Origin of the sequence: Streptomyces sp. CA-135486 (genome assembly GCF_050936555.1) — a bacterium.
GTDB lineage: Bacteria > Actinomycetota > Actinomycetes > Streptomycetales > Streptomycetaceae > Streptomyces.
In genome coordinates this window covers 3,934,082-3,990,883 of record NZ_JBNJMM010000001.1, presented here as the reverse complement: position 1 = coordinate 3,990,883, position 56,802 = coordinate 3,934,082, and the positions used below count along the sequence as shown (strand labels likewise).

Genomic DNA, 56,802 nt, shown 5'->3' with positions numbered 1-56,802 from the left:
TCAGGGTGTGGGCGGCCAGCAGGTCGTCGATGTCGCCCGCCAGGCGAGCGCGGCCGTCACCGATCAACAGCAGGTAATCGCAGGAGTCCGCCAGCTCGGCGATCAGGTGCGAGGACAGCACGATCGTGGTGCCGTACTGGGCGGCTGTGCCCATGAGGATACCCATCAGCTCGTGCCGGGCCAGCGGGTCGAGGTCGGCCATCGGCTCGTCCAGCAGCAGCAGTTCAGGCCGCTTGGCCAGGGCGAGAGCGAGCACCACGCGGGTGCGCTGGCCGCCGGAGAGCGAGCGGATCCGGGCGCTGGGGTCCAGGTCGCCGCCGGCCACGACCCGCTCCGCGGTGGCTGCGTCCCAGCGGCCGGGGTTGAGGTCGGCGCCCATGCGGAGCGTCTCGGCGACGGTGAGCTGCGGGTACAGCGGTTTGTCCTGGGCGACGAACCCGATATTCGGCCGGGCGTCGGCCGGGTGCCCGCCGAGCACGGTGACCGTGCCCTCGGTGGGGGCGATCAGCCCGGCAGCGAGGGCGATCAGCGTCGACTTGCCCGCACCGTTGGGTCCCACGAGCGCGCAGACGCGTCCGGTGGGCAGCTGAAACGTGCAGTCGCGCAGCGCCCAGTCCCCGCGCCGTGAGAACCGCTTGCCGAGCGCGGTCGCCTCGATGGCGGTCGTTCTCATCGCTGTTCCTCTCGTGTGTCTTCGAAGTACTCGTCCAGCACGGCGGCAAAGAACGCGGCCACGTCGTCCCGCACCAGCCCGGCCGCCCGGGCCCGCTGCGCCCACTCGGCGAGTTCGGCCCGCAGCGGGGAGTCGCCAGCCGCGGTGCCGAGCGATCTGCGGACGAAGGTGCCGAGCCCGCGCCGGGCCTCGACCAGCCCCTCCCGCTCCAGCTCGCGGTACGCCTTGAGCACCGTGTTCGGGTTGACGGCAGTGGCCTCCACGACCTCGCGGGCCGCGGGGAGCTTGTCACCGGGCTCCAGCAGGCCGAGCCGCAGGGCCTGCTTGGTCTGCTGGACGATCTGCAGATAGGTGGCAACGCCGCTGCGCCGGTCGATACGGTATTCGACCATCCGGCAGACCATCCTTTCACTAATTGAGTAGTGAAAGGGTGGACCGAGGAAGGTCCGCTGTCAAATCCGTGCGTCGGCCGCGGCGTCCCCGTGTGTTCGGATTCGGGGTGTCGGTAAGGCTTGCCCCACCAGTTGCACGGGATCGATTCAGCCAGGTCGCCCCGGCCGGGGCCGCGGCGATATTTGGCTGCACGGGTGTCTAGCGGATTCCGCGCTTGATCCGGAGCGAGGAAACAGGCGGGACTCGGTCATGATTCTGGGGGAATCAGTCACGGTTGCGGATCAACAGGGCCTGGCGCGTGGGGCGTTCATTGCAGTCGAGAGCGTCTGACCGGCCACGATCGTCTCGGGGTACGCAGGGCGTGTGCGGTGACGCGAAGGGCTCGGCTTCGAACGGCGGCGGCAGCGGCGGATTCCCGAACGGCCGCTCGGTAGCCGCAATGGTGAACGGGGCCGACAAGCCACCGGGATCCGGGCAGCGCCAAGTGCCCTGCCGTGTTGGAGAAATGCCACCAGATTCGTGCGATTCGTCAATGATGGTGCGATGAGTCACGCCACGGAGGGCGAGCCGGTGAGGCGCCCGCGGGTGCTGGAGCAGGCCAAGGTGGGATGGCCTCCTTCGCTGCGGGAGCTGAAGGACCTGCTGTACCAGGTGTATCTGTCTGCGGGCGCGCCAAGTCTGGATGAGATCACCGCGGACATTGCGTGCGACGACGGGCTACCGGGCGCTCCGAGCCGGGACACCATCCGCCGCTGCATCAGCTCACCGAACCTGCCGCCCAGTCAGGCCGATGCGGTCAGCGTCGCCGTCGTACTCGCACGCCGCGCGCGCTGGGAAGCGGACGACCATGCCGCCCGGGTACGCCGCCTTTGGGTCAGGGCGCAGATGGCCGTCCCTGCGGGCAAATCCGTCGCGGAGTTCACCGACCCGTTCGTCCTGGAGGTGCACCGCGCCATCGACACCGGCCCCCCGCCCGGCGGGACGTCGCTGCCAGCACTGCCGACGTACATCGAGCGCGACCACGACAGGCGGCTGAGTGGCATCGTGGCGGAGGCCGCAGGGGGCACAAGCCGACTGGTGGTGCTGGTGGGCGGGTCGTCCACCGGGAAGACCCGGGCCTGCTGGGAGGCCATTCACGCGCTGCCCGACGGGTGGCGGCTGTGGCACCCTTTCGACCCCACGCGTCCCGAGGCGGCCCTCGTCGAACTGGATCAGCTGGCGCCGCGCACGGTGGTCTGGCTCAACGAAGCCCAGCACTACCTCCTCACCCCCGCCGGAGACTTGGGCGAACGCGTCGCCGCCGGACTCCGCGCGCTCCTCCACGACCCCTGCCGGGGACCGGTGCTGGTCCTGGGCACCATTTGGCGTGAATACTGGGCCACCCTCACCTCTCCGGAAGGCTCGATTCCCGGAGACCCGCACGCCCAGGCACGCGCTCTGCTCAGCGGTCATGACCTTTCCATCCCTCCAACCTTCACCACGGCCGATCTCCGGAACCTGGCCGGCAAGGCACAGGAGGACCCACGGCTGGCGCACGCCGCCGAACGGGCCGAGGAAGGGCAGATCACCCAGTATCTGGCAGGCGCCCCCGCCCTGATCGAGCGCTACCGCGCCGCACCCGATGCTGCCCGGGCGCTGATCGAGGCCGCCATGGACGCCCGCCGTCTCGGCCACGGTCGCGATCTCCCCCTCGCGCTGCTGGAGACCGCCGTTCCTGCCTATGTCACCAACGGCCAATGGCAGAGCCTTGCTCGTAACCCTGGCTGGCTGGGAAAGGCATTAAACTATGTCGAAGCCGACTGCCGCGGAGCGCTGGGCCCACTGACCCGTCAGATTCCCCACCCGGGTGAACCGCACCCTGCTCAGGCGTGCTACCGCCTTGCCGACTACCTGGAACAGCACGGCCGCGAACACAGACGGACCACCCGTATCCCACCCGCCCTCTGGGACGGCCTATTGGCCCGCGGGGCGTCCGGCGATCACGACGTCCTGGGCTCGGCAGCGTACTCCCGTGGCTTGTTCCGTATTGCCGTCAACTTCCACGCGAGCGCCGCGCAGACCAGTTGCCAAGCCATTCTCAAGACCGCGAAGCGTCTGCTGCATGCGGGACGGACCTCCGAGGCGCTTGCCTGGTACCGACGTGCCGTCGACGCCGGCCATACGGGTGCGCTGGTGGAAGCGGCTCCGTTGCTGGAACAGGTGGGCCGCGCCGGGGAGGCGCTCGCCTGGATCCAGCGTGCCGCCGCTGCCGGACAACCGCTCGCCATGTTCCAACTCGCAGGCTGGTTCGGGCAGATGGGGCGGGTGGAGGACGCGCTCGCCTGGTACCAGCGCGCTGCGGATGCCGGCCTCTCGGGTGCAACGCGAGCGGCCGTTGAGCTGCTGGAGCGAAAGGGACGGGGCGAGGAGGCCCTTGCCTGGTATCAGCGCCTGGCCGCGGCGGGCCAGCCCGGTGCTCTGCACGAGGCCACCGCCCAGTTGCTCCGGGCAGGGCAGGTTGACGACCTGCTCGTCTGGCTGCGGGCAAGCGCCGAGGCGGGTGATCCCGTCGCCCTGCGCGAAGCGAGCGTGAGACTGGAACGGATGGGACGGGGCCATGAGGCGCTTGACTGGCTGAGGTCGTGCGCCCAGGCGGGTCATCCGGATGCTCCGCGAGTGGCTGCTCAGCTGCTCGGGCGGATGGGGCGAGGCCATGAGGTGCTCGACTGGATGAGGTCGTGCGCCGAAGCCGGAAGTCCCGGCACGCTGCGACCGTTGGCCATGGCTTTGGGAAAGCTAGGCCGGGTGGAGGAGGCCCTTTCCTGGTACCAGCGTGCCGTCGACGCCGGCCAACTCGGCGCGCTGACGGACGCGGGTGGGCTGTTGTGGCGGCTGGATCGCGTGGAGGAGGCGCTCGCCTGGTACCAGCGGGCCATCGAGGCCCACCAGCCCGGCATCTTCGGCCGGGTGGCGGGACTGGGCCAGTCGAAGCGGACCGAGGAGGTGCTCGCCTGGTTGCGGTCACAAGCCGACGCCGGATCCGGCGACGCTCTGGCCGAGGCCGCCTGGTTGCTGGAACGAGTGGGGCGTACTGGGGAGGCGCACGCGTGGTATCAGCGCGCGGCCGATGCCGGACAACCGTTCGCGATGTCGGGACTCGCCGACAGGTTGGAGCGGATGGGGCAGGTGCAGGAGGCGCTCACCTGGTACCAGCGCGCCATTGAAGCCTCCCGGCCGTCCACCGGCAGGTACGACGAGCTCTTGGGCCACGACATGGCAGAACTCGCCGACAAGCTGGAGCGGGAGGGCCGGGTGGAAGACGGAATCGGCTGGTATCAGCGCGCCGTCGAAGTCGGCTCGCCCTACGCCATGGAGCAAGCCGTCATCAGGCTGGAGCGGGCGGGGCGGGTCGATGAGGCTCTTACTTGGCTGCAGTCATGCGCCGAAGCCGGTCATCCCGGCGGCCCTCTTTCGTGGGCAGCGTGGTTGCTGAAGCGCTCGGGGCGGGCGGAGGAGGGGCTCGCCTGGTACCGGCGCGCGGCGGAGGTCGGCGAATGGGCCGGGTGGTGGGGAGCGGTGGAGGTCTCGAAGAGCATGGGGCGGTGTGAGGAAGCGGAGCAGCTGAGACGGTACGGCTGGGAAGCGGACGGGATGATCGCAGCTCCTTGGGATGCGGTACCACCTGCGATCGGGCCTCGTTGAAGTGTGCGGTGATCGGTACGGCGACTGGTACTCAAGCCGCCCATCGTGATCTCGCTGATGGGTTCGCTCGGCGGTCCATCGGAATGGACAGCCGTATGACGAGGGTCATCGGTGCGTGCCGCTCGTGCCGTTGCGCCGTCGCCGAGTGTGCGCTCGCGCTTCACAAGCCGGTTGGGCCGGTTTGCCCGGGGCGACACCGGCGCCGGGCCCGGTACGCAGCAGTGCCTCGTGTCGCGACTCATCGCACGGTGTGCCCCTGTCCAGGCCCTCGGCAGGACCTGACCAGCACCGATTCCGCCAAGGAGCGGGCCGCTTGTCGCAACTCGGAGTCGATCTTCTTGAGGGGGCGAACGTGGAGAGCGAGCCGGCCGGCTCTGCATATCTGCTGATCGCGCCCCTGGAGGTCCCATGCTCCGCAAGCGACTGACCCGTCGTGAGCGCCTCACGTTGATCACTGCCGTCCTCGGCGGTGTCGTCTCGGGTGCGGCCCGAGCCGGCATCGCCTGGCTGCTGGGTCAGCCCTCCTCATAGTTCCGAATCCGGTCTCGGGGGCCGCGACGAGTCGGCCCCCGAACGCCCACCGACGCAGCCTTCGCGGATAGAGATCGCTGGAGCGTGTCTTCAAATGATCTCGGGTGGTGGATCACGGGGTCGTGATACGTCGCCATGAACTGTCCGATGCCGAGTGGGAGTTTGTCCGGCCGCTGCTGCCCGGGGCGTTGCGGGGCCGAAGCGGCTGGACGGCAGGATCCTGAACAGGATCGTGTGGAAGTTTCGGACCGGAACGGCCTGGCGGAACATGCCCCAGCGTTACGGGTCATGGGCCACGCTCCACACCCGTTTCCGCAGGAGCCAGTTGCGCGGCGATCCTGGGCGTGCCCACCGGCGGGAAACTCTCCTGCTGAGGCACTGAACGCTGCCAACCCCCACAAAACGACCGCGGGCCGGGGAGAGCCACCCTCCCCTGACCCGCAGTCCTGTCACGTCCGGTCGGCGACGGCAAGCTGTTCCTGGAGCCGGGCGTGGCGGAACTGGTAGACGGCCCCCGCCTGGCGCAGGACGCCCCGCCGATGAGCCTCGTCGAGGAACGCCATGAGCCGCCATGGCAGCCTGCCCGTCCCGCCCAGCCACAGGCGGACGACGAGCAGCCAGCCCCAGGCGCTCAGGGCGATGGCCAGCAGGCCGACCGGCAGCCAGACGACCAGGGGCAGCCCCATGCTGCTCTGACTCATCGGCAGCGACCTGAGCAGGAAGACGCCGAGCGTGGTCCCGAACGCCATCACGACGATGCCCCGCGTGACCGCCGTCGCCCTGTCGCTGCGCAGGCCCGCCAGTGGGTTGGACGCCCGTGCGACGTCGACCGGAGTGGCCAGCCACCGGTGCACCCCGGCCGCGACACCGGTGATCACGCCGATGCTGAGGCCGAATGCCAGTCCGAAGGTCAGCGCGGCTTCGAAGAGGCGACGGGGAGGGACGGCGTACAGCCAGTCTTCGGCTCGTGGTGGCAGTTCGTTCTGCAACCCGGTGTCGTCGGCGAAGACGCCGTTGGGCAGCCCCACGCGCGTCCCGCCCCGGGAGAGGTGCAGCTCCACGGGGCCGTAGAAGGCGGTGCATTCCGGCTCGTGGTCGCAGTCCCGGACCTCGTCCGCTCCGAACCATGCGTAGCTCCTGCCGTCCCACGTGCTGACGGCTCCGAGCACCGGTCCGGGAGTACGGACGAACCGCGTTCCGTCCGGGTGCCTGCCGTAGTGCCAGCCACCCGTCGTGCGGGCGTACACGCCACCGTCCGCCGTCCGGTGCACGACGGCGCCGGACGGGAAGTCGGCGTTCATGGAAGCCCGTGCGCCCAGCGTCGAGGCATGGGCCAGGCCGAACGCGGCCCCCAGACACAGACCGCCGAGCAGACCGACGGACAGGGGCCGCAGCAGAGCCCGGCCGGGACGACGGCGTCGCTCCCGCCTGATCACCGGTGCCGCCGCCCGGCCGGTGACGCCCGGCCACACGGCGAGCGCGACGACGAGCCCGGCCAGCGCGCCGATCGCCAAGGACACGGGCTCGGAGACGAATTCGGTCCCGAGCACGAAGGCGACGAAGGCCGCCAGCAGGACGGCTGCCACGCTCAGCACGCCCAGGACGGGAGACCGGAGCCTTTGGCGCCCGAGAAGCGGCATGGTGGACGGGCGGACGTCTCCGGCAAGACCGAGAACAGCGAGCATCGTCGCGGTGGCAAGACCGGCGGCCATCGCCGCGGCGACCGGGCCCAGCCGTCCGCCGGCGTTGAAATGGATCGGGCTGAAGTCCCCCCAGGCGAATCCGAGACTGCCGGCGGACCCGACGGCAACCCCCAGGGGCGCGGCGACCGCGACCGACAACACCAGCTCGCGCGGTATCCACCACCGTCCGGCCGGCTGTCCGGAACGCGCCGCCCGGCCGGGTTCCGCCCATGTGCGGCCGCGCGACAGGACCACGTGTCCCGTACAGACTCCGGCGACGAAAGCGATGACTCCGGCGAGTGCTGTCGTGGGCTCCCCCAGGCCGATGGTGACCGCCGTCGCCATGCATCCCAGGAGCAGCACCGGCCCAAGGCGCCTGAGCAACCACGGCAGTGCCAGCCGCAGTTCCCACCATGCCAGGTCGCGGGTCCCCCGCCGCTCCAGATGCCGGGCCAGAAAGCGGAGCCAGTGCCCGGCCCGGTCGGCGTCGGGGGCGTCCCCGAAGGCCGCGGGTACGAACGCGTCGAGGAGGTGTTGCTCCAGCGCCTCCGGGCCCCAGAAGCGCCCGTCTTCGAGCAGCTCCATGGGATCGGCGCCCGTGTCGCCGTACACCGTGCGGGCCATGGCCACCATCAGCGGTGTGCCGAGGACCTGCCGCAGGGCGGCGCCGGACGGGTCCCCGGGGTGTGCGCGCAGCCGCGTGAGGACGGGGTCCCAGCACGTCGAGCGCTGTCCGTCGCTTCCCCTCAACGGGCGGGCGGTACGCACCAGATAGCGGCTCGCCTCCTCGAACGACAGCGGCTGGAGCTCGACCACGGCCGCCGAGGTGAAGATGTCCCCCGCCTCCACCACCTCCCCGTACACCTGCGTACGACAGGTCAGCAGCACCGGACTGCCGGGGTCCAGCTCCGCGTTCAGCCGTCGCACGGCGTGGGCCCGCAGGGGTGCTGCGAGTTCGTCGAGACCGTCGAGGACGGGCAGGATACGCTCGGCGGCCAGCAGCTCGCCGCCCCAGGTGGCACCCGGGTACGTCTGCGCGATATGGGCCGCCATCCAGGCGCTCAGGGTCTCGCGGTCCGGCTGCCAGGCGGCGAGCGGGAAGACCACGGGAACGGGCGCGCCGGGCTGCCATCGCTTCAGCGCGTCCAGGGCGTAACGCACCGCGAGCACGGTCTTGCCGCCGCCCGGCCCGCCGAGAACCACCAGCCGCCGTGACGGCACCCGGTCGACGACGGCGGTGACGTTCTCCAGCCGGTCGCTCAGGTCCGCCGGACCGCCGATGTTCTCCTGATGATCGGCCAGCCAAGCCTCGGCCCGGGTCCAACGAACGGACAGCGGCTCGGGGTCCTGAAGCCGGCGCAGCCGCCACTCCTCGGTCCACTGCTCCCCGACGGCGTCGGCCAGTTGCCGGGCCAGTCGGTCGAGCCGTTCGTCCGACGCGGGCCGGCCGTCGCCCGCGGCGGGCTCGCGCATCCGCGAGACGGCGAGTCCGGTCACGGACACGGCGAGGCCGAGTACGGAGGTCAGGCCCGAGGTTTCGTAGAGATCGCCGTTTGCGCCCGCGACGACGAAGACGAGGCCCGTGACGAGCACGGCCGCAACCCAGGCTCCGCGAATCGTCCAGATCCCGCCCATGCCGCGCCGCCCATACCGCATTGCACGGCCCCCCGTTGCGCCTCGTCCCGCCCGAAGAATACGCTCAGCGACCGTGTGATCGCGGTACGAATGCGGAACTCGCGGGACTGTGCGTTCCCTCCCGGCCCGCGGTCACGGTGCCGCGCCGGACGGAATGTCCCAAAGACCCACGACAGCTGCGGGTGTCCCCGTCCAGCAGACTCGTGCCCACGTTGCGCCGCGCGTGTCCCGACGGCACCTGGGAGTCGGCGTTCCCCATGCCCGACCGGCGATTATGGCCGGGATCCGCTGTTACCGGGGCTCTCCGTTTCGCACTGGACGAGCCCCGGCGACGCCTCGAGCTCCCCAACGGATCGGTGACCACGCCGGGAGCTCCTGGAAGGTCATGTCGACGGGTGCGCGCACGAAGCCCACTGTCTCTCCTTCGTGAGGTGCCCTGCAGTCCGCCAGGACAGGCAACGCTTCGTCGGGCGTGCGCTGCTCGTTGAGGCAGTCCACCGGCTGACCCGTTGGTGACGTGATACGGGTCTCCGAGCTCGCGGAAGCGACCCACCGGTCCGGCGATTGATACGGTCTTGCTGTAGACCAGACAGGGCATGGACCGTACGCCGCCGTCCCAGGCCTCGCTGCCCGGCAGGAGGGCGTATGCCCTCGCGTCCGCCATCCTCCTCACGGTGTCCTTGAGCAGTTTCCCGCAGACGGCGTTGCCGTTGCGCTCGGCGTCGTCCAGGGAGACGGGCTGGTGGTTCGCGACGACCCGACCGTCCGGACTGTTGGCGCAACGCACGGCATTGAGGCGGGGCTCGCCGCCGAACTTCCTCTCGCCGCGCCACTTCATGGAGGCGACCGACAGTTCCACCCAACTACCTCGACGACTGCCGAGTTGCTACCGGACGCCGAAGGCAGTCGCGGTCTCGTTCTCCTGGACGCGGTGGTCGACACGTGCGGCGTGGTCGCTGTGACCGAAATCGGCAAAACGGTCTGGTTCGAGTGCGCGTCGCGCTAGGGTCCCGATCCTGATTCGTACGGACTGGGGGGATGGGCGATGCTCACCGAGGCGATGGTGGCGGCTGCTGCGGCAGGAGGCACAGCGGTGGTGGAGGCCGCCGGCTCGGATCTTTGGGCTTGGTTCCGGACGCGGTGCGCCCGGCTGGTCGGCCGGGGTGATCCGGGCCGCGAGAACGAGGCGCTGGACCGGCTGGACCGAACCGCCGCCGTTCTGGACGCCGCGGACGAGGATGAGCGGGAGCAAGTGCGCGATAGGCACGCTCGGTTGTGGCAGGGCGAGTTCTCGTCGCTGCTGGAGAGCCTGGAAGAGGCCGACCGGGAGCGGTCCATGGCCGAACTGCGGTCCCTGAAGGAGGAGTTCGGCGACGGTGTCGCCGGACTGGCCGTCTCGGGCAACACCTTCCACGGGCCCGTGGCCTTCCAGACCGGCAGCCACAGCCGTCAGGACAACCACTTCGGGACGGCAGGGTGAGCGGTCACGAACCCGGTGAGGTGACCGGCAACTCCTTCCACGGTCCCGTCGCCTTCCAGACCGGTGCACACAGCACCCTGAACGTGAACCACTATGCCGTGCCCCCCTCACCGCTCGACGCATCGGCCAACGAGCTGGCCAGGGTGGTGGGCGCCCAGTGGGACGAGGAGGCGCAGTGGCGGCGGCTATTGGTGCCCGCTCCGCTGCCGGTGCGCTGGCGGGTGACCAACCGGAAGGTCACGGACCGGGTCGCCGGTGCGACCGCCGAAGGGAGAAGGGCCCGGTTCGCCCCGCTGCCGGGTCTGGCCGCGGTCACCCGCGAGCAGCTGCGCCGGGGCGGCGCCCTCGACGAGCTGCACGCGGTGTACGGCGGGCTGGCCTCGGGCCGGATATTCCTCGTGGGGTCGCCCGCGGCGGGCAAGACGACTGCCGCGGCGCTGTTGCTCCTCGACGCGCTGCGGCACCGCGCTGATGCCGCCCCGCAGGACAAGGCGCGCATTCCGGTTCCGGTACTGCTGACCTTGGACGGCTGGGATCCGGCCCGGGAGAGCCCGACGGAGTGGGCGGCCGGCTGGCTCTCCCGCCAATACACCCTGTTCCAGGGTCGGGGCGGGCGCGAGCTGGCCCGGCGACTGCTCAAGTCGGGCCGAATCGCGCTGTTCCTGGACGGGCTGGACGAGGTCCGCGGCAAGCTGCGGAATGCCATGGTGAGCGCGCTGGAGACGGCGCCGTTCCGGCTGATCCTGATCTCCCGGGCCAAGGAGGCCGTGCTGACGGCGAAGTGGGCCGGCTTGGGCGGTGCGGTGGCTCTGGAGATCCTGCCCCTCGTCCCGTCCGACGCAGCCGAGTATCTGCTCGACAAGTTTCGCGAGCAGCCACCACCCGCCTGGCGAGCACTCACCGAGCGCCTTCTGCACGAACCCGAGAGCGCGGTGGCCAAGGCACTGGCCAGTCCGCTTGCAGTCACCTTGGTGCGCGACGTCTACGCCGACGGCAGCCCGGTCGACGAACTGCTCGACGACAGCCGGTTCGCCAGCCGCGAGGCGATCGAGGACCACCTGCTCGACTGCGCCGTCGCCGCCGCCTACACCCCACGGCCGGGAGACAGCCCCCGGTGGTCCCCCGAGACCGCCGAGCGGACCCTGCGGTACATCGCCCGGCGGCTCAGCCAGGACAACAGCTACGACCTGCCGTGGTGGCACATCCCCGGCTGGACGCACCCCCGTCCGCGGGCGCTCGCCGTATGGGCGGCGGTCACAGTGGTGTGCGGGGTGCCCAGCATCGTCCTGGTCTGGATGCTGACGCACTCCGTGTACACCTGGCTGATCGGCATCCCCTCCGCACTCGTTGGCGGGTGGGCGGCCGGCGACCGCTTCACGGAGCTCAGCGATCCGCAGCGGCTGGAAAGCGCGGGATGGCGGGACACGCTGGAGAGCGCCGGTTGGCGGGACATCTTCACTCGCGGAGCGGTGGTGTCGGGGGTGGTGGAATGGCTGGCGACAGGCACCTTGGCGACCCTGACCAGTCCACTGCTCCCGGGCAACAACACGCCACCCGCCTGGCTCTGCTACCTCACCACACTGCCGCTGGGGTTCACTGGGGCGCTGGTGACGGGCCGCGGGTACCGGATCGTGGCCGGGACACCGTTCCTGTCCGCCGGGGCGGGCTCCTGGTACGACGATGTGCGGGAGTTCTACAGCCGCCCTCCCGTGGCGGACACCCGCTCGATCGGTCCGCGCGAGGCCTGGCGGCACCACATCGGACTGCGTCTGGTCCTCGGCCTGCTCACCGGACTCGCGGCGGCACTGCTCACCGCGCCTCTCCTCGCCTGGTGGGTCGGGCTCGGGGCCGGTTTGGTGAGTGGGGTCTCGGCGGCGCTGGTGGTCGGCGTCATGACCGGACCGGTCGGCAACCTCGCCGTCGCCACCGCCCTCACCGCCGTACAGCTCTCGACAGAGGAAGGCACCCCGGTACGTCTGATGGGCTTCCTCGAAGACGCGCGCCGCCGCAACCTCCTCCGTGCCACCGGGCCCGTCTACCAGTTCCGCCACGCCCGTCTGCAGAAGCGCCTGGCTGCGCGGGAGTGATCAACTCCGCGCCCGGTCCTTCTCCAGGACCGCCACCGGATACTTCCGCGCCGTGGCAGAGCCTCGCGCCACGCAGCGAAGAACTCCTTCGTCGGCCGCGCCGACGGCGGGATCCGCAGCCCGAAATCCCCACGGCCCACAGGCAGGTTGAACGCATCGACCGGCGATTCGACCACCGCGCCGAACCGGCGGCGGATCTCGCCGGCGTACCGCTGTTCCAGGAAGGCGTACCTAGCGCTGGGTGGCTCAAGCCCGTTTCAAAGGTCGAGTTGTACGCGGCGATACGCCATGACGCTCGGGTCGAAGGGCTGTCCAGCAGGGCTTTGTCGGCCAAGTACGGGTTGGGCCGCAGGACGGTTGCGATGGCCCTGGAGTCGGTGTGGCCAGCGCCGAACAGCAAGCCGCTGCCGACTGACCCCGCGTCCAGGCTATCCGCGGCGGGCGATCGTGATGATCTCCCGGCTGGCACTGGTGAGGTGCTCCCGGTCCCAGTCGCCGTACTGAGCCTCGATCTCGAAGCCCGCGTCGGCAAGGAACGCGTTGAGCGCCGCGACATCGAGGAACCGCAGGCTCTCGCTCAGGACACGGAGCACCGTGCCGTCCGGCTCGGCCACCGTCCCGCGGATCGTGACCACGTCGCCGATGACGGAGTCGACATCGTGCCAGTAACGCAGAGCGCGGCCGGCATCATCAACGACCTCAGCCACGTCGTCCGGGTTCGACGAAGTCCACTCCTCCCAGGCCCGAGCCTGCGGATGCCGCGTCTCGAACACGAAACAACCACCACGGCGCAGGGCCCCGTGGACCGCGGTGAGCGAAGCGCGCACGTCGTGATCGGTGAGCAGGTCCTGGAAAGCATGGCCGGTCATCGTCGCAAGATCGAAGTCGGCGCCGCTCTTCGCGTCCGCGGCCGTGCCCTCAGCCCAGTCGACATCGGCCCGGCGCCGGGCCCGGTCCAACGCGGCGCGGTCCGGGTCCAGGCCGACAAGCCGACCGTGATGGCCACGCTCACGTGCGAGCTTCAGCATGGCGCCGGTGCCACAACCGACATCCAGGACCGACTCCGCACCCATCACCAAAGGGAAGTAGAAGCGGTCTTCGGGCCGCTGGTCGGGATCCCATGGGTTCAGTACGTCATACAGCGCGGCAGCGTCAGCATCTGAGTACACCGCGCCAGTGTCCACTCACTCCGACCAGCTATCAACCGATTTGATCCACAACAGGACGGCCGCTAACCCGGCACGTCACCGGCCACAACCGCCATCCCCGCTCGACGACCTGGCCCCGGCCGGGTCATGCGGGCAGCCGCACGGAAGCGGCACCCGGGTGGAGTCACTTCTCACCCACAGGTCGGTCGTCGTTGGCCATCGCGAATCCGCGAGACGAGGGGGCGGCGGGGTCAGGGCCTGCGACCGAGCTATGCGCCCGTTCGGCAGCCGCACCGCCACGTGCCCGGGCCACGCGGCCAGCCCGGTGTACTCGACGACGTCGGCGTCCACGGTCTCCGCGTGCTTGATCTTCCGCCATCTCTGCACTTTGCAAGGCGACGCGGCGGCTGATGTGTGAGCGAGCGTAGGCTGCCCACATGATCGTCCGTTGTGTTCAGATCATCAGCCCGACGAGCGGTGAGGTCGTCAATGATCACCCGGGGATCCGGATCGGCGTGGAATACCCCGTCCTCGAAGTCATCACCACTGTGCGCAGTGTGCTGCTGCGGATCCCTGAGCACCCCGACATCACGGCAGAGCGGGAAACTCCTGGCTTGTGGGATGCGGCAATGTTCACCGTTCTCAGCAGCCGGCTGCCCGACTGTTGGGTCGCAGAGTTGGGAAATGGCCAGCTGACGTTGGCGCCGAAGGAATGGCAGCGCCCAGGCTTCTGGGACGACTACTTCGATGACGAGCCGTCCGCTGGTGCCGAGTACGAACGTCTGCGGGCGGAGATCCTCTCGCAGGCATGAGCGCGTAGTGATGATCGCTGGTGGTTGACCTGTCACTCGCGGTGGGGACGGGTGGTCGGGAATCCGAGGGCTACGGGCGGTCGACTGGTGAGCCGCGCGACGTCGGCCTGCTTGCTGCGGACGAACGTCAGGGCCATGTCGATCCCCTCCATCTCGCCGAGCCATCGCTCCTGGTCAGCACGTTTCCGACGGAGTATCAGGTCTTTCTCGATCTCGGCGAGCCTGGGCAGCATCCTCGGGTTGGCCTGCAGCATCGGGCAGCGGATGCATGCTTCCCTGAACTGGCGATAGCCCGGGCGAACGGGCGGGAGGCAAGATTATGACTCTCTCAGCTCGCCTCGGGGGCCAGGAACTACTGTCGCGAGCATGGTCGAACACGATGCCCTCAGTGCCACCCGCGAGGCTTACGACGCTGCTGCCCCCACTTATGCGCAGCTGTTCCGCGACACGCTGCGTGACAGTCCACTGGACCGCGCGATCTTGGGTGCCTTCGCCGAGGTCGTAAGTGCGAGTGGGGACGGTCAGGTCGCCGACCTGGGGTGTGGGCCTGGCCATGTCACCGCATACCTAGACGGGCTGGGGCTGGCGGCGTTTGGTATTGATGCCTCTCGTGCGATGATCAAGTTGGCTCGACAGGCCTATCCGGGCCTGCGGTTCGACGTGGGCTCGATGGCCGCGCTGAACATCGCTGACGGCGTGCTGGGCGGCGTACTCTCGCGTTGGTCCATCATCCACACTCCGCCGGAGGAACTCCCCGTCATCCTGGCGGAGTTCCACCGCGTGCTGGCACCTGGCGGCCACCTTCTGCTCGGCTTTTCGGCAAGCGATGCTCCGTCTCACCCGACGCAGGGCTTCGATCACACAGTCGCGCCGGCCTATCGGTGGTGGCCTGATCACCTCGCCGCGATGCTGCGCCAGTCCGGGTTGGCCGAGGTAGCCCGGATGGTCCGTGAGCCTCAGCCCACCGACCGACGGCAGTTCCAGGAGATTCAACTGCTCGCCCGCAAAGCCTAGGCAGGGGCGATTCATGATCAGGGCTCACCGCCCGTTCGAGTTCCGATTTTGCCGAACGAGGGGACTCCAAGGCCCCCGTCGTCCAGGTCGAGGGGGCGGGCGCCGCTCAGCTGGTCCCACTACCGCCATGACACCGCAGGCAGCGACGGCGGGCCCGAGACCGCGCAGGTCGGCCTGTTCGCCACCTCTCTCGACGACCTGACGCTGCGGCCCGTCGGCCCCCGGCGGGGCCACGGAAGAGGTGCGCTTCACGCAGGCCGGCGGTGCCTTCGACAACGTCGTTGCCAAGAGCGCACCCTCCGCCGAGGGCTGGAGGAGAGACGCCGTCGGCGAGATGAACCAGACGGACTGGGAGAAGTACCACGGTGCGATTGACGATCACGACCGGCTCCGGCAGTACCAGCAGCCCGTCAGGTACGACGATGTCGCGGTCCCGGTCCAGGGTGCTGATGTCAGCGGGCTCGAGGGTGGCTGCGGCAGCCATCACCGCGGCGTCCGATGAGCACCGAGCCGCGGTGGGCGCCATCGTGCAGAAAGCGGGCGATGATGCCCTCGGTCATGTCGTTGGAGGCAGACACCGCGGTGCCGATCGTGGTGCTGCCGATGGTCATCAGCAGCAGGCCCGGCACGAGGTAGGCGATGTATCGGAGCGGTCGGCGCCGCCGCCGCTGATGCCCGCGCTCATTCGCCGAAGATGCAGACGAACAGCAGCAGCATGATCGGCGTGAGCAGCAGGTTCAGAATCAGGGATGTATAGCGCCGGGCGGGCAGCAGGTTGCGGCGCAGCATCGTGGGACGAGTCGCGTACGGCGAGGGAGAGGGAGCTTATCGGACAGCGTCCTTGGACTGGTTGGGGACGCCGGCGCCGCAAGTCAGGGCGAAGAACACGTCGTCGAGGTCGGGTGGGTGCACGGTCAGCTCGTCCGCCTCGATACCGGCCGAGTCCAGCCAGTCGAGGATGGAGCGCAGCCCGGCTGGCTGCCGCCGCTGGGGATCTGCAGCGACAGCGACTCGTCGTCCGCGTGACCTCGCGCAGCGCGAAGGCGGCGGACTGGTAGTCGGCCGGGTCGGTGAACCGCAGCCGGACGTGCCCGCCCGGGATGAGCCGCTTCAGCTCCTCGGTGCTCCCCTCGGCGGTCTTCCCGTCGTTGAGCACGGCGATCCGGTCGGCGAGCCCGATCCCGCAGACGGAGGCGAGCAATGATCCACATCGCAGAAACGCTGTCCATCCGCACCGTGGAGGGCTTCCTCACGCCGACCGAGACCGAGCGCCTCAACCGCGTCATGGACGACGCGCTCAGTTCTCTCGGGCGCGACCAGTACGGCACGGGCCGCCGTACCACCATCCACGAGATCCCCGGCCACTCCCCCGCCCAGGCACAAGAGGTCTACGAGCCGACCGGCCGGATCGAGATGACCGAGATCCCGTACGAGGCGACCGCCCTCCTCGACCAGGCCCTGAAGCACCATATGGCCAGCATTACGCGCACTCTGCCGTCGGTCACCAGCCACCGGCCATGGATCTACCTCGAATACGGCATCGGCCAGTACATCACCCCTCATGCCGACGGCATCGCCCCCGATCCACTCGACCGGCCCCGCCAGATCGCCGCCGCCACGGTCACACTCACCGACACCCAGGACACCGGCGGCGCGTTCTACGTCGAGACCGCGGGCAGCGACATCCTCTGGGCCGATCACGAGGCGCCGGCCGAGTCGGGCTACGCCCCCGGCATGCGCTTCGTACACGACGGGACGGACATGTCCTCGCCCTGGTTCCAGACCATGCCCCGCACCCGGTGGAGCGTCGCGCCCGCTCCCGGGGCGTTCGTGGTCTTCGGCAGCCAGCTCGTCCACGGCACCGAGCCCGTACGCACCGGCCGCGTACGCAAGTTCCTCACCCTCCTCATCTCCGAATAGGGAGCTTGCCGCCATGACCGGACCCCGCGGCCCGCCCACATCCGCACCTGACTCCCACCCCCACGGCCCCGATCAGAGGAGAGAGCGAGCAGTGGCAGACGACAAAACGTTCGACGAGTTCCTGGAGGCGGTCGCGTCCCTGCGCGACAGCGACGCCGTGCGCACCACCGCACATACCTCCAACGCGGCTACCGAGACCTGGCTCGCCGTCACGGCCGAGCCCGGTGCCACCGAGCCCACCACGTCCTGACCCGCCTTCGGGGCCGGACCAGCCGGGTCCGGCCCCGTTCTCCCTGGAGCACAGATGAGCAGTCTCTCCCCGGAAGCTCTGGTCACCCTCGACGGCATTGCCGGCCACCAGCACTTGAGGACCAGCCGCATCGCCTCCGTACTCGGCAACCGCCTCCCCTCGTCAGCCCTCGACTACGCCGTCGCCCACCACCTACTCGAAGGCGCCGAACACGCCGCACGCGCCCGGGACGCGGACCTCCTCGACTGGTGCCGCAACACGAGGACGCGAGACCTGAGGCATCTGTCGGTCGGCCCGCACATCCTCCTCAACCCGCGTCCCGACGACCTGCTCCGCTCGGACATCTCCGAAACCGCGTACTACCTCGTACGCCCCGACACCAGCCCCGCCTCGCCCGAAGCCCACGCCCAGGTTCGGGCCGCCCTCGTCTCCGCCGCCGAGCACGGCTTCGGCACGCTGCTCACCCAGCAAGCCTCCGTCATCTGCCTGCTCAACCGCCGCGGACTCGACGAGACCCTCCACAGCTGGGCCCTGACCCGCCTCCCGGGCACCGTCTTCACCGACTACACCGCCCACCACGAGATCCTGGCCCGCGACCTGATCCACGAAGCAGCCCACAACTGGCTCAACGACGCCCTGGCCGCACACGACGTGAGCCTCCCCGGGGACGTCACCTTCTTCTCACCCTGGCGAGGCACCGACCGACCTGTCTTCGGTTTCCTCCACGCGTGCTGGGCATTCGCTCTCACCGTGCTGTACGCACGAGCGGCTCGGCACAGTGCCACGGGCGCCGTCGCCTCCTTTCTCGACAGTCACTTGCGCCAGCAGGCGGTCCGGTTCGCCACGGCTGCCAAGTGCCTCGAGAGGGCCCTCTCATACGTCTCCGCGGACAACGTCCGTGATCACATTGGACACGCGGTCGGGGAGGCCGTGGGCCCGGCATAGCCTCTGCCCGAGTCCGGCGGCAGAGTGCGGCATCGAGCATTTACGGACCGGGGCACTCGCGAGACCGCGTCGACCAGCAGGGAGGTAGGACCTCTGGCCTCAGTTCTGGTCTCAGGTGTCCCACCCGGGCCCAGTCCGGACGGGGCACCCTTAACGCTCCGTTGCAGCTCAGGACACGTACGGCCCCAACCGGACCGCCGTACGAAACATTTGCAGAACGAGCGGTGCGTCCGAGACCTTGACGATCGTTCTACGACTGGCGTACGGCTGTCAGCGCTCTCCAGCGTTGAACTTGGCGATCTGCTCGGGCAGTTCCGCGAGCGAATCGATGCGCATCGTGGTGATCGAGTCCGCATCCGGGTCGCGCTGCTGAATCGTGCCCCACGGCCCACGCCGAATCAGAGCTGTCAGAAGCCCAGCTTGCACGGCGGGGCGAATGTCGTTGTCGAGCCGGTCGCCGACGTACAGGATCTCGCCCGGCTCGGCAGGCGTCGCCTCAATGACGTGGTCGAAGAACCTCACGTCCGGCTTCGACGCTCCCCAGTCGTCGCTGGTGGCGATCAGGTCGGACGGAAGGTCCAGCTCACGCAGCAGGCCGCCGGCCCGCACGGTCTGGTTTCCCGCGATGCCCACCCACAGGCCGGCCTCCCGCAGCGCGGCCAGCGTGGGCCGCACATCGGGGTAGAGGTCGTCCTCGCCGAACCATTCCGGCTTCCCGGCTGCCGCGCGCTCCTCGCGTTCCTCGGTCAGGTCGAACCCCGGGCGGAACTCCTGGAACGTCTCGCGGTAGTCGCGACCCTGCGCGATGACCGCACCGAACATCGACGCGAACGTATGCCGCGGCACCCCCAGCCAGTCCGCCCACGTCCCGTACTCCCGGGTCTCGTCGACAAGACACTCACCCACGTCGAAGACCACCGCACGAATCATGCTCCGCAGGTTAGGCGGTGCAGCTCGGGGAGTAGGCAGCCCCTTCAGACTGCGGCTGAATACCCACCCCATCCCTGACCTGATCACGCGAGACGACTGGTGGCCTCGCCGCCCCTGCGGCAAGCGGAAGCGGGAACGTCACCCTTCCGCTTGTGTGCGGCGTGGCGAGCCCGGTACGACAGTCACCATGTACCGATGGTCGCCGCTCAACGATCGCCAGCTGACCTTACTCACCCGCATCGGAGAGGGAACGGATCCCGTTACCTCTGAGAGCCCGGAACTCGCCATCACCGCTCGTGCCCTCAAGGGCCGGGGCCTCATCACCATGCCTAAACATGGCGGGAGGTGGCAGGCAGAGATCACTGACGCCGGGCGCTTCTACCTGGAGCATGGCCATCACCCTGACCTACCCGAGCGCGCTCCGTGCAAGCAACGGTCGCTGGTGTCCGAGCCGAAGCCAACGGTTGCCCCTCGTCGACAGGCGGCGCCCCCCATTACCTTCTTGGTGGCCCTGCAATGGGGCGCCCGGCCTCCGGAGTTGGCATGACTTTCTCCCCCTGTCGAACGCATGGCCTGGGGGGTGGTGTCACCGGCTCCGGAGGCATCGACAGACCGCTGATTAGGGGCATGACCACCGGCTTCTTCGCAGGTCGGGAGGCTCTTCGTAATGTGGATGTGGCGATCGGTGCCGTGGGACGGCCGGGCGGGAACGACCAGAGGACGCACGTGATCGACGTCAGCGACATCGGCGCCTTCCTCGGACTGGACGTCGGCAAGGGCGAACACCATGCCACCGCCGTCACCCCGGCCGGGAAGAAGGCGTTCGACAAGCGGTTGCCCAACAGCGAACCCAAGCTCCGCGAGGTCTTCGGCAAGCTGCAGGCCAAGCACGGGACTGTGCTGGTGATCGTGGACCAACCGGCCTCCATCGGAGCCCTGCCGCTGGCGGTAGCCCGGGACATGGGCTGCCCGGTCGCCTATCTGCCGGGCCTGACGATGCGGCGGATCGCCGACCTCTACCCCGGCGAGGCCAAGACCGATGCCCGCGACGCCTTCATCATCGCGGACGCCTCCCGCGTCATGCCGCACACCCTTCGCTCGGTCGAGCTCGAAGACGAGACCATCGCCGAACTGGAGATGATCGTCGGGTTCGACGACGACCTGGCCGGCGAAGCAACCCGCGTCTCCAACCGCCTGCGAGGCCTGCTGACACAGATCCATCCGCACCTTGAGCGGGTTCTCGGCCCCCGCATCCAGCACCCAGCCGTCCTCGCCCTGCTGGAGCGATTCGGCTCGCCGGCCCAGATCCGCAAGGCCGGGCGCCGCAGACTGATCACACTGTTACGGCCGAAGGCACCGCGGATGGCCGAGCGCCTGGTCGAAGACATCTTCACCGCACTCGACGAACAGACCGTGGTCGTTCCCGGCACGGACGCGGCAGCGTTGATCGTCCCGAGCCTGGCCCGCTCGCTGACCGCCGTCCTTGACCAGCGCAAACTACTGGCCGGACGGATCGAGGAACTGCTGGAGGCCACCCTCTTTCCAAGGTCCTGACCTCGATGCCGGGGATCGGCGTCAGGACCGGAGCAAGGATCCTCATCGACGTCGGCGACGGAAGCAGTTTCCCGACCGCCGCCCACCTCGCCGCCTACGCGGGTCTCGCCCCGGCGACGCGGAGTTCGGGTTCGTCGATCCGCGGCGAACAACCATCCCGGCGAGGAAACAAGCAGCTCAAACGCGCCTTCTTCCTGTCCGCGTTCGCAGCCCTGGCCGACCCGGCCTCCAGGACCTACTACGACAAAAAGATCAGCCAGGGCAAACACCACACCCAAGCCCTCCTATGCCTCGCCCGACGCAGAGCCGACGTGCTCTTCGCGATGCTCCGCGACGGCACCTTCTACGAACCCCAACCCGCCCCTTCACCTTGACCAAACCCATAGGGGCACCCCCCCCGAAACGACGCCCACGCCACCGCGTGCCGCGAAGCCGCCACGGCAGTCACCAGCGGAAGTCGGCACGGCCTTGATCGCGGAGGTACAGAAGGCCGGTCGGTTCCTTCGGATCCCGGACCCAAGCGAAGAGGAGCGGGCCCGCTACCGCAGGGCGTTCGACGCCGCGCGGCAGTGTGCTCCCGAGGGCTACCACCTGAAGTACAGCGGGCGCGCGAAGGGTGACTTCTTCCTCGGCCTGCTCCGGGTGACCGGCGGGGACGACACCGAGTGGAACCGGATCCGCCTGGCACGCAGTCGTGTGATCACCGACGTGGAGGACGTGATCGCGGCGGTCACCGCAGACCACAGCGCCTTCGAGATCTCGGACGAGGTGCTCCCACGGGTGTTCTCCCTCCTTCGGCTCCTCGCCGAGCAGGCCACTCGCACGGCACGGAGAGATCGCGGTGTCCAAGAAGCGCCGGCAACCGAGGCCACTGCTCACCGTCTACGGCAGGACCACGAGATCAGCTTCCGCGAGCGGCAGAAGCAAGTTCGATACGTGCCCAAGCAGCCGGGCCGGCGAACGTACGACTGGCAGCGGGTCACCCCAGCGCACCGGTCCGAACCCTCCGGTGAGTCAGCACTCGGGCTACAGCTACGGCTGGAAGAAGGAATGGGCCGACACCTCCAAGAAGTCGTTGGAGGACCAGATCGGCTCCGTCCTCCGGGCGCTGAAGGCGCACGCGGAGGAAGAGGAACAAGCCCGGCTGGCGCGAGAGGCAGAGCAGCAGCGTCTGTGTGAGGAGCGGGAGCAACAGGACGAGGAGCGCCGCCGACGAGAGGCGAAGGAGCAGGAAGAGCGCCGTCAGCGGGAGACAAAGGAGAAGGAGCGCACGCGGCGGGAGTGGGAGGCGGCTGTCAGCATCGCGTCGATCAAGGCGGTGGACGCCATGCGGGCTGAGCGGTTCGACACCGCCCTGGAGCGCTGGCGGGCCGCAGGGGAGATGCGGTCCTTCTGCGCCGCGCTCGATGAGGCCGCCTCCGCCTCCGACGACGCCCACGAAGCCGGGCGGCTGCGCGAGTGGTCGGAGTGGGGGAAGTCGGAGGCCGACCGGCTCGACCCGACCGTGGCCGGCAGGGGACTGGCCGCCCACAACTTCCACGCGGAGCCCACGGGCGACCAGCTACGGCCGTTCCTCGACGGATGGCATCCGCAGCGGCCTGAGAAAGAGAAGCCGCCGAAGAAGGAAGAACCCAAGGTTGAAGCCGAGCCGCCCAAGCCTGAGCCGGAGCGGTGGCGCGGCTTCACCGACGAACGTCCGGATCAAGGCTGGAGATATGGACGCCCAGGTCGCGCTCAATGGTGGAGGCGATGACGCCGTGGCCGCGGTCGCGTAGGGCCTTCACCGCCCGCTCCATCAGTTGCCCGAGCCGGATGACCTCGGCGCGCAGGGCGACGAGCTCGTCGTAGCGCTCGGCCTTGTCCTGACCACACCACGCGCGGACGGTCCGCAAGGCAGCGGCTTCCGCGTCCAGCTTGCGGTCGTCGCGGCGGCTGTAGGAGTACCAGGAAGACTGGGTGCGCTCCTGGTCGATGGCCTGCTGCCTGCGGTCAACCTCCGGAAGGATGTCGTCGGCGAGGCGGCCGGTCACCTGGTGCGCGATGCGCTCAGTGACCGGCCACCCGGCCAGACACATGCCGTCGCGGTTCTCGTAGACCATCGGATCGCCTCGCAGCTCTGCGGGATCCATCCCGACAAGAGGGGCGCTGTCGTCGAGACGGCCCATCTCCAGGATCCCGGCATCCGCAACACTGCGCCGCAGACGCAGCCTGCTCTTCGGGCGGACGAACCCGAGGACCATCCGCGCAGCCTCGAAGTCGGCGCTTCCCCGCACGTGCCGCGACGCCTCGGCCAACGCAAGTTCGCTCGCATCGTCCGCACGGAACGCCTCAACGTCCTCCCAGCGCGCCACGAGGGAACTGGGGTTCACCCACTCCTGCAGCCCTGCATCGTCTCCGTCGAGGAACCGCACGTGGAGCCAACCAGTTCTGCTGCGCCCGCCGACCCGTACAACCTCAACCCGGCGAACCGCGCTGCCCAGCTCTTTCGGCCTCGATCGGTAGGCCCAGTGCTCACCCATCTCCATGTGTCCATTGAGCCAGTTCTGTTGATCCCGTCGCGCGGCGATTGCCGAAACCAGCGGATAGAACTGAGCGCCAGAGGTTCTTGCAGGGACGACGGCCAACCATCCGGCGGCTTGACCACCAGCAGTCGAGCACCGCGTTGAACTACTGGTCGGTAGAGGCGTCGGGCTCGAACTCCCAGGCCAGCACCGTCCACTGTTCAGGAAGTCCCGGTCGTCACGCGCTCCCCGCCAAGGAGGAAAAGAAAGAGCGAGCAATGCTCAGAACCTGTGGATCGGCTCGGTGAGGGCGCACCCTCCCGAGTGATCGATTCGAAGGTCACTGAGTAGGCCGGCGTTGGTGCGTCGGCTGGGAGGGCACGCCCATGCTTACCGTAGTTGATGCCGCCGGAACGACGCCGAACGGCTTCCTGATCGACGAGATCGTCCGGGAGGGCGCCCGGCGGATGCTGGCTGCCGCGCTGGAAGCGGAGGTCAACGGCTATCTCGCTGACCTGGCCGACCAGCGTGACGAGCGTGGTCGCCGTTTGGTCGTGCGCAACGGTTTCCATGCAGAGCGGACGATTGCCACCTCGGCCGGGCCGGTGCAGGTCAAAGCGCCGCGAGTGAACGACCGGCGGATCGATGCCGAGACCGGGGAGCGCAAACGGTTCTCCTCGGCGATCCTGCCGCCGTGGGCCCGCAAGACCCCGAAGATATCGGAGGTGCTGCCGCTGCTGTACCTGCACGGCCTGTCCACCGGCGACTTCGTCCCGGCACTGGAACAGTTCCTCGGCTCGGCCGCCGGGCTGTCGTCGGCGACCGTGTCGCGGCTGACCGCGCAATGGAGCGACGATCACAAAGCGTTCCAGAAACGGGACCTGTCGAAGACCGACTTCGTCTACGTGTGGGCCGACGGCGTGCACCTGAAGGTGCGCCTGGACGAGGCCAAGGCATGCGTGCTGGTCATGGTCGGCGTTCGAGCCGACGGCAGCAAGGAGCTGATAGCCCTGGACGAGGGCTACCGGGAGTCCTGCGAGTCCTGGGCGAACCTGCTGCGCGACTGCGCCCGGCGCGGCATGCGCGCCCCGGTACTGGCCATCGGCGACGGCGCGCTGGGCTTCTGGAAGGCGCTGCGCGAGGTGTTCCCCGAAACGCGCGAGCAGAGATGCTGGGTGCACAAAACGGCAAATGTCCTGGACGCTCTCCCGAAGTCGGCGCAGCCGGCGGCGAAGAACGCGATCGCAGACATCTACAATGCCGAGGACAAAGACCAGGCCAGGACCGCCGTCAAGGCGTTCACGAAGCAGTATGGCGCGAAGTTCCCCAAGTCCGTGGCGAAGGTCGTCGACGACGAGGACGTGCTGCTGGCGTTCTACGACTACCCGGCCGAGCACTGGATCCACCTGCGTACCACGAACCCGATCGAGTCGACCTTCTCCACTGTGCGGCTGCGCACCAAGGTCACCCGTGGCGCCGGGTCGCGGTCGGCCGCTCTGGCGATGACGTTCAAGCTGATCGAGTCCGCCCAGGAACGCTGGCGCGCGGTCAATGCGCCGCACCTGGTCGCCCTCGTGCGAGCCGGAGCCCGCTTCAAGCGCGGCGTCCTCGTCGAACGGGAGGACGCCAGCGCGGCCTGAGCCGCGTCCCGATCGCGGGATTCGACAGCCGCACGTTCGTGCCCGGCTTCACACCGAGGGTGTACCTCGTCCGAGCAGCCTGCTGAGCTCGTGGGCCAGGGCGACCGAGGCGTCGATCTCGACCTTGCGGATGGACACGCTCTCCACGAGGAAGCCGAACGGCATGCCGAGCTTGCGGCAGAAGGCGATCAGGTCCCGGGCGTTCGCCAAGCAGTGCTGGTATGACTCGGCCAGGGTGTCGTCCGCATGGCGCAGGGAGTTCTCCAGCCAGCGCGGGACGTCGACGCCGAGCCATTGGAGGAACGCCAGCGTCTTCACCGAGCCGCACACCGAGAGCGTGAACAGGACGGGCCTCGGTTCGAGGTCCCGCTCGCGGCAGGCGTAGTAGTAGTCGGAGACCATGCTTTTCGCCGCGTCGGCGCTGTAGATGACCTGCGAGATGAAGTACGCGCATCCGGCCACCTGCTTGGCGACGAGCCGCAGATGCTCCTCGGGGCGTTCGGTGATGGCCACGCCACCGAGCAGCAGGTCTGGGCGGACATCGCGGCGCAGGTCCTGCGCCTCGGACAGGCCGGTCCGCACCGCCTTCCCCTTCGAGGACGCGCCGACGAAGACGCCGAGCAGCCGGTCGGCGTCGGCCGTCCGCAGCCAGGTCCGCAGCTCCGTCTGGGAGTACTTGCCGACGCACCGGTAGACGACCACCGGGCGGTTCCACTTGCCGAGATAGTCCGCGTGGTACATGGCAGGGTCGATGGTCGGCAGGTACGGAAACGGCCGCTGCGCCGGATTACGGTCGCTCTCATCGTCGATGTCGTACAGCGCCAGACCGTCGACATCGAGGGACTCCAACCGTGCCAGGGTGGCTGCGGTGATCTCCCGGATCCGCTCGGGAGTGTTGCTCAGGCGGGGCGGCGTGATGCCGAACAACAGGACACCGCTGTCGGCATCGGCCACCCGGCTTCGGAGATCTTTGCCGTCGCTCTGGTTCGCCATGACGCGGAAGTTAGCAGCTCATCCGCCATACGGCAGGCGAACAACCACCCTGTGAGACCGGACTCGGTTCTGAACCAACTGACGTCCGGCCGCGCGGACCAGATCCACAGGATTTGACAATTGCTCTACGTCGACGATGGGCCCGCAACTGGCCACGTTCCTCAACGTGCCCGAAAACGTCTTCTGCAGCGATCCACAGACCTTCACCGACACCGACGGCGCGCCGCCCCTGACTGCTCCTGCCAGCCTGCGCGGTGGGTGGGGGGTCCGTGAAACGACTTACGGATCCCCGGGCCACGAAAGGCTGTTGTGCAGGGGTGGCTAGCCCGCGGTGAGATCGCCGGAGAGGCTGATCTCGATGGGGCGCTTCAGCTTGCTGCCGTATTTCCAGTCCAGGACGCCGTCGTGCTGGAGGCGCCCGACGACGATGCCTGGGGCGATGCCAGCCCGGCGGGCGAAGGCTGTGATGTTGGTGAAGGGCATGGGGCGCTGGGCAAGTTGCTTGTAGGCGGCCGCGTGCTCGGGCGGGATGAGGGTTTCCCTGGCGAAGGCGTCTGCCTCGTCCTCGCTGCGGTCTCCTTCGGGGGTCGTGTCGTCGTCACGGCTTGTGTTGTCGATGAAAGTGAGGCGTTTGCCGTGCAGGAGGACATGGCCGAGCTCGTGGAAGACGGTGAACCAGAAATGGTCGTCCTTCTTGAACCGGCCGCTGAGGGCGACTCCGACCTTTTCCGGGGTGAGCCATCGGGTGACGCCGGAGACGCGACTGTTGGGGGGCGCGGCAACGAACACCACCGCGACGCCGGCTCGGGCGCACAGGCGAGGGATTTCGGTGCGCCAGACGGCGGGTTCCTTGACGGTCAGGGCTCGCAGCTGGGGAAGTAGCTCAAGCAGGGCCGCGCGGTCGTAGGGTGCGCAGGGGATTTCGCGTGCTCTGAGTTCGGCCTGGCGCAGCCAGACGGCGGTGGCGTAGTCGTCCGGCGTGAGGACGGTGGAACGCCGGAAGGCAGTCCGGTAGCTTCCCCACACGTTCTCTGCAACCTCGGGGTCGGCGACCCCGAAGAACGCCAGCAGATGCTCGAGATTGTCCACCGTGCGCTCTTTGGTCGGCAGGATGCCCCGCTTGACCAACTCTTGCAGGGAGAAGCGGTCGAGCCAGTCGAGGCGGTGGCTGAGGGCTTCACGGCTCTGGGTGCGGCTGACATGGGTGCGCCAGGCGGCCTCCATCTGGTTCCACAGCGAAGCCGGGATTCCGACGGCCCGCTCCAGCAGAAGGGCAGTCTCGGGGGTGAGGACAGCGCTGCCCTGAACGATCTGGTTGACGTGCTTGGTCGACAGCCCGGTGCGGCGGGCAAGGTCCGCCTGGGGGATACCAAGGGCGTCGAGCTGTTCTTTCAGGGTGTCGCCCGGAGGCAGGACTTCATCCGGTGCGAACGGGTGCGGGGCGGAGGGCGGAGTCACGTGAGTGCCTCTCGGTCGGCGAGGCTGCGGGGCGGGCCTGGTGGCGGGATCAGGGGCGGTGGATCGCTGCGACGATCACAGCGCGTACGGCGTGCTCGTTGAGGGTGCCGTCGTCGAGGGTGCCGGGCGGGTCGTCGCGCGGGCGGACCACGAGATCGCCGTGATCACCGAGCGACACCAGCAGAGTGAAGCAGTCCCCGTTGGCTGCGGGCCGCAGCCGCGCGGCCGCAACGTGGCGCAGGTCAGCCAGGTGGTGGGCGGCCGCCATCTGGCCAAGACGCCGGAGCAGGGTGGTCGCCCCATCGGGGCCTAAACAGTCCCTGCGGGCAGGGCCGCTGTTGCAGACACGGGCGAGCTCGGCGTCCTCGAAGACGATCTCCACCAGCGACCTCAGAATCCTTTTCCGTGTACCTACTGCTTCCATGCCATCCTCCCGATCAAGGTCCACGAGATTCCATGCACCTACTGGGTAAATGAAACTCTGAATTACTGATCTTTTCGTAAGTTCTGTGCGTGTGACGGGGTGTTGGTGGGACCCTGTTGTGGTGTCTTTCAAGCCTTCGTTTGTTGCCTCCGAGTCTGTCGTTCCTCCTTTGACGCGGCCGCAGTTGGCCGAGGCTCGGCGTGTGCGGGCGGCCGAGTTGTTCGGGCAGGGACGCACGAGTACTGAGATCGCACGGATGCTGGAGGTCAGCGGCGAGAGCGTGCGGCGGTGGAAGCGGGTATGGGAGGAGGGCGGCGCTGATGCCTTGCGCCGGCGTCCGGCCACGGGTCGTCCGCCCAAGCTGGACGACGCCCAGGTCGATGAGGTGCGGGCCGCGCTGGAGCGAGGCGCCCAGGCACATGGCTTCGAGGCCGATCTGTGGACGTTGGAGCGGGTGGGCCTGGTCGTCGAGCGGCTGACAGGGGTGTCGTTGTCGCGGGCGTCGGTGTGGCGGCTGCTGACCGGTCGGATGGGGTGGAGTCTGCAGCGCCCGGAGCGTCGGGCCCTCGAGCGGAACGAGTCCGAGATCGCCCGCTGGATCGCGCACGAGTGGCCGCGCATCAAAAGGGGGCGGTGAACACACGTGCCTGGATCGTGTTCCTCGACGAATCGGGGGTGTCCCTGCTGCCCCAGGTCCGCCGCACCTACGCGCCCCGCGGCCGCACCCCGACACTGCGGCACCGGCTGAACTGGAAACGCGCCTCGATGGCCGCAGCCCTCGGTTACCACGCCCCCGACCGTGACCGTGGTCCGCGGTTGTGCTTCCATCTCAAGCCGGGCAGTTACGACACCACCGCCCTGATCGAGGTGCTGGAACAGGTCAAAGTGTTCTACGCCGGGGAACGGGTGGTGCTGGTCTGGGACGGGCTGTCCGCCCACTGGAGCCGTGCCATGCGTGCCTGGGTCGCCGAACAGGACTGGCTGACCCTGGAGCGATTACCCGCCTACGCGCCCGAGCTCAATCCGGTGGAGCTGCTGTGGTCATCCCTCAAGAAGCGCGAGCTCGCCAACCTCGCCGGCGACCACCTCGCCGATGTCGCCGACGCCACCGAGCAAGGCATCCACCGCATCAACCACAACCCGCAACTGCCCTGGTCCTTCCTCACCCACACCGGCCTCACCATCCACCCACCAACCCCACAGAACTAACGAAAAGATCAGTAGTAGGACTCCGTTAGGTCTGTGTGTCGACCTTGTTCGCGGGCATGGTGAGTGGGTGGACGCACATGAAGTGAACCGTATTCGGGCGACGTTGGCGTTATTCGTGGCGGACGTGTTCGCCTCGGTGCCGCGCAAGGACCAGCGGGCCAAGAGCGACTGCTACCTGCGGGGACTGATGACGGACGGCCGTCGCAAGTCCGTCCAGGCCATGGCCTCGCGACTGCCGGACGGTAATGAGCAGAACCTGCAGCAGTTCGTGAACCAGTCCACGTGGGACCCAGTGCCGGTGGGTCGACGGATCGCCGAGCGGATGGTGCCGCAGATCGGCCCGGAGGCCTGGGCGGTCGATGACGTGTCGTTCCCCAAGGACGGAAGGATGTCGGTCGGGGTAGCTCCCCAGTACTGCGGTGCGCTGGGCAAGCAGGCCAACTGCCAGGTCGCGGTGAGCGTGCACGCCGTCTCCGACACGGCCTCGTGCCCGCTGAACTGGCGGCTCTTCCTGCCCAAGGAGTGGGCCGATGACACCGTCCGGCGCCAGCGGGCCGGCGTCCCCAAGGACATCGGACACCGGGAGAAGTGGCGGCTGGCACTGGACGCCCTGGACGAACTGACCACATGGCATCTTGCGCCGCCGGTCGTGGTGGCGGATGCCGGTTACGGCCAGAACGCGGACTTCCGCTCCGGCCTGGCTGAGCGGGGACACGCGTATGTGGTCGGCATCCGCGGCGACATCACCGTCCAGCCGCACGAGGCACACCCCACCGCCCCCGCCTGGTCCGGAAACGGCCGCCGGCCCGTTCCCCGCTACCGGCAGCCGGCGGTGACGGTCGCGGAACTGGCAACGGCCGCCGGACGGGAAGCCTTCAGCGAGGTGACCTGGCGGGAAGGCTCCCGCGGCCCGATGACCTCCCGCTTCCTCGCGGTGCAGGTCCGGCCGGCGGGAGTGCGCTCACGCCGGCTGGCCCAGGCAGCCGCAGTGACCGAGCACGGCCGGTGGGACGGCGTCCTGCCCGAGGTACGACTGCTGACCGAATGGCCCGACGGCGAGGACAAACCGACCCGCTTTTGGCTGTCCGACCTGCCCGAGGACACCCCGATCCCGGAGCTGGTCCGCCTGGCGAAGATCCGCTGGCGCATCGAGCACGACTACCGCGAACTCAAACACGGCCTGGGCCTGGACCACTTCGAAGGCCGCTCCTGGACCGGCTGGCACCACCACACCACCCTGGTCACCGCCGCCCATGCCTTCCTCACCGAGCAGCGACTGGCCCCAAAAGCCGATACAACGGACTCACCCTCTACCAGACCCTCGACACCATCCAAGACCTGCTGAACTGCTGGACCGGCACCTGCACCACCTGCCACCGACCTCTCCCCAACAAGAGGCCACCAAGATCAAGACAGACCTAACGGAGTCCTACTAGGCGGGGCGTCGGCGATGTCTTGACGGAGAACCGCATCTGCGCGGCGAAGTTGTCCTGAACGATCCACGCCAGGCGAGGTACGACAAGCGGGGCCTACGTCTCCCACAGCACCGTCACCGTCGCCGCGATCTGGCTCTGGCTTCGTCCATGATCCGCCGACAGAACCTGGCGGTGAGGCGCTCGAAAACCAGTGGAGCAGCGCCGCTGTGCCCCATTACCGTGCTGCCGAACCAGTCGTCTAGTCAAGGACGTGCCGTTGTACACCCTGTGAGACCTCCCGAGTGCTGATTCGTCGCGCGTCGCGCATGTGCGCCGCGCTCCTTTCTGCTGCGGACTTCTCACTGAAACTGGTGTACTTCTGTGCTCAAAATCTGGGTGGTCATGCCCACCTGCCTGCCGCTCGTTCGCCGCCGTTGCCACGCGTGCACGTCCGAGCGCTTCCGGGCAAGCGGTAAATTTCGCGTCAACGCAAACCATAAGCTCCTCGACGCCTGGCTCCTCGCGCTCTGCACCGCTTGCGGGGACACGGCAAAGCTCACGGTCCTGGAGCGGATGTACGTGCGCTCCGTACGACCTGAGCTGCTGGACCGGCTGCATGACAACGACCCTGGCCTCACAGCTGAGCTGCTCCAGGATCCGCTCGTGCAGCGCCGTAATCGCATCGCCCTCGACTGGGACAACGCCTGGCGCCTCGACACCGGCGGATCGGATCACCTGGACCGCGAGGCGATCGACATCTCGGTCCGCTTTGCGGCGCGGATCCCCGTCCGGCCGGTGCGACTGATCGCTGAAGGGTGCGGTCTTTCGCGGGCCGAGGTCGAGAGACTGGTCACGGAGGGGAAACTCGTTTCGGCAGTCCGGCTGAGCGGCAAGCTCTCCGGCGACTTCACCTTCACGCTCAAGCGCTGAGCCCTCCTCGGGACCAGGGGCCTGTCCGGCATGATCCGCCGGACAGGCCCTGGCCCTGGTCGTCCTGGTCGTCGCGGCGCGATCGGGTTCGACGAACTTCGACTACCAAGGTGACTACGGAGCTCAGAGCGAAACGCACCAAACGCTCAGTTACTGACGTCGTTGGCCAAGGACACAGAACTCGTTACCTTCAGGGTCGGCCAATACAACCCACGATTGGTCACCCTGGCCAATATCAACACGCTGTGCGCCATGAGCCACCAGACGAGCCACCTCGGCGTCCTGGTCATCAGGCCTGAAGTCGAGATGCAGTCGGCTCTTAACCTTCTTGCTCTCCTCAAGCCGGACGAAGTCCAACCCCGGCAGGCGATCCGGCTCCGGGCGGATCTCGAACTCCTCATCAGAGGAGTGGACCACGACCCACCCAAGAGCCTCGGCCCACCACCGCCCCAAGGCCACCGGATCTACCGAGTGAACAATTACCTGTTCCCATTCCAAGGTCATCAGCCGAGCTTAGACCTCGCGGGCCTCGAAAACACACTCGCATGGAGAGGGCCGACTGGCCTGCAGTTTCGGTTAGTTCGGAGAAGGGCCCGGAAGCCAGGGATGCCGCGAGTGGTCAGCCTGACCGTGCGCACTTGTGCCGCGCGCGGGCCTGCCCCCGGACATGGATCTCGACGACCCGGAGCTCGTCCACTGGGTGGCGGACAAAACAGCCTCCACCAGCATTGTGCGGCCCTGACGCACGGCGGGCGCCTCTCTGGATGTGCATGAACGGGGCCTGTCGCGACAAGCTGGAGGGCGATGCCTCTGGCCCGGGGCGGTCCCTCCTGTCTGGCTTCGTGTGCGACGACACGGTGGACACAACCGCGACGACAACATCGCCCCGCTGTGGGTGACCGGCGATGCCACTTCGGTCCTGATCGACGCGTCCCCTGGACCCGCATCGACGACGTGCCCTGGCAGTGCATCGTCTCCCGGCTCGCGATGATCATCAGCGGTGGCGTACGGCACCTGCAGATCTGGAAATGCACCCCGGTCAGCGAGCGGCCCGGCCCCCTGTTCCGGGATACGGAACAGGGGGCCGGGCCTCAGCAGGCGAAACGAACAGGGTCAGGCCGTCTCCGGCGGGAAACGGTGTGTTCGCCGCCGGGGACGAACCGCTAAGAGCTCCTAACGGAATGAGATTGGCCCGTGTCCTCCAGCTGAGTGACTCAGTTGTCTACGTGTGAGGAAGCGTGATCCCCAACCATGGCTGGTTGACGATGATTTGTGGGTGAGGATCGAGCCACTGCTGCCGGTTCGGCACCGCCGGCATCGGCACCCGGGGCGGAAGGCGCTGGATGACCGCAAGGTGTTGTGCGGGATCATGTTCGTGCTCTACACCGGCATCCGGTGGGAGTGGCTGCCCGCTGAGCTGGGCTTCGGCTCGGGCATGACCTGCTGGCGACGCTTGCGGGACTGGAACAACGCTGGGGTGTGGCAGCGGCTGCACGAGGTGCTGCTGACCGAGCTGCGGGCAGCAGACCGCCTGGACATGTCGCGGGCGGTGATCGACAGCTCCCACATCCGGGCGCTCAAGGGCGGCCCAAAACCGGCCGGAGCCCGGTCGACCGAGGCCGAGCGGGCTCCAAACACCACGTGATCTGCGATGCGAGCGGCATCCCGCTGGCCGTGACGCTCACCGGCGGCAACCGCAACGACATCACCCAGCTCATGCCGCTCCTGGCGGCGATCCCGCCGATCCGCGGCAAACGAGGCCGTCCCCGGCAGCGACCGAGGGAGATCTATGCCGACCGCGGCTACGACCACGACTGCTACCGCCGCCTGGTCTGGGCGAAGGGCGTCAAGCCCGTCATCGCACGCCGCGGCACTGAGCATGGTTCCGGCCTGGGGACCAAGCGGTGGGTGGTCGAGCAGACCATCGCGCTGCTGCACTGGTTCGGCCGCCTGCGCATCCGCTGGGAGATCCGGGACGACATCCACGAGGCGTTCCTCAAGCTCGCCTGCTCACTCATCTGCTGGCGACGCCTCCGCACCGCATTGAGTTAGGAGCTCTTACCGGAGGAAGCCTCGACTGGGCTGGTGCCGCATAAGGCTGCGAAGGACGCCTCGCTGACGAGTCGCTCGGGGTTGTCGCCAGCCGAGATGAGCAGGGCAGCGGCGCTGTCCGGGCCGACGCCACGGACTTCCAGCAGGCCCGGCGTGCTGACTTCGACTGCCTCGGCTATTCGCGTGTTGAGATCGTCGATCTCCTCGGTCAGGTGCCGGATGCGGCGAGCCAGCAGCCTCAAGGTGTGGCGGGCGGCCCCGGCCGGCCCTCTCGCGTGCTGGGGGTCGAGGTCTGCGCATTGCTTGAACAGGTGCGGATTGCTCAGTCCCGCCAGCGACTCGCGGAGGGCGGCGTCAGCTGAGACCAGGACGCTCTTGAGCTGGTTGATCGCCTGGGTCCTGGACTTGATCGCGGACCCCTTCGCCAGCTTGAACAGTCGGAGCATCTCGACTGGACCGTCGCCGGTCTTCGCCGCGGCGGTGGCGCGTCCGGTCAGCACGGCGCGGGCTGCGGCCTCGGCGTCGATGGCGTCGGTCTTGCCGTGGCGGCGTCGGGCGGCCTTGTCGGGCTGGTTGACCTCGGGTACCACGACGCCCTCGGCGCGCAGGTGACGGGTCAGGGCGGCTCCGTCTAAGAGGTCGTTTCATCCTGTGGTTTCATCCCTGGATGCGGCTTTGATGCACTGGTGTCGGATCTCGCCAGGAGATGGTGTTCTCGCCGGTGAGGCGGCGGGCCATCAGGTCGGTCATCGCGAGGTGGATCATGGCTTCGGAACGGTGTGGGTGGGTTTCGTAGTCGCGGGCCAGGCGGCGGTGGAGCATCAGCCAGCCGTAGGTCCGCTCCACCGCCCACCGTTTCGGGATCGGGGTGAATCCTCTGCTCCCAGGGGTGCGTTGGACGATTTCGAGGTCGATGCCGAGGGTCGCTGCGTGCTCGACGAAGTGCTTGCGGTAGCCACCGTCGACCCAGACCTTGCGCAGGCCGGGGTGGTCGGCGGCAGCCTGTTCCAGGAGGGTGCGGCCGACCGTGGAGTCCTGGACGCAGGCCGCGGTGACCAGGACTGCCAGCAGCAGGCCGAGGGTGTCGGTGATGATGCTGCGCTTGCGGCCTACGATCTTTTTGCCCGCGTCGATGCCCTGACTCCGCGCGGGGACACTGGTGGAGGTCTTGACGCTCTGTGCGTCGATCACGCAGGCGGACGGGGTGGCTTCGCGGCCTTCCTGTAGGCGCACCAACTCCCTCAGCAGACCGTTGAGCTGGACGAACACCCCGTCTTTCTGCCACCTGGCGAAGTAGCCGTAGACACTCTGATGCGGCGGGAAGTCGTGCGGGAGATAGGCCCATTGGCAGCCGGTGCGGTCCACGTACAGGATCGCGTTCATGATCTCGCGCAGGTCATGCCGTGGTGGCCGGCCGAAGTCCAGGGCCCGGCCGCGGCGTTCGAAGCGCCAGGCGGACAGCACCGGCTCGATCAACTTCCAGCGGGCATCGGACAGATCACTTGGATACGCGCGACGTTCCGTCATGACCCGGGCATACCGCCGCCCGGGGGCGTGCGCCCAGGCGTGCATCCTGCCGCGTCGAAGCACGGGACAGACCCGGGCGTCCTGGCATGAGACAGGCACGCGCAGACCTCCACCCCATCCGTCACACCACCAGCCTCACCAAGAAGAACCGCCTCCACAGACTCACCAGCAGCACACCGAGAGGCGGAACAAACCAATATAGAGCGCCACACTTAGATGAAAACGACCTCTATCTGATCTTTTCGTTAGTTCTGTGGGGTTGGTGGGTGGATGGTGAGGCCGGTGTGGGTGAGGAAGGACCAGGGCAGTTGCGGGTTGTGGTTGATGCGGTGGATGCCTTGCTCGGTGGCGTCGGCGACATCGGCGAGGTGGTCGCCGGCGAGGTTGGCGAGCTCGCGCTTCTTGAGGGATGACCACAGCAGCTCCACCGGATTGAGCTCGGGCGCGTAGGCGGGTAATCGCTCCAGGGTCAGCCAGTCCTGTTCGGCGACCCAGGCACGCATGGCACGGCTCCAGTGGGCGGACAGCCCGTCCCAGACCAGCACCACCCGTTCCCCGGCGTAGAACACTTTGACCTGTTCCAGCACCTCGATCAGGGCGGTGGTGTCGTAACTGCCCGGCTTGAGATGGAAGCACAACCGCGGACCACGGTCGGGGTCGGGGGCGTGGTAACCGAGGGCTGCGGCCATCGAGGCGCGTTTCCAGTTCAGCCGGTGCCGCAGTGTCGGGGTGCGGCCGCGGGGCGCGTAGGTGCGGCGGACCTGGGGCAGCAGGGACACCCCCGATTCGTCGAGGAACACGATCCAGGCACGTGTGTTCACCGCCCCCTTTTGATGCGCGGCCACTCGTGCGCGATCCAGCGGGCGATCTCGGACTCGTTCCGCTCGAGGGCCCGACGCTCCGGGCGCTGCAGACTCCACCCCATCCGACCGGTCAGCAGCCGCCACACCGACGCCCGCGACAACGACACCCCTGTCAGCCGCTCGACGACCAGGCCCACCCGCTCCAACGTCCACAGATCGGCCTCGAAGCCATGTGCCTGGGCGCCTCGCTCCAGCGCGGCCCGCACCTCATCGACCTGGGCGTCGTCCAGCTTGGGCGGACGACCCGTGGCCGGACGCCGGCGCAAGGCATCAGCGCCGCCCTCCTCCCATACCCGCTTCCACCGCCGCACGCTCTCGCCGCTGACCTCCAGCATCCGTGCGATCTCAGTACTCGTGCGTCCCTGCCCGAACAACTCGGCCGCCCGCACACGCCGAGCCTCGGCCAACTGCGGCCGCGTCAAAGGAGGAACGACAGACTCGGAGGCAACAAACGAAGGCTTGAAAGACACCACAACAGGGTCCCACCAACACCCCGTCACACGCACAGAACTTACGAAAAGATCAGTAAGACGTCATCTCATTTGGTTGACTCGGTAGGCTGTCGGTCGTGGTGGGGATCGTTGAGCGGCTGGTGCCGGATGAGTTGCGGGAGTTGTTCCAGCGCGTGGTGCCAGAGGCGCCGTCACGGCCGCAGGGAAAGCGTCCGTCGGCTGCGGCAAACACGGTTGTTGTGTGGCGGACGCGGGCTTGGCGCCCGAGGCACCCGTGATGAGAGCAGTGCCAGCGACCGCGGCGCCAGCGTCTTAGAGCTCCTAACTCAATGCGGTGCGGAGGCGTCGCCAGCAGATGAGTGAGCAGGCGAGCTTGAGGAACGCCTCGTGGATGTCGTCCCGGATCTCCCAGCGGATGCGCAGGCGGCCGAACCAGTGCAGCAGCGCGATGGTCTGCTCGACCACCCACCGCTTGGTCCCCAGGCCGGAACCATGCTCAGTGCCGCGGCGTGCGATGACGGGCTTGACGCCCTTCGCCCAGACCAGGCGGCGGTAGCAGTCGTGGTCGTAGCCGCGGTCGGCATAGATCTCCCTCGGTCGCTGCCGGGGACGGCCTCGTTTGCCGCGGATCGGCGGGATCGCCGCCAGGAGCGGCATGAGCTGGGTGATGTCGTTGCGGTTGCCGCCGGTGAGCGTCACGGCCAGCGGGATGCCGCTCGCATCGCAGATCACGTGGTGTTTGGAGCCCGCTCGGCCTCGGTCGACCGGGCTCCGGCCGGTTTTGGGCCGCCCTTGAGCGCCCGGATGTGGGAGCTGTCGATCACCGCCCGCGACATGTCCAGGCGGTCTGCTGCCCGCAGCTCGGTCAGCAGCACCTCGTGCAGCCGCTGCCACACCCCAGCGTTGTTCCAGTCCCGCAAGCGTCGCCAGCAGGTCATGCCCGAGCCGAAGCCCAGCTCAGCGGGCAGCCACTCCCACCGGATGCCGGTGTAGAGCACGAACATGATCCCGCACAACACCTTGCGGTCATCCAGCGCCTTCCGCCCCGGGTGCCGATGCCGGCGGTGCCGAACCGGCAGCAGTGGCTCGATCCTCACCCACAAATCATCGTCAACCAGCCATGGTTGGGGATCACGCTTCCTCACACGTAGACAACTGAGTCACTCAGCTGGAGGACACGGGCCAATCTCATTCCGTTAGGAGCTCTTACTGATCTTTTCGTAAGTTCTGTGCGTGTGACGGGGTGTTGGTGGGACCCTGTTGTGGTGTCTTTCAAGCCTTCGTTTGTTGCCTCCGAGTCTGTCGTTCCTCCTTTGACGCGGCCGCAGTTGGCCGAGGCTCGGCGTGTGCGGGCGGCCGAGTTGTTCGGGCAGGGACGCACGAGTACTGAGATCGCACGGATGCTGGAGGTCAGCGGCGAGAGCGTGCGGCGGTGGAAGCGGGTATGGGAGGAGGGCGGCGCTGATGCCTTGCGCCGGCGTCCGGCCACGGGTCGTCCGCCCAAGCTGGACGACGCCCAGGTCGATGAGGTGCGGGCCGCGCTGGAGCGAGGCGCCCAGGCACATGGCTTCGAGGCCGATCTGTGGACGTTGGAGCGGGTGGGCCTGGTCGTCGAGCGGCTGACAGGGGTGTCGTTGTCGCGGGCGTCGGTGTGGCGGCTGCTGACCGGTCGGATGGGGTGGAGTCTGCAGCGCCCGGAGCGTCGGGCCCTCGAGCGGAACGAGTCCGAGATCGCCCGCTGGATCGCGCACGAGTGGCCGCGCATCAAAAGGGGGCGGTGAACACACGTGCCTGGATCGTGTTCCTCGACGAATCGGGGGTGTCCCTGCTGCCCCAGGTCCGCCGCACCTACGCGCCCCGCGGCCGCACCCCGACACTGCGGCACCGGCTGAACTGGAAACGCGCCTCGATGGCCGCAGCCCTCGGTTACCACGCCCCCGACCCCGACCGTGGTCCGCGGTTGTGCTTCCATCTCAAGCCGGGCAGTTACGACACCACCGCCCTGATCGAGGTGCTGGAACAGGTCAAAGTGTTCTACGCCGGGGAACGGGTGGTGCTGGTCTGGGACGGGCTGTCCGCCCACTGGAGCCGTGCCATGCGTGCCTGGGTCGCCGAACAGGACTGGCTGACCCTGGAGCGATTACCCGCCTACGCGCCCGAGCTCAATCCGGTGGAGCTGCTGTGGTCATCCCTCAAGAAGCGCGAGCTCGCCAACCTCGCCGGCGACCACCTCGCCGATGTCGCCGACGCCACCGAGCAAGGCATCCACCGCATCAACCACAACCCGCAACTGCCCTGGTCCTTCCTCACCCACACCGGCCTCACCATCCACCCACCAACCCCACAGAACTAACGAAAAGATCAGTAGACCCGCAGCTATTTCCCAGATCGAGCCCGTTGCTCCGGGCGTGAGCGGCCCAGATGGCGGACTCGGCCGACCGCACAAGACTTTGGCGGCATGAATAGGCCGGCGCAACAGCATGAGGATGTCCCGGACAGTCCGTTGCTGTCCGGCCTGGTCAAAGCCATGTCCGGATTCCTGTCCGGGCCTTGTGGCCGGAGGAGGCCGCAGCCCCGGCGCGGCAGCGTCATCCCGAACAGCAAACGGGCGATGCGCGGTTGTTTGCGCATGGGCCGGTGAGCCGGTCTGCCGCCGAAACACGTCGGCGGGATCGACGGTCACGAAGCTAGGGTGCCCAGCATGAACTCCGCAGCCATACATGGGGCAACGCTCCACTACGACGACCTCGGCCCCTCGGGCGGGCTGCCTGTCCTCCTGATCCACGGGCATCCCTTCAACCGCAGCCTGTGGGCGCCCCAGGCCAGGGCGCTGTCCGAGGCTGGGTACCGCGTCATCGCCCCAGACCTGCGCGGCTACGGCGACAGCAGCATCACCCCAGGCAAGGTCTACCTGTCCGATTTCGCCGACGACCTCGCCGGCCTGCTCACCCACCTCGGCATCGAGCAGGCGGTGGTGGGCGGTGTCTCCATGGGCGGCCAGATCGCCATGGAGTTCCAGCGCCGTCACCCGCACCGCGTGCACGCACTCGTACTGTCCGACACCTCCGCCCCCGCCGAGACCCACGAGGGCAAGGAGTTCCGCAACCGTCTGGCCGGCCGGCTCATCGCCGAGGGCATGGACGGATACGCGGGCGAGGTCATCGACAAGATGCTCGCTGCCTATAACGTCACCGCCCTGCCGGATGTGGCCGCGCACGTCCTGGACATGATGCGCGCCACCAATCCCCGCGGCGCCGCGGCAGCACTGCGGGGACGGGCCGAACGCCCCGACTACCGGGAGACGCTGGCCGCCGTCCGCACTCCAGTACTGATCATCGTCGGCGCGGACGACGTCTACACGCCCCTTGCCGACGCCGAGGCCATCCACCGCCTCGTCCCGCACGCCACCCTGACCGTCATCGACCAGGCTGGTCATCTCCCCGGTGCCGAGCAGCCCGAACGCTTCAACGCCGCCCTGCTCGACTTCCTCACCCAGATGGCCATTCATGCATAACCCGCACCCGAAAGCCGCGACCCGCGAGCAGCAAGAAGCAACGCCAGCCCCGTCTCGGCCTGGCGCCGTACCCTCGACGGTCGGCGCATAGGCCGGTCCAGCACGGAGATGGATTCCTGACGTACTCCGTGTGGCAAGCCGCACGAACCCACCGTGGACCAAGAGGTGACTCGGCAGCAAGTCCGCTTCCAAGGATCAGCAGCAGACTTCACAGGTGGCGCGGACGATGAGGCGACCCCCTGTTCGTGGTGCGGACGTCGTGAATCTCGATGGTGCTCCTGACCCACTGCCTGTCCGCGAACGCAGGTGTTCGATCCCTGCTTGCATCTTCCGTTCTGCGACGGGATCACAGTGCGCCACCGCTGAGACCGCGAGCGGGCATCCGGCTCAGACTCCTGTTGGTCCCCGTCGGCCTTCGATGATGTCCGCGATGCCGTCGAGTAGCGGTCGAAGGCCGAACTCGAACAGTGCGTCGAGGTTCAGGTCGTAGCCGTCCTTGAAACCTGTCACGATCCGGGTGAATACGGGGTACCGGTTCGACTTGATGATCACTTGCATCGATGAGGCTTGGAGCTCCATCCACTGGTCTTCGGTGAGACCTGTGGCGGCCTCGGCCTGGGCTTCCCGTTCCAGGTTGACCGCGATGCCTTGAATGTAGCTGTACAGCAGCACATGCAGGTCGAACATGGTCACCGGGTCGAGGCCATGACCGTCCAGGGCGCTGAGCATCCACTCGCCGTGCACCATCAGATTCGGAAGCATCAGCGGGCGGTTGAGCGGACCGATATGGGCCAGCCATGGGTGCTTGCGGTGCAACCGCCACATGGTGTGCGCGCCGAGCTCCAGTCGGGCCCGCCATCCCTCGGGCCCCCGGGCTGGATAGGTCATCTCGCCGTAGGCGGCGTCGGCCATCAGCAGGACGAGTTCGTCCTTGCTGCCGACATAGCGGTATGGGGACATGGCGGCTACGCCCAGACGGGCGGCGACACCGCGCATGGAAAGTGCGGAGAGTCCCTCGGTGTCGGCGACCTCGATGGCGGCGCGGATGATCCCCTCCTGGGTCAGCTCCTGATCCGTGGCGAGGACGGTGCGCCGCTTCGAAGGCCTGCGTACCGACTGGCCGGCGACGACAGTGGCGGCACGCGGGCGGGTTTCCACGATCCCTTCCATGCGCAGTGTGGTCAGAGCCTTGGTGGCGGTGGCCAGCGCGACGCCCCAGTCCCTGGAGATCTGACGGGTTGACGGGACCTTGTCGCCCGGGGTGAGTTCGCCGTCCAGGATGCGGCGCCGGATGTCGGCGACGATGCGCGCATAGGGCGGGTCGGATGCCTCGGCCACGCTGTGTCCCTTTCTTGTTCGCTTCTTTTCTGGATCTTCTCTGGTCTTTTGTCCTGTACTAGTGCAGAGCATACCAGCAGCGACGTCAGCGGCAGGCCCTTCTGACATAGTACAGCCAGGCGTTAACAGCATTTGGCAGCCCTACGAGTACGCCGTACATTCAGTTGTGTACACCGTATGGAAAGGGTTTCAGTATGAAGACGGTCCTCATCTCCGGCGGCGGAATCGCCGGATCTGCACTCGCGCACCTGCTGCACCGCCGCGGCCTCGCGCCCGTGATCGTGGAGCGTGCCCCCGGTCTGCGCCGAGGCGGCCAGGCTGTCGACATCCGCGGCGTCGCACTCGACGTAGTTGACCGCATGGGCCTGCTGGAGCAGGCGAGGGAGGTGCGCACCCGGATGCGCGGGATGTCGATACTCGATCCCGACGGCAACGAGATTGGCCGGTCCACCGAGGCCACCTTCAGCAGCGGCCGGCTCGACAGCGCTGACATCGAGCTGCTGCGGGAAGATCTGGTCCGCCTGCTGCACGAGCACACGCGTCATGACGTCGAGTACCTCTTCGGAGACAGCGTCACGGCTCTCAACCAGGACGCGGACGGTGTGCGTGTCCACTTCGCGCACGGTCCCTCGCGCACTTTCGATCTGGTGGTGGGGGCCGACGGACTGCACTCGACGGTCCGGCGGCTGGCTTTCGGTGCGGAAGAACGCTTCTCCAGCCATCTGGGCAGTTATGTATCGGTGTTCAGCGCGGACAACTTCTTGGCCCTGGACAACTGGCAGATGTGGCTGCAGGACGGCGACGCGGGATTCGGCATCATGCCCGTACGCGACAACGCGGAACTGAGGATCGCCTTCGGCTTCCAGTCCGGCCCTCTCGACGGCGACCATCGCGACACCGAGTGGTTCCGCGAGCGTGTCACCGACAAGCTCGCGTCGCTGCGCTGGGAGGCAACGAGGCTGGCGAAGGCCGCCGCCGAAGCACCCGATTTCTACTGTGACGCGATGGCCCAGATCCGTATGGATCACTGGTCGCGAGGCAGGGTAGTGCTGCTCGGGGACGCGTGCTACTGCGCGTCCCCACTGTCGGGTCAGGGGACGAGTCTGGCCCTGGTCGGCGCCCATGTGCTCGCCGACGAGCTAGGCCGGGCTGGCGAGGACCACCGCGGCGCGTTCGCCCGCTACGAGGAGCGCATGCGGCCGTTCGTCGAGCTCAACCAGGCGCTGGCCACCGAGAACGCGGGCGGACCGGCCTCCGAGACGTCTGTGACGCGGGCCAAGAACGCCATCGCACTCGACAGTTGACAACGCGGCCAACCCCCGGCTGTTGGCCGGTCACCGAACGTGAAGGCAGGGCATTCCGCAGCTACTGATAACCAGACGTACCAACAGCGCTCACGTCCTCGGGCTGGTGTTTGAGGTAGGCGGTGGTCAGGACGACTTCCGTGCCGGTGCCGTCGCGGCTTGGAAGTGCCGGTTGGGGCAGCGGCCCTGAGGGGTACCGCGGCCGCACTGCCCCGTGCAGGCGCCGCGCCACTCAGCGGCTTGTTTCGCAGCCAGGGAGATCACCCGGCCAGTCGGCGGGGTATCGGTCCTTGTTCTCCGGCCGGATCGGCATGGTCATTCTTCTGCGCGGCGACGGCAACCAGGCGGCGGATCCGTGCGGCGGTGTGGCCGGCGTATCCGGTCGGCCACTTCCGACTGACGAGCTCGATGTGGTGCCCGGTGGTCATCTCCCAGGTGACGAGCGGGAGATCAACCGAACCGGGCGCCGGGTTGACCCGCGTGTTGTGGCCCCTACGGACCAGGTCGACGGCCAGCCGCACGCGGTAGTCGGCCGCGCTGTCGGCTTTGAGCTGCTCGTCCAGGGCGGCGGCCCACGGCATCAGCGGCCGCTTCTTGTTGGCCAGCGGCCCGTACGGCCGGGGTCGTTGGAGTCCCCAGGCCGGGTCGGCGTCCTCGGGGCGGGTGGCGGCGATGATCGCCTCCACTCCCCCGCCGGGCACGCCGTAAGGCCTTCCGGCTGCTGATTGCGGTACTCGCGATCGCGGACGGACGGCGCCGCGAGCGCTTCTGCTCCGGCGGATGCGGTCACTGGTGGCACAGGCTGTCCGCCGCTGATTCCGCCCGATCAATCAGATCGGAAGGGGTCTCGTGAACTCTTCCGGCATCGGGACTGGTGGGCTCGCATGTTGAGGCGTCGCGTATTCAATGTCTGCGGAGGAGTTCAGTCACTCAGCATGTGCTTCGCTCTCATATGCGGCTGCGATGTGGCGACTTGAGAAAGGGTGGCGCACCCACACCGTCCGCCCAGCCGGCCTCGCTGTCAGCGCTCTGTGTCATGATGCGGACGCGTCCCAGGGGAGCGGGCCGCGGTCTACTGATTGCCAGGGGGTTGGGGATGGGCGCGGGTACGGAGCCGGACGGCTCGTCCAGGTCCGACGAGGAGTGGGAGCGGTTTCTGCGCGAGTCGGTGGCGGGTGCCGCCAACTCGCCCAAGGAGCCGTCGGCGCGGGCCCGCGACGTGGCAAAGCGGCTGCGCGCGGAGCCCGTCCGCGGCCCGGAGGGCTGGCGCAGCTACACGCCCGCGCGGCCCAAGCGGCGCACGGGCTGGTACGTGGTCGGACTGCTGGCCTCGCTGGCGCTGCTCGTGGTGGCGCTCGCGCCGGGGCGGATAGTGAACCTGTTCGCCGGCGACGACCCTGACTCCCCGCCGCTGGCGGCCGAGACCGCCCGCCCGACCCAGGTACCTCCGGCAGAGGCGGCCCAACGCCCCACCATGGAGGAGCCGTTCCGCGGTTCGCCGGCGGCGAGCTGGGCGAGCGGAGCGGCGGGGATCACCGTGCCGAAGGCCGGGGCGGTCGGCTGGATGAGCGCGGCCGAGGTCGAGCGGGCCCTCGCCCGCAGCCGGGACTTCCTCGTCGCGTCCGGCCTGGACCGCGGGGTGCTGCAGGGCGAGCGCCCCGAGAAGGCGATTGCACTGATCAACCCGCACCAGAAGGACGTCCAAGACCTCCTGAAAACCGCTTTCCGAACCCCGAGCGAGAGGAACGACCCCCTCCTCCTCTTCAGCCGCTTCCAGCCCTCCCGCACCCGCCTGGTCGGCGACGTCGTGAAGACCCGGGGCCGGCTCACCTACCGGGAGGGCGAGCGCGGCGCGCTCCAGGTGACCGCCGACGTCACCTTCGTCTACCCGGTCACCCGCCCGGACGCGGGCGGCGACGACGAGATCGTGCGCACGATCGTCCGGCGCGAGCTGGTCCTGAGCTGGGACGACCCTGACAAGGTGATCACCGAACCGGGCACGTTCTCGATCGTCTCGTACAAATACGACATGACCAACGGCGGCTGCGGCGCCCCCACGGGCTACTTCACCCCGCCCTTCGGCACGGACCGCCGGGCGGACGAGGCGGGCCCGGAGGTCGACCCGTACGACCGCAGCGCGCCGGTCGGGCGGGGCGAGTCCTCTGGGGACGGGTGCGGGAGGGCGACGCGGTCCTAGCGCGGCCTTGACCGGTGGCTCGCATGTTGAGGCGTCGCGTATTCCTCGTTGAGTTCGGTCCTGATGTCACCGTACTTCCGAGACCAACGTGCCTGCGGGACTGCCGCGCTACAGCCCTGGGCCCGCCTCCAGGACGGGTGTCGCCTGTTCGCATCCGATGCAATTGGCGTCGGTAGGACAAAGGGACCGTGGTTGGCGCTGAGATAGGTCTCGATGCCGGTCCGACTGCCGGCCTTCTCCGGGTTGCCCCGGCCGGCGCCGACTGCCGCGCGAGGTAGACAGGTAGACAGCCCCAAGTTCGGACAGATCTGGGCAGTCGGACCGCCGTGCTCTCTCAGCCGGCGTGAAGGATCCGAAAGCGATCGGGTTCCGCCGGATCTCGATCAACGACTTGGATTGGCGTCCAAGCCCATTGCCAAACGCTGATGCCTGGCGGGCGGGAGAACTGGATCTGCCCGCGGGTGCCTTCGACTGCAATGCGCGGCCAGGATTCGGCAGTGCGCGCCCGGTCCACGCCGTGAGAACGCAGCACATCGGCGAGGACGGCGACCGTGTCGTAGCCCTCGAAGGCGACGAAGGAGGGCGCTTCGGCCAGCCGCTCGCGGAGGGCCGTCTCGACTCGTGCACCGAGTGGGCTGAGGCGCTCGGGCAGGTAGCGCAAGAACGGGATCGCGGCGCTGTCGTCGCCCAGCAACGTCGCCCATTCGGCGAACTCCGGTTGCCCGGCCGGAGCACCAATCATGATCTCGGCGAGGCGCTGGTCGCGGCGGACAGACTTGACGATCGACACTGCCGGCTCCGGGTGGCCGACCAGAAGAAGGAGGGCTGTCGCGCGATTGTCGACGAGTTCGTCGCACACGGCCGTGGGGGCGAGCGCGCGCATGTCGAGTTCGATGACGGTGCCGCCGCGTGGAGCGAGGTAGTCCCGCAGAATGCGGGCCCCAGATGCCCAGTAGACACTCGACTCGGCTGCTACGGCGATTCGACTGTGGCCCGCGCTGAGGAGGAAGTCTGCGTAGATCTGCCAGCCGTGCGTCTGCGCGGGTGCGAGGCGCGCGACCCATTCCGTCGGCTGTTCGGTGAGCGCGTCGAGAACCGCTGACGAGCAGAGGAACGGCAGGCCGAGGGCGTCGGCCCTGGCGGCAGCGGCGCGAGCGGCGACGCTGTGATACTCCCCCGCCAAGGCAGCAACGCCCAGGCGCGCCAATTCATCTACGGCCGCCGCGGCCCTCTGTGGAACAGCCGCGGTGTCTCGGACCACCAGCTCGAGTGGTCTTCCGACGATCCCGCCGGCGTCATTGACTTCGCGAACGGCCAGCTCGAGTCCAGCGAGCAAGTGTTGGCCTGCCTCGACCCAACCAGGCCGAGTTAGCGGAACGAGAGCACCGATCTGGACGGATGGTCCGTCAGTCCGCTCCGCTCCAGGTGGCGACGGTGGCGTATTCATGCGTTGGCGTCTCCCGTGTGACGATTCGGTTGCCGTTTCCCCGGATCGCGGAGTGGCAAGGCCCGGTAGTACGCGTTCATCTCATCCCGCCGTGGCGGGCGCACCTGGGTGACCATGCCGGACATTGCATCCACCACCATCGCCGACAGACAACCGATTATTTGTTCGCTGAGCTGCCAGGCTTCAAGAAACCTTCCATTGATCCCCGAGGCCGTCTTCCTGACGCGGACAGCTGCGAGGCCACCCCGGCCTTGTGCAGAACACACCGGCTAACCGCTGAGCAGGGCTCCACAGAAGCGTTGCGACGTCACTGAACGCATTGCAGAACGCGCCTGAGGCACTCGGAGGACCGGCGGGTGCACGCTCAGCCCCCGCCAGGAATTCAGGAACCCCCGTTTGCTTCGGTCAGTCCAGGGGTGAAACCGGGCGCCTGTGGTGCCGTTCGGCAGGGTCCGCGGGGCAGGGCGACCGGCGGGGGGTGGGCTGGGGCTCGCTCTGGCCCAGCAGCTGCAGGGCGGCTTCGGGGCCGCTGTCGCGGCGGGCTGCGGCGACGTCGCGCACACCGAGCTCTCCTGACGGGCATCAGACGCGACCCACGTTCGTCCCCCGTCAAGACCAAAGGTAAAGATCAAGCTCACAGAATGGGCCGCCTTCCGATCCGTGCGCGGCGGGGGCAAGGCGAGTGCGAAGGAAGATCACTACTCTGCATGAGTGCTCTCATACGACGAGTTGACTTCACCAGAGCGTGAGCTGTGGGACGCGTTCCCCGAGGGACGCCGCGTGGACCTGCGCACGGGTGTGCCCGAGGACGACCGTGTCGCCGAGGGTCGGCAGTGGGGCCTCGGGCGGACGGTTCGGGCCGCCGTGATCGTGGCGCTCCTCCTGGGCGCGAACAGCGCGCAACCAGGCGCCGTCGCATGCCTGAGGCTCGCCGGGGCGCGGATATCCGGACACCTCAACCTGGCCGGCGCGCAGATCGCTCACGTCCTCTGGCTCGAGGACTGCTGGTTCGAGGAGGGTGTGAACCTCTCCGGAGCGTCGACCCAGTCGATTGCGATCGTGGGCAGCCGAGTGCCGGGCGTGGAAGCCGGCTTGATCCGTATCGAGGGGCGCCTCGACCTGCGGCGCTCTCGCCTGGAAAGCGGCTCTGCCTCGCCCTTCCACCGCAGGGTCACCGCCTTGTCGCTCATCAACGCCCACGTGAGCGGCGCCGTGAATCTCAGTGGCGCCGAGATCACCGCACCTGAGGAATGGGCCGTGTCCGCCGGCGGACTGGTCGCGGAGGGCGGCGTCTACTGCGTGGACGGATTCGTCGCGCACGGTGAAGTCCGTCTCATGGGGGCACAGTTGCCAGGGGGACTGCACATGCGGGGCGCACTGCTGGAACGCCCCGGCCAGCGTGGCGTGGCGCTCGCCCTGGACAACGCCGTGGCCTCGACGCTCGACTTCTCCGACGGGTTCATCGCGAACGGGACCGTACGGCTGCGGGGTGCTCGGATCTCGGACAACCTGACCTTTGAAGGAGCGGTCCTGAACGGGCCGCCCGACGGCCACGGCCCGTCATTGGTCGCCCTGCTGATGCAGGCCGTCGACTTCGACTTCACCCTCGCCCGGCCACCGTCCGGCACCGTGGACCTGCGGGGTGGGCAGGTGTCCTACCTCCACGACAGCGACCACAGCTGGCCGGACGTGGTGGAGTTGGACGGCTTCGTCTACGGCTCCATCAAGGTGGACGAGGCAGGCGAGCGGCGGGAGGCAGTGGGGCGGCGGGACTCCGTGACCCACCGTGTGGCGTGGATACGACGCGGCCCGGGCTACAACCCCCAGCCCTACGAACAGTTGGCGAGCTGGTACCGGAAGGCCGGCCACGACGACGACGCCCGCCGCGTACTCCTGGCCAAACAACGCCATCGGCGTCAAACTCTGCTCCCAGCCGCGCGCGGGTGGGGGCACCTGCTCGACGTGACCGTCGGCTATGGCTACCGCCCCTGGCTGGCCGGCGTCTGGATCCTCGCGCTGACCCTGCTGGGCAGGCTGTCCTTCGGCACTCACTCCCCCACCCCGGTGAAACAGGGCGAAGGCGCCCCGTTCCAGCCCCTCGTCTACACGCTCGACCTCTTGATCCCCATCGGTGCTCTGGGCCAGCGCACGGCCTGGTACTGGTCTAACGCCAGCCTCCAGTGGCTGGCCTACCTGCTGATCGCCTGCGGCTGGGTGCTGACGACCGCCGTCATCGCGGGTGTCACCCGCACCCTGCAGAAGAGTTAGTGGTCGACAGCTGAGCTCAGGCATTGTCGGCAGAGCAGTGCGCATCCGAGGGTGAGGAAGCCTCGTGGATGTCGGCGTTGCCGCCGCGAATGGTGCACGGCCGCGCACCGTTGAGCACGGCGCCTACCGAGGCTTTCTCGCCAGTTGGGGGGCACCCGGTAGGCCTACCAGTTGTCCCACGCCTGCTGCGTCTACGGGTTGTCAGTCCACGGATGGACCGTCAGCCCGTACCAATCGCCTTGCCTCTCCATCCGCTGCCGATGCGACTCGGCCAGGGCGACCAACGGAAGGATGTGGCAGCGGCAGCCGCGGGAGGCGCGCGCACCGCTCTGACACGGGCGTCGTGATGCCCTTGAACAGCGCACCCCGAACCGGGCCCCGGGGATGTCATGACTGTTCCCCCGGGCCCCGTGGTGTGTCCGGGTCAGGTCAGGTCGGTGCTCTGCGGGCCGCCGGTCCCCTCCGCCGTCGGACAGTCTCACCCCGAAATGGCCTTCCGGGCCGACCGGCACGCTCCTCCCCATCGCCTTCCAGGGTGTTACCGGCGGTTTGTCGAAATGCTGTGCCTGTACGACCCATCCAGCCGGGTCTCAACTCGTAAGACACAACATGCCAATTGCCGGTGAGATATGCCACACGATCGAAAGTTAAACCGTATGCGAACCGCGGGAGTTCATCGGCGGAGGGTCCGTGTTCGGAAGTCGCGACCAAATATTTTCAGCCCCGCCGGGCGAGGGCCGAGATGTCGCCGAGGGCGGTCGATTCGGGGTGGCGGGTCGGGGCGGGGATGACATTCCGGCCATCGCGTACGGGGCCACCGTCGACGGTCGGGGTGGACCCGGAGGGAAACAGAGGTGTCCCCTCGCGTATATCAAGGGGTGCACAGAACCAGACATATGGCGCGAACCTCTCGATTGGCTGCGCTCTGGCCTCCCTGTATGTTTCACATTGCAACAAACCCGCCGCCATGCCGGCCCGCCCGGCCAGGAGGAGAGTCACCATGAACGACGCCCTGCGTCAGCAGAGTTGGAAGATTCAGACGGAATTACCTGTCGAGTACGAGATAGTCGAAAGTCATGGCCTGCTCGACCCGGGGAACCCTGAACTCCTCACCATTCCCGGGGGAGGTCGGGGGGCGGGTACCCGCCTCGTCATCCTCGACCATTCCGTTGACGAGTTGTACGGCGCGAAAATTCGAACCTACTTCTCGGACAATGAGGTGGTGGTCGATTATCTGACGCTTCCCGGCTCGGAGGAGAACAAGTCCATCGAGCGCGTCCTGGAAGTGGTCAACAAGCTCAACGAGGTCGGCACCAACCGCCTCAGCTCCCCGCCCATCGTCATCGGCGGCGGTGTCGTGGCGGACGTGGTCGGGCTCGCCGCGAGCCTCTACCGACGGGGAATCCCCTTCGTTCGGGTGCCCACCACTCTGCTCGGTCAGGTCGACGTCAGCGTCGCCGCCAAGTCCGGCATCAACTACGGGGGATATCGCAACCGTCTCGGCGCCTACACCCCTCCTCCGAGAACGCTGATCGACCGTCGCTTCCTCGCCACCGTCCCCGACCGGCAACTGCGCAACGGCATGGGCGAGATCTTCAAGATGGCCCTGATCAAGGATCTGCGTCTCTTCGAGCTCCTTGAGGAGTACGGCGCGATGCTCATCGGGTCGCGCTTCCAGGACCCGGAGCCCGGAGGCACCGGCCTGCCGGGAACGGTGGCCGACGAGGTCATCGGCCGGGCCATCGCGGGAATGGCCGAGGAACTCCAGCCCAACCTGTGGGAGAAGGACCTTCAGCGGTCCGTGGACTACGGGCACTCCTTCTCCCCTCTGGTGGAGATGCGGGCCCTTCCCGAGTTGCTGCACGGTGAGGCCGTGGCCATGGACTGCGTCTTCTCCGCCCTCATCGCCGCCGACCGCGGCCTGATCGACGGCGCCCAGTTCGAGCGCATCGTCGCGGTGGCACGGCGCATGGGGCTCGAACCGTCCCACCCGCTCTTCTGCGACGTGGCACTCGTCCTGGAGGGCCTCGCGGACACCGTGCTGCACCGCGACGGCCGGCAGAACCTGCCGATGCTCACCGGGATCGGCGAGGTCTGCTTCCTCAACGACGTCACCGAGAACGAGATCGAGCGGGCTTGCGACGGAATGGGCCGCCTGCTCGACACGGACGCCGGCTGTCTGGACCGGCCCGTGGGGGCCGACCTATGAGCGAAGGCGCCGACGCCCGGGGCTCCGTGGACCAGAAGGTCGTGGTCGTCACCGGCGGCAGCGCGGGTATCGGCCGCGCGTCCGCCGCCGCGTTTGCCGAGGCGGGCATGCGGGTCGTCATCGCCGCCCGCAGCGAGGTCTGCGGCGCCGAGGCCGAGCGCGAGATCCGGTCGCGCGGCGGCCAGGCGCACTTCGTCCGCTGCGACGTCACCAGCCCGGACCAGGTCCACGACCTCTTCACGCGAGCGGTCGAGCGGTATGGCCGAGTGGACTGCGCCTTCAACAACGCCGGTGTCCCCGGTGACGGACGCCTCGCCGACCTCGCGCCCGAGGACTTCGACCGTGCCTTCGCCGTCAACACCCGGGGCCTGTGGCTCTGCATGCGGGAGGAGCTGCGGCTCATGTCCGCCCAGGGAGGCGGCGGCAGCATCGTCAACAACACGTCGGTGCACGGCATCCGCACGGTGTTCCCCGGCATCGGCGCCTACGTCGCGTCCAAGCACGCCGCGGTGGCCCTGACCCGCGTGGCGGCCATGGAGAACGGACACGAGGGCATCCGCGTGAACGCGGTCGCCCCGGGCCCCATCGAGTCCGACATGCTGGCCGCGTCGGAGGCTGCCGTCGGCGGCGCGACGACCTGGCGCGGGCTGATCCCGTCCGGTGAGATCGGCACCCCGCGCCAGGTCGCCGACGTGGCGCTGTGGCTGTTCTCCGCATCTTCCTCGTACGTCAACGGGCAAGTCATCGGCGTCGACGGCGGATTCCTCGCGACCTGACCCGATCGCCTCCCTACCCCTGCTCCGCGGAGCGAAGGACACACCCATGGAAAGCTTCACCACCCACGACTTCATCGTGGTCGGCGCGGGCGCGGCCGGAAGCGTCGTCGCCGCCCGGCTCAGTGAGGACCCCGCACGCAGCGTCCTGCTCCTGGAGGCCGGGCCACCGGACGCCGACGCGCGCATCGCCCGGCCCGCCTCCTGGCCTTCGCTGCTCGGCGGCGAACTGGACTGGGGCTACCGGACCGTGCCGCAGACCGCCCTCCACGACAGACGGCTCGCCTGGCCGCGCGGCCGGGTCGTGGGCGGATCCGGGGCGATCAACGCAATGGTGCACATCCGGGGCGCCGCCTCCGACTTCGACGCCTGGCAGCGCTGGGGCGGTGACACCTGGGACGCGCAGCACTTCCTGCCGTACCTGGAACGCCTGGAAGGGCCCGCCCACGCCGCGCCGTACGGCAGCCTCCCCGTGGCGGAGAACACCCAACCCCACCCCTTCACCGCCGCGTTCGTCGAAGCCGCGCAGAAGTACGGCCTGCCCGGCAACCCGGACTTCAACGCCCGCCGGCAGGAGGGCGTGGGCCTCTACCGCACCAACCGCACCGCCGACGCCCCCGGCGCTCCGGCCCGCCGCGGCAACACCGCCCACACCCACCTCAGGCCGGCCCTCGAACGCCGAAACCTCACCCTGGTGACGGACGCCGCGGTCCTCGGCCTCGTCACGGACGGCGGCCGCGTCACCGGTGTCCGGGTCCGGCGCGGCGGCACGGTGACCTCCGTGGCCTGCACGACGGAGGTCGTGGTGTGCGCCGGGGCGGTGGCCGCCCCGCAGCTGCTGCTGCTCAGCGGCATGGGTCCCGCCGCCGACCTGGCGGCGCTGGACATCCCCGTGACGGCCGACCTGCCCGGCGTAGGCGCCAACCTCCACGACCACGTGCAGGTGTCGCTCGCCTACGACACCGCCGAGGGCCACCCCGTCGCCGACTTCTCCAACCTCGGCGAGGCAGGCGGCTTCGTCCGCCTCGACAGCGTGGCGGCCGAGCCCGAGGTGCAGCTGTCCTTCGCACCGATGAAGGACCTCAACAACGCGGCCCGGCTCGGACACGGCTTCACCATCGGCCCGGGCGTCACCCGCCCCCTCAGCCGCGGCCGCCTCACCCTGGCCTCCGCCGACCCCGACGCGCACCCGCTGATCGACCCCGCCTATCTGACGGACCCCGCCGACGTGGACGTCCTGGTGGAGGGCGTGCGCATCGCACGTGACATCGCCGCCACCGATCCGCTCGCGGGCCTGACCACCGGCCGCGCCCCACTCGGCGCGACGGCCACCCGCCGCGAGGTGGAGGCGTTCGTGCGGGCCAACGCCCAGACCCAGTTCCATCCGATCGGCACCTGCCGGATCGGCGTCGACGGGGACGCCGGAGCGGTCGTCGACCCCAGGCTCCGGGTGCGGGGCACGAGCGGGCTGCGGGTGGCCGACGCCTCCGTCATCCCGAACATGATCACCGGGAACATCCACGCCGCCGTGGCCGCGGTCGCCGAACGCGCGGCCCGGTTCATCCAGGAGGACCACGCATGACAGGGGACCACGCATGACGACACACGACGAGCACGACGGCACCCTGCGCTGGGGTGTCCTCGGAGCCACCTCCTACATCGCCACCCACCTGATGCCGGCCGTCGCCGCGACGCCCGGCTGCGCGCTGACCGCGGTCGCCAGCCGCCCCGAACGGGCCGCCGCCGCGGCGGAACTCGGCCGCGCCCACGGCGCCACGGCCCACCCGGACTACGCGGCGCTCCTCGCGGACCCCGCGGTCGACGCCGTCTACATACCGCTGCCCAACACCGAACACGTCGACTGGACCCTGCGGGCCCTGGCGGCCGGCAAGCACGTCCTGGTCGAGAAACCCATGGCGATGGACGAGGAGGGCTGCGCCCGGATCGAGAAGGCGGCCGAAGCGGCGTCCCGCAGCGTCATGGAGGCGTTCATGTACCGCTTCCACCCCCAGCAGCGGCGCGCCGCCGAGATCCTCGCCAACGGGGAGATCGGCGAACTGCGCCTGGTACGCGCCTCCTTCGCGTTCCGCATCGAGAGCGGCAGCGGCAACATCCGGCTGGACCCCGCCCTGGGCGGCGGAGCCACCTGGGACGTCGGCTGCTATGCCGTCGATGTCCCGCTGTTCTTCTTCGGTCAGGCGCCCCAGCAGGTGAGCGCCCGCTTCAGCAGCCGCCCCGGCCTCACCGTGGACACCAGCGCGGTCGCGACGATGGACTTCGGCCAGGGGCGCTCCGCGGTTGTCGACTACAGCATCGACTACGGCCCGCGCGCAGCCTACGAACTCCAGGGGACGCGCGGCACCCTCATGGTGCGCAACGCCTGGGCCATGGACGGTGAGGACGGGGTCGTCACCGTCCTCACCGAGGACGGCTTCCGCGAAGAGACCATCCCGTCGGCCAACCACTACCACCGCCAGGTCGACGCCTTCGCACGAGCCGTACGCGACGGCGCCCCCGCCCCGATGTCGCTCGCTGACTCCCGGCGCACCGCCCGGGTGGGCAGCGCGTTCGTGGCGTCCGCCGCCGCCGGCGGCGCCGCCGTGGTCACCTCGGGAGAGGCGACGGAGGCCCGGTGACTCCGACGAAATCACCGGCGTCCACCCGCACCCTGACAGTCTGCGTCGCCTCCGTCGGAGGGTTGCTCTTCGGCTACGGCACCGGCGTCATCGCCGGCGCCCTGCCGCTCGTGACCGCCGACTACGGCCCGTCGTCCTGGTCGCAGGGTGCCGCCGTGTCGGCCGCCCTGCTGGGAGCCGCATTGACGGCTCCCAGCAGCGGCAGGCTCGCGGACCGCTTCGGCCGCCTCCCCGTGATCGGTGCCGCGGCAGCGGTGTACGCGGTGGGCACCCTCGCGTCCGCGGCCGCCACCGGGGCCGGGTCGCTCCTCGCCGGGCGCTTCCTGGTCGGCCTGTCCCTGGGCGCCACCTCCTTCGCCGTACCGCTGTACATCTCGGAGATCGCGCCGCCGGCCCGCCGGGGCGCGCTGGTCACGCTCAATCAGCTCATGATCACCCTCGGTCTGCTGCTGTCCTACGTCGTCGCCTACGCCCTGGAACCGGCCGGCGCCTGGCGCTGGATGCTGGGCGCCGGCATCGCTCCGGCTCTGCTCCTGCTGACCGGGATGTTCCTCGTCCCCGAGTCGCCGGACTGGCTGCGCAGCCGCGGTCACGACGCACGGGCGGCCCTGGCGGCAGCCCGGCTCGGTCTCAAGACGGGCGACGGTCCCGCCCCGGCGGCTGTACGGCGGGGTACCGGACTGCGCGGGGCCTGCGGGCTGGCGGGCCGCCGATGGGTGGCGCTGGGCCTCGCGATCGCGATCCTGGTCCACCTGACCGGTTTGAACACGGCCATCTACTACGCCCCCACGATCCTGGCCGCCGGCGGTCTCACCTCGGCCGGGGGGATCGTCGGATCGATCCTGGTGGGCGTGTGCAACGTCGCGGCCACGGTGATCACCGTGCTGTTCCTCGACCGCTGGGGGCGACGCCCGCTGATGATCGGCGGACTGGTCGTCATGGCGCTCACCGCCGTGGCGATCAGCACCGCCGAACTCCTCGGCCACGAGGGAGCCGCCACCGCCCTGCTGCTGTGCCTCTTCATCACTGCCGGGGCCGTCGGCCCGGCGGCGGTGTTCTGGGTGTACATCGCGGAGATCTACCCCTCCGAGGCGCGGGGCGCGTTGATGAGCCTGGCGACAGCGGCGCACTGGGCGGCGGACTTCGTGGTGGCCACGACGTTCCTCCCGCTGGTGCAGCACCTGTCGCTGGCCGGGACGTTCGCGCTGTACGCCGCCATCACCGGGGCGTCCGCGCTGGCGCTGGCCCGGCACATGCCCGAGACACGGGGTAAGCCACTGATGGCCGCCGCGCGGCCGACGCCCGCCTACCTCACGGAGTGACCGCGCGGTGACCGCGGACCGATCGCGGACCTCCGGCCCGCGCGTCCAGGTCCGTCCGCCGCGGATACCGGCACGGGCCCTGACCGAATACACCCTCCCCAAGACCCAAAAGGCACGCATGCACCCCGATCTCGCCCCCCGCCACGCCAGTTGTCTGCTCTTCGACTGGGACGGCACCCTGGTCGACAGCCAGTACGTCAACTACCGGGCCATGGCGGCCGTCCTTTCCCCCGAGGGTGTGGACCTCGAACAGGAGTGGTTCGACGCGCGCACGGGACTCTCGTCGGCGGAGATGATCCGCACCCTGGTCGGCGAGCGCTCCCTGCGGCTCTCCCGCCCCGTGGAGGACCTCGTCGCCGACCGCGACCGGATGTTCCTCGAAGAGGCCCACACCGTACGACCGCACCCGGAGGTGCTCCTGGTCGTCGAGGCCATGCACGGCCGGGTCCCCATGGCGGTGGCGTCCGGCGGAGCGCGCCACGTGATCGAGGAGACCCTGCGCCACCAGCCGTTCCGCGACCACTTCGACACCCTCGTGACCCGTGACGACGTCGACCGCGGAAAGCCCGCACCCGACATCTTCCTGCGCGCGGCCGAGCTGCTCGGGGCCCACCCCTCGCGCTGCACCGTCTACGAGGACAGTGACGAGGGCGTCGAGGCGGCCCACGCGGCGGGCATGACTGTCATCGACGTACGCCCCTACACCGGCATCCGCTTCCGGTCCGGCACCTGAAGCCGCCTCCCGCCCCGGTGACCCGCGCGACCCGCGCGGGCAGCGGTCGGCACCAGATTCACCAGTCCGGATCGTCCAGCATCAGCCCCGGACTCTGCGACTGCACGCCGTGCGTGGCCTGTTGCGCCCACATCACCTTCCCGTTCGGTGTGTACCGCGTCCCCACCGGCCGGCGAGCTGGGAGACAAGGAACAGGCCCCGGCCACCCTCATCCGTGGTGGGCGCGCGGCGCAGGTACGGCTCCGAGCCGATCCATGTCCGGCTGCTGTACGCCCGTAGGTCCGGATCTCACGCAACGGCATTGCGCCCAACCGCCCGAATCGCGGCCCGGCCTGGCCCAGCCGACCCATGATCGCCGCAGCGCCCTCCCGAGATCAGACCGCGCGCAGCACGGCGATCACCGCCGGACCCCGCAGTCGGCCGACTTCGACCACGACTTCCTAGCCCTGATCGCCCGCACACTCAGCGACCCCACGCACGACGGCCGGCACAGGGATGGGGTGAGGAACTCGGCCTGGGCCGGTGAGCAGCCGCGAGTGCGGCCGCGGCGTTCCCGGGGACGGGCAGGGGCGCTGGATCGCCTTCCTGGGGTTTCCTGCCTGGTGCGGGCGGGTGTCATGGCGTCACAGTCCCAGGGAGATGGCGAGTCGGGTGAGTTCGGCGGTGGTGGTGATGTTGAGCTTGGTCCGGATTCGGCGGAGGTAGGCGTCGACCGTGTGCCGGGAGAGTCCCATGTGGCGGGCTGTTTGCAGGTAGGTGCGCCCTGCGGCGATATGCCGCAGTGTCTCCTGCTCACGCGGGGCCAGCGCAGGCGCGGGGGCTTCGGCGTACGGCGTGGTGAGGGTGAGACTCATGGGATTTC

The 56,802-nt window shown here is 68.7% G+C and carries 51 protein-coding genes and 5 pseudogenes (1 of these 56 running past the window's edge); 33 read left to right on the top strand and 23 right to left on the bottom strand.

Features of this window, described 5'->3' with window-relative positions; all coding sequences use genetic code 11:
• A protein-coding gene (locus tag ACQEVG_RS18005) for an ABC transporter ATP-binding protein (protein WP_432984400.1) crosses the window boundary here: on the bottom strand, positions 1-673 show its 5' portion. Its footprint begins 254 nt before the window's first position; 673 of the gene's 927 nt are visible here — the first part of the coding sequence; its start codon is at positions 671-673; its stop codon lies off the left edge, out of view.
• Positions 670-1,065, bottom strand: coding sequence for a GntR family transcriptional regulator (locus tag ACQEVG_RS18000; RefSeq protein WP_432984397.1), 396 nt, complete (start codon positions 1,063-1,065; stop codon positions 670-672). The genes ACQEVG_RS18005 and ACQEVG_RS18000 overlap by 4 nt, the downstream gene beginning before the upstream one ends.
• 586 nt (positions 1,066-1,651) lie before the next feature.
• On the opposite strand from ACQEVG_RS18000, the gene ACQEVG_RS17995 reads away from it, so the two are divergent.
• The 3 genes from ACQEVG_RS17995 (at position 1,652) to ACQEVG_RS17985 (ending at position 5,660) form a co-directional block, all read left to right on the top strand.
• The gene (locus ACQEVG_RS17995; protein ID WP_432984394.1) at positions 1,652-4,747 is read left to right on the top strand and encodes a tetratricopeptide repeat protein; all 3,096 of its coding nucleotides are present in this window, start codon (positions 1,652-1,654) and stop codon (positions 4,745-4,747) included.
• A 408-nt stretch (positions 4,748-5,155) separates the two neighbouring features.
• The gene (locus ACQEVG_RS17990) at positions 5,156-5,278 is read left to right on the top strand and encodes a hypothetical protein (protein ID WP_432984391.1); all 123 of its coding nucleotides are present in this window, start codon (positions 5,156-5,158) and stop codon (positions 5,276-5,278) included.
• A 154-nt stretch (positions 5,279-5,432) separates the two neighbouring features.
• The gene (locus ACQEVG_RS17985) at positions 5,433-5,660 is read left to right on the top strand and encodes a transposase (RefSeq protein WP_432984388.1); all 228 of its coding nucleotides are present in this window, start codon (positions 5,433-5,435) and stop codon (positions 5,658-5,660) included.
• A gap of 67 nt (positions 5,661-5,727) precedes the next feature.
• On the opposite strand, the gene ACQEVG_RS17980 is transcribed toward ACQEVG_RS17985, so the two are convergent.
• Complete coding sequence (locus ACQEVG_RS17980) at positions 5,728-8,616, bottom strand: NACHT domain-containing protein (protein WP_432984385.1); 2,889 nt, start codon at positions 8,614-8,616, stop codon at positions 5,728-5,730.
• A 721-nt stretch (positions 8,617-9,337) separates the two neighbouring features.
• On the opposite strand from ACQEVG_RS17980, the gene ACQEVG_RS17975 reads away from it, so the two are divergent.
• From ACQEVG_RS17975 to ACQEVG_RS17965, 3 genes are read left to right on the top strand one after another with little or no spacing between them, the layout of a single operon-like run.
• Complete coding sequence (locus tag ACQEVG_RS17975; protein WP_432984382.1) at positions 9,338-9,601, top strand: hypothetical protein; 264 nt, start codon at positions 9,338-9,340, stop codon at positions 9,599-9,601.
• A gap of 39 nt (positions 9,602-9,640) precedes the next feature.
• Positions 9,641-10,075 carry a hypothetical protein gene (locus ACQEVG_RS17970; protein WP_432984379.1) on the top strand — a complete coding sequence of 145 codons (435 nt, stop codon included), beginning with the start codon at positions 9,641-9,643 and terminating at the stop codon, positions 10,073-10,075.
• Positions 10,072-12,162 (top strand): hypothetical protein, encoded by a 2,091-nt coding sequence (locus tag ACQEVG_RS17965; RefSeq protein ID WP_432984376.1) that lies wholly within the window; start codon positions 10,072-10,074, stop codon positions 12,160-12,162. The genes ACQEVG_RS17970 and ACQEVG_RS17965 overlap by 4 nt, the downstream gene beginning before the upstream one ends.
• 428 nt (positions 12,163-12,590) lie before the next feature.
• Here the strand turns inward: ACQEVG_RS17965 and ACQEVG_RS17960 are convergent, their stop codons facing one another.
• A complete protein-coding gene (locus ACQEVG_RS17960; protein WP_432984373.1) occupies positions 12,591-13,331 on the bottom strand; it encodes a methyltransferase domain-containing protein in 741 nt (246 codons plus the stop codon).
• A gap of 416 nt (positions 13,332-13,747) precedes the next feature.
• Between ACQEVG_RS17960 and ACQEVG_RS17955 the strand changes: the two genes are divergently transcribed.
• Positions 13,748-14,122, top strand: coding sequence for a hypothetical protein (locus tag ACQEVG_RS17955; RefSeq protein WP_432984370.1), 375 nt, complete (start codon positions 13,748-13,750; stop codon positions 14,120-14,122).
• A 32-nt stretch (positions 14,123-14,154) separates the two neighbouring features.
• Here the strand turns inward: ACQEVG_RS17955 and ACQEVG_RS17950 are convergent, their stop codons facing one another.
• Positions 14,155-14,376 carry a recombinase gene (locus ACQEVG_RS17950; protein ID WP_432984367.1) on the bottom strand — a complete coding sequence of 74 codons (222 nt, stop codon included), beginning with the start codon at positions 14,374-14,376 and terminating at the stop codon, positions 14,155-14,157.
• A 112-nt stretch (positions 14,377-14,488) separates the two neighbouring features.
• Here ACQEVG_RS17950 and ACQEVG_RS17945 point away from each other — a divergent pair, with 112 nt between their 5' ends.
• Positions 14,489-15,136, top strand: a complete 648-nt coding sequence (locus tag ACQEVG_RS17945) for a class I SAM-dependent methyltransferase (RefSeq protein WP_432984364.1) — start codon at positions 14,489-14,491, stop codon at positions 15,134-15,136.
• Between the two features lie 241 nt (positions 15,137-15,377).
• On the top strand, positions 15,378-15,638 hold the full coding sequence (locus ACQEVG_RS17940; RefSeq protein ID WP_432984361.1) for a hypothetical protein: 261 nt from the start codon (positions 15,378-15,380) through the stop codon (positions 15,636-15,638).
• Here ACQEVG_RS17940 and ACQEVG_RS17935 read toward each other — a convergent pair.
• Positions 15,631-15,965, bottom strand: a pseudogene (locus ACQEVG_RS17935) (ABC transporter permease); the annotation flags it as partial. The gene ACQEVG_RS17940 and the pseudogene ACQEVG_RS17935 overlap by 8 nt on opposite strands.
• A pseudogene (locus ACQEVG_RS17930) lies at positions 15,962-16,310 on the bottom strand (ABC transporter); the annotation flags it as partial. The pseudogenes ACQEVG_RS17930 and ACQEVG_RS17935, both read right to left, overlap by 4 nt.
• 26 nt (positions 16,311-16,336) lie before the next feature.
• Between ACQEVG_RS17930 and ACQEVG_RS17925 the strand changes: the two are divergent.
• The 3 genes from ACQEVG_RS17925 (at position 16,337) to ACQEVG_RS17915 (ending at position 18,251) form a co-directional block, all read left to right on the top strand.
• Entirely contained in the window at positions 16,337-17,056 is a 720-nt protein-coding gene (locus tag ACQEVG_RS17925; protein ID WP_432984358.1) for a 2OG-Fe(II) oxygenase, read from the top strand.
• 91 nt (positions 17,057-17,147) lie between these two features.
• Positions 17,148-17,306 (top strand): hypothetical protein, encoded by a 159-nt coding sequence (locus tag ACQEVG_RS17920; RefSeq protein ID WP_432984355.1) that lies wholly within the window; start codon positions 17,148-17,150, stop codon positions 17,304-17,306.
• Between the two features lie 54 nt (positions 17,307-17,360).
• On the top strand, positions 17,361-18,251 hold the full coding sequence (locus ACQEVG_RS17915) for an aKG-HExxH-type peptide beta-hydroxylase (RefSeq protein ID WP_432984352.1): 891 nt from the start codon (positions 17,361-17,363) through the stop codon (positions 18,249-18,251).
• A 270-nt stretch (positions 18,252-18,521) separates the two neighbouring features.
• On the opposite strand, the gene ACQEVG_RS17910 is transcribed toward ACQEVG_RS17915, so the two are convergent.
• The gene (locus tag ACQEVG_RS17910; protein ID WP_432984349.1) at positions 18,522-19,181 is read right to left on the bottom strand and encodes an HAD family hydrolase; all 660 of its coding nucleotides are present in this window, start codon (positions 19,179-19,181) and stop codon (positions 18,522-18,524) included.
• Positions 19,182-19,907: 726 nt separating this feature from the next.
• Between ACQEVG_RS17910 and ACQEVG_RS17905 the strand changes: the two are divergent.
• Positions 19,908-21,109, top strand: a pseudogene (locus ACQEVG_RS17905) (IS110 family transposase).
• Positions 21,110-21,744: 635 nt separating this feature from the next.
• Entirely contained in the window at positions 21,745-22,488 is a 744-nt protein-coding gene (locus ACQEVG_RS17900) for a hypothetical protein (protein ID WP_432984346.1), read from the top strand.
• Here ACQEVG_RS17900 and ACQEVG_RS17895 read toward each other — a convergent pair.
• The gene (locus ACQEVG_RS17895; RefSeq protein WP_432985459.1) at positions 22,418-23,260 is read right to left on the bottom strand and encodes a PE-PGRS family protein; all 843 of its coding nucleotides are present in this window, start codon (positions 23,258-23,260) and stop codon (positions 22,418-22,420) included. The two genes, ACQEVG_RS17900 and ACQEVG_RS17895, sit on opposite strands and share 71 nt — an antisense overlap.
• Before the next feature lie 362 nt (positions 23,261-23,622).
• Between ACQEVG_RS17895 and ACQEVG_RS17890 the strand changes: the two genes are divergently transcribed.
• Positions 23,623-24,876, top strand: coding sequence for an IS256 family transposase (locus ACQEVG_RS17890; protein WP_432984343.1), 1,254 nt, complete (start codon positions 23,623-23,625; stop codon positions 24,874-24,876).
• 48 nt (positions 24,877-24,924) lie between these two features.
• Here the strand turns inward: ACQEVG_RS17890 and ACQEVG_RS17885 are convergent, their stop codons facing one another.
• From ACQEVG_RS17885 to ACQEVG_RS17875, 3 genes are all read right to left on the bottom strand, one after another.
• A complete protein-coding gene (locus ACQEVG_RS17885) occupies positions 24,925-25,869 on the bottom strand; it encodes a methylenetetrahydrofolate reductase (protein WP_432984340.1) in 945 nt (314 codons plus the stop codon).
• Positions 25,870-26,190: 321 nt separating this feature from the next.
• Positions 26,191-27,327 carry an ImmA/IrrE family metallo-endopeptidase gene (locus ACQEVG_RS17880; RefSeq protein ID WP_258777539.1) on the bottom strand — a complete coding sequence of 379 codons (1,137 nt, stop codon included), beginning with the start codon at positions 27,325-27,327 and terminating at the stop codon, positions 26,191-26,193.
• A gap of 49 nt (positions 27,328-27,376) precedes the next feature.
• A complete protein-coding gene (locus tag ACQEVG_RS17875) occupies positions 27,377-27,751 on the bottom strand; it encodes a hypothetical protein (protein WP_432984336.1) in 375 nt (124 codons plus the stop codon).
• 85 nt (positions 27,752-27,836) lie between these two features.
• Here ACQEVG_RS17875 and ACQEVG_RS17870 point away from each other — a divergent pair, with 85 nt between their 5' ends.
• From ACQEVG_RS17870 to ACQEVG_RS17855, 4 genes are all read left to right on the top strand, one after another.
• On the top strand, positions 27,837-28,388 hold the full coding sequence (locus tag ACQEVG_RS17870) for a winged helix-turn-helix domain-containing protein (protein ID WP_432984315.1): 552 nt from the start codon (positions 27,837-27,839) through the stop codon (positions 28,386-28,388).
• Positions 28,385-28,960, top strand: a complete 576-nt coding sequence (locus ACQEVG_RS17865; RefSeq protein ID WP_432984333.1) for an IS630 family transposase — start codon at positions 28,385-28,387, stop codon at positions 28,958-28,960. Before ACQEVG_RS17870 ends, ACQEVG_RS17865 begins: the two co-directional genes overlap by 4 nt.
• A gap of 67 nt (positions 28,961-29,027) precedes the next feature.
• Positions 29,028-30,305, top strand: coding sequence for an IS701 family transposase (locus ACQEVG_RS17860; protein WP_432984330.1), 1,278 nt, complete (start codon positions 29,028-29,030; stop codon positions 30,303-30,305).
• Between the two features lie 451 nt (positions 30,306-30,756).
• Positions 30,757-31,305 carry a DUF1062 domain-containing protein gene (locus tag ACQEVG_RS17855; protein WP_432984327.1) on the top strand — a complete coding sequence of 183 codons (549 nt, stop codon included), beginning with the start codon at positions 30,757-30,759 and terminating at the stop codon, positions 31,303-31,305.
• 150 nt (positions 31,306-31,455) lie between these two features.
• On the opposite strand, the gene ACQEVG_RS17850 is transcribed toward ACQEVG_RS17855, so the two are convergent.
• On the bottom strand, positions 31,456-31,809 hold the full coding sequence (locus ACQEVG_RS17850) for a VOC family protein (RefSeq protein ID WP_432984324.1): 354 nt from the start codon (positions 31,807-31,809) through the stop codon (positions 31,456-31,458).
• Positions 31,810-32,560: 751 nt separating this feature from the next.
• Here ACQEVG_RS17850 and ACQEVG_RS17845 point away from each other — a divergent pair.
• Positions 32,561-33,357, top strand: a protein-coding gene (locus tag ACQEVG_RS17845) for an IS5 family transposase (protein WP_432985456.1) whose coding sequence is annotated in 2 segments (ribosomal slippage) — positions 32,561-32,897 and positions 32,897-33,357 — 798 coding nt in all. Because the reading frame shifts where the segments join, the coding sequence is not laid out codon by codon here.
• Positions 33,358-33,359: 2 nt separating this feature from the next.
• Here the strand turns inward: ACQEVG_RS17845 and ACQEVG_RS17840 are convergent.
• The 5 genes and pseudogenes from ACQEVG_RS17840 to ACQEVG_RS17820 all read right to left on the bottom strand — a co-directional run.
• Positions 33,360-33,986: pseudogene (locus ACQEVG_RS17840) on the bottom strand (IS110 family transposase); the annotation flags it as partial.
• A 28-nt stretch (positions 33,987-34,014) separates the two neighbouring features.
• Entirely contained in the window at positions 34,015-34,884 is an 870-nt protein-coding gene (locus ACQEVG_RS17835) for an IS5 family transposase (RefSeq protein ID WP_432984321.1), read from the bottom strand.
• A gap of 245 nt (positions 34,885-35,129) precedes the next feature.
• Positions 35,130-35,705: an IS630 family transposase gene (locus ACQEVG_RS17830; RefSeq protein WP_432984312.1), complete on the bottom strand. Its 576-nt coding sequence runs from the start codon at positions 35,703-35,705 to the stop codon at positions 35,130-35,132.
• The gene (locus ACQEVG_RS17825; protein WP_432984318.1) at positions 35,702-36,136 is read right to left on the bottom strand and encodes a winged helix-turn-helix domain-containing protein; all 435 of its coding nucleotides are present in this window, start codon (positions 36,134-36,136) and stop codon (positions 35,702-35,704) included. Before ACQEVG_RS17825 ends, ACQEVG_RS17830 begins: the two co-directional genes overlap by 4 nt.
• 384 nt (positions 36,137-36,520) lie before the next feature.
• Positions 36,521-37,317 (bottom strand): IS5 family transposase gene (locus tag ACQEVG_RS17820; protein ID WP_432985456.1). Its coding sequence is split into 2 segments (ribosomal slippage): positions 36,521-36,981 and positions 36,981-37,317, totalling 798 coding nucleotides; the frame shifts between segments, so codons are not numbered across the junction.
• Positions 37,318-37,428: 111 nt separating this feature from the next.
• On the opposite strand from ACQEVG_RS17820, the gene ACQEVG_RS17815 reads away from it, so the two are divergent.
• From ACQEVG_RS17815 to ACQEVG_RS17805, 3 genes are all read left to right on the top strand, one after another.
• Positions 37,429-37,980 (top strand): winged helix-turn-helix domain-containing protein, encoded by a 552-nt coding sequence (locus tag ACQEVG_RS17815; protein WP_432984315.1) that lies wholly within the window; start codon positions 37,429-37,431, stop codon positions 37,978-37,980.
• Positions 37,977-38,552, top strand: coding sequence for an IS630 family transposase (locus ACQEVG_RS17810; RefSeq protein WP_432984312.1), 576 nt, complete (start codon positions 37,977-37,979; stop codon positions 38,550-38,552). Before ACQEVG_RS17815 ends, ACQEVG_RS17810 begins: the two co-directional genes overlap by 4 nt.
• Before the next feature lie 348 nt (positions 38,553-38,900).
• The gene (locus ACQEVG_RS17805; protein WP_432984309.1) at positions 38,901-39,713 is read left to right on the top strand and encodes an alpha/beta fold hydrolase; all 813 of its coding nucleotides are present in this window, start codon (positions 38,901-38,903) and stop codon (positions 39,711-39,713) included.
• A gap of 387 nt (positions 39,714-40,100) precedes the next feature.
• On the opposite strand, the gene ACQEVG_RS17800 is transcribed toward ACQEVG_RS17805, so the two are convergent.
• Entirely contained in the window at positions 40,101-41,051 is a 951-nt protein-coding gene (locus ACQEVG_RS17800; RefSeq protein ID WP_432984306.1) for a TetR/AcrR family transcriptional regulator C-terminal domain-containing protein, read from the bottom strand.
• Positions 41,052-41,245: 194 nt separating this feature from the next.
• Here ACQEVG_RS17800 and ACQEVG_RS17795 point away from each other — a divergent pair, with 194 nt between their 5' ends.
• The gene (locus tag ACQEVG_RS17795) at positions 41,246-42,355 is read left to right on the top strand and encodes an FAD-dependent monooxygenase (RefSeq protein ID WP_432984303.1); all 1,110 of its coding nucleotides are present in this window, start codon (positions 41,246-41,248) and stop codon (positions 42,353-42,355) included.
• Between the two features lie 260 nt (positions 42,356-42,615).
• Here the strand turns inward: ACQEVG_RS17795 and ACQEVG_RS17790 are convergent, their stop codons facing one another.
• Positions 42,616-43,056, bottom strand: coding sequence for a hypothetical protein (locus tag ACQEVG_RS17790; protein ID WP_432984300.1), 441 nt, complete (start codon positions 43,054-43,056; stop codon positions 42,616-42,618).
• 17 nt (positions 43,057-43,073) lie between these two features.
• On the opposite strand from ACQEVG_RS17790, the gene ACQEVG_RS17785 reads away from it, so the two are divergent.
• Together ACQEVG_RS17785 and ACQEVG_RS17780 are read left to right on the top strand one after the other, a co-directional pair.
• On the top strand, positions 43,074-43,208 hold the full coding sequence (locus tag ACQEVG_RS17785; RefSeq protein ID WP_432985453.1) for a DUF5958 family protein: 135 nt from the start codon (positions 43,074-43,076) through the stop codon (positions 43,206-43,208).
• A 243-nt stretch (positions 43,209-43,451) separates the two neighbouring features.
• Positions 43,452-44,552: a hypothetical protein gene (locus tag ACQEVG_RS17780; protein ID WP_432984297.1), complete on the top strand. Its 1,101-nt coding sequence runs from the start codon at positions 43,452-43,454 to the stop codon at positions 44,550-44,552.
• Positions 44,553-44,886: 334 nt separating this feature from the next.
• On the opposite strand, the gene ACQEVG_RS17775 is transcribed toward ACQEVG_RS17780, so the two are convergent.
• Positions 44,887-45,999: an ABC transporter substrate-binding protein gene (locus ACQEVG_RS17775; RefSeq protein WP_432984294.1), complete on the bottom strand. Its 1,113-nt coding sequence runs from the start codon at positions 45,997-45,999 to the stop codon at positions 44,887-44,889.
• Between the two features lie 711 nt (positions 46,000-46,710).
• Between ACQEVG_RS17775 and ACQEVG_RS17770 the strand changes: the two genes are divergently transcribed.
• The 7 genes from ACQEVG_RS17770 (at position 46,711) to ACQEVG_RS17740 (ending at position 55,940) form a co-directional block, all read left to right on the top strand.
• Entirely contained in the window at positions 46,711-48,267 is a 1,557-nt protein-coding gene (locus ACQEVG_RS17770) for an oxidoreductase (protein WP_432984291.1), read from the top strand.
• Between the two features lie 1,000 nt (positions 48,268-49,267).
• The gene (locus ACQEVG_RS17765; RefSeq protein WP_432984288.1) at positions 49,268-50,476 is read left to right on the top strand and encodes a sedoheptulose 7-phosphate cyclase; all 1,209 of its coding nucleotides are present in this window, start codon (positions 49,268-49,270) and stop codon (positions 50,474-50,476) included.
• On the top strand, positions 50,473-51,252 hold the full coding sequence (locus tag ACQEVG_RS17760) for an SDR family NAD(P)-dependent oxidoreductase (protein WP_432984285.1): 780 nt from the start codon (positions 50,473-50,475) through the stop codon (positions 51,250-51,252). Before ACQEVG_RS17765 ends, ACQEVG_RS17760 begins: the two co-directional genes overlap by 4 nt.
• A 46-nt stretch (positions 51,253-51,298) precedes the next feature.
• The gene (locus ACQEVG_RS17755; RefSeq protein ID WP_432984282.1) at positions 51,299-52,831 is read left to right on the top strand and encodes a GMC family oxidoreductase; all 1,533 of its coding nucleotides are present in this window, start codon (positions 51,299-51,301) and stop codon (positions 52,829-52,831) included.
• A 13-nt stretch (positions 52,832-52,844) separates the two neighbouring features.
• Positions 52,845-53,885, top strand: a complete 1,041-nt coding sequence (locus tag ACQEVG_RS17750) for a Gfo/Idh/MocA family protein (protein ID WP_432984279.1) — start codon at positions 52,845-52,847, stop codon at positions 53,883-53,885.
• Positions 53,882-55,207, top strand: coding sequence for a sugar porter family MFS transporter (locus ACQEVG_RS17745; protein WP_432984276.1), 1,326 nt, complete (start codon positions 53,882-53,884; stop codon positions 55,205-55,207). The genes ACQEVG_RS17750 and ACQEVG_RS17745 overlap by 4 nt, the downstream gene beginning before the upstream one ends.
• 7 nt (positions 55,208-55,214) lie before the next feature.
• Positions 55,215-55,940 (top strand): HAD family hydrolase, encoded by a 726-nt coding sequence (locus tag ACQEVG_RS17740; protein WP_432984273.1) that lies wholly within the window; start codon positions 55,215-55,217, stop codon positions 55,938-55,940.
• A 58-nt stretch (positions 55,941-55,998) separates the two neighbouring features.
• Here the strand turns inward: ACQEVG_RS17740 and ACQEVG_RS17735 are convergent.
• Both ACQEVG_RS17735 and ACQEVG_RS17730 read right to left on the bottom strand, forming a co-directional pair.
• Positions 55,999-56,186: pseudogene (locus ACQEVG_RS17735) on the bottom strand (ATP-binding protein); the annotation flags it as partial.
• A gap of 377 nt (positions 56,187-56,563) precedes the next feature.
• Positions 56,564-56,794, bottom strand: a complete 231-nt coding sequence (locus ACQEVG_RS17730; RefSeq protein WP_432984269.1) for a response regulator transcription factor — start codon at positions 56,792-56,794, stop codon at positions 56,564-56,566.
• Positions 56,795-56,802 lie beyond the last annotated feature (8 nt).

Bases quoted from the DNA above. Each gene is read 5' to 3' on its own strand.
- ACQEVG_RS18000 (WP_432984397.1), bottom strand. From the start codon at position 1,065: ATGGTCGAATACCGTATCGACCGGCGCAGCGGCGTTGCCACCTATCTG.
- ACQEVG_RS17990 (WP_432984391.1), top strand. From the start codon at position 5,156: ATGCTCCGCAAGCGACTGACCCGTCGTGAGCGCCTCACGTTGATCACT.
- ACQEVG_RS17980 (WP_432984385.1), bottom strand. From the start codon at position 8,616: ATGCGGTATGGGCGGCGCGGCATGGGCGGGATCTGGACGATTCGCGGA.
- ACQEVG_RS17970 (WP_432984379.1), top strand. From the start codon at position 9,641: ATGCTCACCGAGGCGATGGTGGCGGCTGCTGCGGCAGGAGGCACAGCG.
- ACQEVG_RS17955 (WP_432984370.1), top strand. From the start codon at position 13,748: ATGATCGTCCGTTGTGTTCAGATCATCAGCCCGACGAGCGGTGAGGTC.
- ACQEVG_RS17950 (WP_432984367.1), bottom strand. From the start codon at position 14,376: ATGCTGCAGGCCAACCCGAGGATGCTGCCCAGGCTCGCCGAGATCGAG.
- ACQEVG_RS17945 (WP_432984364.1), top strand. From the start codon at position 14,489: ATGGTCGAACACGATGCCCTCAGTGCCACCCGCGAGGCTTACGACGCT.
- ACQEVG_RS17925 (WP_432984358.1), top strand. From the start codon at position 16,337: ATGATCCACATCGCAGAAACGCTGTCCATCCGCACCGTGGAGGGCTTC.
- ACQEVG_RS17915 (WP_432984352.1), top strand. From the start codon at position 17,361: ATGAGCAGTCTCTCCCCGGAAGCTCTGGTCACCCTCGACGGCATTGCC.
- ACQEVG_RS17910 (WP_432984349.1), bottom strand. From the start codon at position 19,181: ATGATTCGTGCGGTGGTCTTCGACGTGGGTGAGTGTCTTGTCGACGAG.
- ACQEVG_RS17895 (WP_432985459.1), bottom strand. From the start codon at position 23,260: ATGGAGATGGGTGAGCACTGGGCCTACCGATCGAGGCCGAAAGAGCTG.
- ACQEVG_RS17890 (WP_432984343.1), top strand. From the start codon at position 23,623: ATGCTTACCGTAGTTGATGCCGCCGGAACGACGCCGAACGGCTTCCTG.
- ACQEVG_RS17885 (WP_432984340.1), bottom strand. From the start codon at position 25,869: ATGGCGAACCAGAGCGACGGCAAAGATCTCCGAAGCCGGGTGGCCGAT.
- ACQEVG_RS17875 (WP_432984336.1), bottom strand. From the start codon at position 27,751: ATGGAAGCAGTAGGTACACGGAAAAGGATTCTGAGGTCGCTGGTGGAG.
- ACQEVG_RS17850 (WP_432984324.1), bottom strand. From the start codon at position 31,809: ATGACCTTGGAATGGGAACAGGTAATTGTTCACTCGGTAGATCCGGTG.
- ACQEVG_RS17835 (WP_432984321.1), bottom strand. From the start codon at position 34,884: ATGACGGAACGTCGCGCGTATCCAAGTGATCTGTCCGATGCCCGCTGG.
- ACQEVG_RS17805 (WP_432984309.1), top strand. From the start codon at position 38,901: ATGAACTCCGCAGCCATACATGGGGCAACGCTCCACTACGACGACCTC.
- ACQEVG_RS17795 (WP_432984303.1), top strand. From the start codon at position 41,246: ATGAAGACGGTCCTCATCTCCGGCGGCGGAATCGCCGGATCTGCACTC.
- ACQEVG_RS17780 (WP_432984297.1), top strand. From the start codon at position 43,452: ATGGGCGCGGGTACGGAGCCGGACGGCTCGTCCAGGTCCGACGAGGAG.
- ACQEVG_RS17775 (WP_432984294.1), bottom strand. From the start codon at position 45,999: ATGAATACGCCACCGTCGCCACCTGGAGCGGAGCGGACTGACGGACCA.
- ACQEVG_RS17765 (WP_432984288.1), top strand. From the start codon at position 49,268: ATGAACGACGCCCTGCGTCAGCAGAGTTGGAAGATTCAGACGGAATTA.
- ACQEVG_RS17760 (WP_432984285.1), top strand. From the start codon at position 50,473: ATGAGCGAAGGCGCCGACGCCCGGGGCTCCGTGGACCAGAAGGTCGTG.
- ACQEVG_RS17755 (WP_432984282.1), top strand. From the start codon at position 51,299: ATGGAAAGCTTCACCACCCACGACTTCATCGTGGTCGGCGCGGGCGCG.
- ACQEVG_RS17750 (WP_432984279.1), top strand. From the start codon at position 52,845: ATGACGACACACGACGAGCACGACGGCACCCTGCGCTGGGGTGTCCTC.
- ACQEVG_RS17730 (WP_432984269.1), bottom strand. From the start codon at position 56,794: ATGAGTCTCACCCTCACCACGCCGTACGCCGAAGCCCCCGCGCCTGCG.